Genomic DNA, 48,782 nt, shown 5'->3' on the forward strand with positions numbered 1-48,782 from the left:
GGGGGTGCATCGGCAGGACCGGTCAGTTCGCCACGGTGTAACACCGCGCACCTCCCGGTGATGCCGCGCGCCTTCTGGTGACGCCGCGCGGTGTGCACACCGCGCGGTGTGGCATGAGGGTGCGCGGTGTCAGGCTTCCGCCCCGTGAGCCGGGGGTTTCGGCACAGCGAGTCGGGTGCTTCGGCTGGACCGGTCAGTTCGCCACGTTCAGGGACACTCGTACGGCCGCCGGGTCGTGCAGGGCCGTGAGCATCGCCAGTGCCAGGTCCGCGCGGCTGATCGCCATACCGCCGCGCAGCGAGCTGTTCGTCGCTAGGCGGTACTCGCCGGTGCCCGGCTTGTCGGTCAGCTTCGGCGGACGGATGATCGTCCAGTCCACGTCGCTGGCGAACACCCGCTGCTCCATACGGGCCATGTCGTCGTAGCCACCGCCGAAGAACAGGTGCAGGACGCGGTCCAAGAGCTTCTCGCTCGGGCCGCGTTGCGAGCGCGGCGTCACCGGAACGGCGGTCAGCGCCACGAGCCGGCGCACACCGGCGGCGTGCATGACACCCAGGATGTTGTCGATACCGGCGGAGTACACGGTCGTCGGGCCGCGACCGGTACGACTGCCCAGCGCGGAGACGACCGCGTCCGCGCCGTCCATCGAGCCGTCCAGTGACGACGCGTCGAGCACATCGCCCCGCCGGATCGTGAGGCCGGACAGCTCGGTCAGCGCGGCGGGATCGCGGACGACGGCGGTGACCTCGTGCCCACCGGCCACGGAGAGTCGGACGAACTCACGGCCGGTCGGTCCGGTGCCGCCGAAGACGGTGAGTTTCATGGCGCCTCCTCCTAGGGTGAGTGAACACTTACCCAGTAGGGTAGTGAGTATTCACCCACCACGCCAGGAGGTCGTATGACACCCCCCGTCACCTCGACCAGGGACCGGATTCTCGACGGCGCCGCGGAGGTGATGCGGGCCAAGGGGCTCGCGCACACCACGACGAAGGAGATCGCCAGGGCGTCCGGCTATTCCGAGGCGACGCTGTACAAGCTGTTCACCGACAAGGTCGACCTGTTCCTGTGCGTCCTCATGGAACGACTACCCCAGATCGCGCTGGTGCGCGACGAGCTGTCGACCAGGGTCGGCCACGGCGAGGTCATCGACACGCTGCGCGAGGCCGCCGAGCAGATGCTGGACTTCTACACCGCGTCGTTCCCGATCAGCGCCTCGGTGTTCGCCGACGCCGACCTGCTGGTCCGCCACCGTGACGGTGTCCTGTCCCGGGGCGCGGGCCCGGTCAAGGTCAACCATGCGATCGCCGACTATCTGCGCGCGGAGCAGCACGCGGGCCGGGTCGCCGACGACGTGCGACCGGACGCGGTGGCGGCCGCACTGGCCGGCGCCTGTTTCCAGCGCGCCTTCCTCACGGCCTTCACCGGCGAGACCCCCACCCGGCAGGAACGGTCCCGCTGGCTCTCCGACCTGCTCGCCACAGTCCTCCGCCCCTGACCCCGAGCGGCACGAATGTGGCTTTAGGGACGTTCAACGTCCCTGAAGCCACATTCGTGTCATCGGGGCGGTGGGGGCGGGACGTGAGGTCAGCCGCCGGCGAAGGGCGGCAGGACGTCCAGGGTGGCGCCCGTCGCGGGGCGCAGGGAGTGGTCCCGGACCGCGACCTCGTCCAGCAGCAGGCTGGACGCGGACAGCACCCGGGTCAGGGGCGCGCCGTGGCGGGTGGACAGCGTGGCCAGTACGTCGGCCACCGTGCCGCCCTCGGCGAGCGCGATCTCCTCCGACGGCACACCCGCCGCCGCTCTGGCCCCCGCGAAATAGCGAATGGTGATGGTCACGCTGACTAGCCTCCGATTGCGCTCATCGGTCGGTCGGGCTGCAGGAAACCGGGGTCGTCGATGCCGTGCCCGGCCGCCTTCGCCCACATCGCGCCACGCCAGACGTCGGCGATCTCGGTGTCCGAGGCGCCGCCGCGAAGCAGGGCACGCAGGTCGGTCTCGGTACGGGCGAACAGGCAGGAGCGTAGCTGTCCGTCGCCGGTCAGCCTGGTCCGGTCGCACGCGGCGCAGAACGGCCTCGTCACCGACGCGATGACACCGACCGATCCGCGATGGCCACCGTGGCCGTCGGAGACCAGCCAGCGCTCGGCGGGGGCGCCGCCGCGCTCCTCGGTGTCGGGCACGAGGTCGAAGTCGGCGCGCAGCTGGGCGAGGATCTCACCGGCGGTCACCATCTCGGCCCGGTCCCAGCCGTGCTGGGCGTCCAGTGGCATCTGCTCGATGAACCGCAGCTGGTAGCCGGCGTCGAGGCAGAACCGCAGCAGCTCGGTGGCCTCGTCGTCGTTCACCCCGCGCAGCAGCACCGTGTTGACCTTGATCGGTCCGAGGCCGGCGCGCTGGGCCGCCGCCATGCCGTCCAGCACGTCGGTCAGCCGGTCGCGGCGGGTGATCGTGGCGAACCGCTCGGGACGCAGCGTGTCCAGCGAGACGTTCAGCCGGTCGACCCCGACCGAGGCCAGCGCCTCGGCACGGCGGGCCAGCCCGATGCCGTTCGTGGTCAGCGAGATCTCCGGGCGGGGGTCCAGCGCGGAGACCTGGGACAGGATCGAGTCGAGACCGCGACGCAGCAGCGGCTCGCCGCCGGTGAAGCGCACCTCCTCGATCCCGAGGCTGTGCACCGCGATGCCGACCAGCCGCACGATCTCGTCGTTCGACAGCAGCTGGTCGGTGGGCGTCCAGTCGAGCCCCTCGGCCGGCATGCAGTACGTGCACCGCAGGTTGCAGCGGTCGGTCAGGGAGACCCGTAGGTCGGTCGCGACCCTGCCGAACCGGTCGATCAGCCGAGGATCAGCCGGTCTCGTGGGGTCGGCTCCGGGTGCGCTACGCAGCCCGGGAAGCCCGAGTTCGGTGACAGACACACCACGAGAGTAGCCGTCCCCGGCCGTGGCTACACGTTGTCAATCATGCGTCTGACCTGCGCAGACGGTGACATTCCTCATCTGCTGGCGCAGCGTCTCCGCGCAGCCGCGGAATCGGATCTCCGTGGTCACCCCATCCGAATCGCGTCGGTGTGGGTCATAGCCGGTGACCAACAGCGGCGGAGGTGGCTCCAATGGATGCGATGCGAGTCGAGGACCCGACCCACGTGGGCCGGTACCAGCTGCTGGGGCGGCTCGGCACCGGCGGCATGGGTCAGGTGTGGCTGGGTCGCGGCCCGGACGGCGAGCTGGCCGCCGTCAAGGTGGCGCTCGAGCCCTATGCGAGCGATCCGCGCTTCCGTGCCCTGTTCGCGCGCGAGGTAACGACCGCGCGGCGCGTCCGTGCCCCCTGGTCCGCCGCCGTTCTCGCCGCCGACCCGGACGCGGACCGGCCGTGGCTGGCTACCGAGTACGTGGCCGGCCCGTCGCTGCGCGAGGCGGTCGCGGCGGGCGGCGGCCTTGCCGAGCCCGACCTGCTGACGCTCGCCGCGCGCCTGGCCGAGGCGCTGGCGCAACTGCACGCGATGGGCGTCGTGCACCGGGACCTGAAACCTGCCAACGTTCTGCTCGCCGCCGACGGACCCCGGCTGATCGACTTCGGTATCGCGCACGCGCTGGACGACACCCGCGCAGGCGCGGCCATGGGCACACCCGCGTTCATGTCTCCTGAACAGGTGAGCGACGACCGCGCGGGCTGTCCGTCGGATGTGTTCTCGCTGGCCTCGGTGCTGGCGTTCGCGGCATCCGGACAGGGGCCGTTCGGTACGACGGTGACACCGGTGGCCATGCTGTCCCGGATCGTGCACCAGCCACCGAACCTGACCGCCGTGCCGAGGCCGCTGCGCGACGAGCTCGAACGGTGCCTGGCCAAGGACCCGGCGCACAGGCCCACCGCGGCCGAGCTGGCCGTGAGGTTCGGCGCCCTCGCCTCCGGTGGCGGTCCATGGGTGACCCCGGCGGTGCGCAGGTTGGTCGACCGGGCGCACCGGACACCGCTGGGACCGTGCAGGCAGGCCTGGACGCCTGAACTGACCCCGAGGCGGGAGCGCATCCCGCTGCTGGCGGTCGGTCTCACCGTGCTGACGCTGCTGGGCGGGGTCGCGGTGGCGATGTCCTCTCCGGACGACCCGGCACCGCATCCCACACAGGTCCAGGAAGTCACACGCGATTCTCTCTGAATGTCTGAGCGGCCCACCCAGATGTTCTCCGCGCCGCACAGAGGCTGAGGCCAATCGGACCCGGGTTGGTCGGGCGGCGGTGGGAGCGTGCGGCCTGCGCTCGGAGGCTTCTCGCCCCGCCGGTCCCAGCAATCACATCAAGACCGTCTCGCAGAGCTTCGTGTCGTGTCGCAGGCACTGCAGCGTCTGCGACACGACACGACACGAAGGTGTGTGAAGCCGCCCCACAAGCCGTCGGGCTGAGACCTGGGTGCTGCGCGTGCTCGGTCTGTGCGAGCCTCGGCTGCACCGGCGGCGCATACTGATCACAACGCCGACCCACGGAGGCGACGCACACTGCTCACCGCGCCGACACCCTCGGACCCGCCCCGGCTGGGCCCGTTCCGCCTGCTGGGCAAGCTGGCCAGTGGGGCGACCGGCGACACCTACCTCGGGCAGAGCTCGGACGGCACCCTCGCCGCGGTCAAGCTCCTGCACGGGTGGCTCGCGAGCCACCCGGACTTCCGTACCGAGCTGGCGGAGGCGCTGCCCAAGGCGTTCGCGGTGCTGACCCTGACGGCCGCCGACCTCGGCGGTGAGCGGCCGTGGCTGGCCACCGAGTTCGTCCCAGGGGACACGCTGGCGGAACGCGTGCCCGCCACCGGGACCCTGGCCGAGGACTCGCTGCTCGCGCTGGCCGCCGGTCTCGCGTCGGCGCTGGCGCACCTGCACGGGAACGGCCTCGCGCACCGCAACCTCACTCCGTCCTCGGTCCTGCTCGCGATGGACGCGCCGAAGCTCGTCGGCGTGGACATCGTGGCGCCGCCGATGACCCGAGACACGGGTCCGGCCGCCGACCTCGCGGCACTGGCCTCGGTGCTGGTGTTCGCCGGAACCGGTCAGGGCGTCTCGGCGCTGCCCGCGATGCCGGACAGCCTGCGTACGGACCTGGCGCGCTGCCTGGCCGAGGATCCCGAGCAGCGGCCGCGAGCGGCCGAACTGGCCGAGTCCTTCGCGGGCCGGGGCAGCTGGCCGCCGAAGGACACGCATGCGGCGGTCGAGCGGACCCTGCAGCGTGTCGCGCTCCTGGCGGCGGCACCGCCCCCGGAGGTGCCTCAGGAGCTGCCGGTGCCGGTGGCCGTGCCGCCGTCGTCCCCGTGGAATCCGCACGCCGCCCCGGAGCCCGCACCGCAAGCCCCGCCCGCCGAGGACAAGACGAAGCTCTGGCCGACCGTCCTTGTGCTGGTCGTCGTGCTCGCCCTGCTGGCCGCGCTGGGGATCGTGCTGTCCGGCGCGACGCCGTGGTCGGGCGCGCCGAGCGTGGTCGCCGCCCCGAGCACGCCGCCCCCGGCGCCGAGCACGCCGACGCCTGCCCCGGACGCGCCGCCGCCGCCTCTCATCCCGGGCTGGCACACCGCGATCTCCACGAGCCGCAACGTCGCCTACGACGTCCCGCCCGCGTGGCAGCCCGCGCCGCCGGGCGGCCAGATGGTCTTCCGGGACTCGCAGGGCCAGCCGTCGCTGGTGATGAACGGAGTCGCGCTCTTCGGGTCGATCGTGTGCCCCGGCCAGGACCGTGCCGAGCCCACCGCGTGGGCCGGAGTGACCGGTGTGGCCGACCCGGACACCGATGCCGCCGCACTGTCCTCGGCCAGGCTGTGGAGCAGCGGCTTCGGGTCCGGCGGGCAGCGGCCGGACGTGCGGCTACGCGCTCCGGTGCCGATCCTCGTCGGTGGTCGGCAGGGCAGCCTGAGCACCGCGTACGTGACGAAGCCGGAGGGGACCTGCGGGGCTCGCCAGGTCCGAATCCAGGCCGTGGCGCTGCCGGGCAACCGAGGCGAGTCGGTCGTCTGGATGATGATCGGCCAGCAGGGTGACGTGACCGACGACGACCTGCTGCGCATCATCGGCACGATCCGCCCGGCCGGCATGCCCGACCGCTGCGCCCCGGTCGACCCGGCCCCCGGCAACTGGTGCTGACCAGGTACCCGTGAGTGTTTTGGGTTGCCAGGGCAACCCAAAACACTCACGGGGTCAGCCGTGGCGCTTGAGTTCTTCCCGGGCCACCGAGCGCAGGTGGACCTCGTCGGGGCCGTCGGCCATGCGCAGGGCCCTCGCCCAGGCGTAGAAGTAGGCGAGGGGGAAGTCGTCGCTCATGCCGCCCGCGCCGTGGATCTGGATGGCGCGGTCGATGATCGCGCAGGCGATCCTCGGCACGACCACCTTGATGGCCGCGATCTCCGTCCGGGCGCCCTTCGCGCCGTGCCGGTCGATCAGCCACGCGGTCTTGAGCACCAGCAGCCGGGCCTGCTCCAGCTCGATGCGGCTGTTCGCGATCTGCTCGCGCACCACACCCTGGTCGGACAGCGGCCTGCCGAACGCGACGCGCGAGGTGGCCCGCCGGACCATCAGCTCCATCGCCCGCTCGGCCATGCCGATCAGCCGCATGCAGTGATGGATGCGGCCGGGGCCGAGGCGGGCCTGGGCGATGGCGAAACCGCCGCCCTCCTCACCGAGCAGGTTCGACACCGGCACGCGCACGTCGGTGAAGGTGATCTCGGAGTGGCCGTGCTGGTCCTGGTAGCCGAACACCGGCAGGTTCCGGATGATCTCCAGGCCGGGGGTGTCCCTGGGCACCAGCACCATCGACTGCTGGCGGTGCGCCTGCGCCTCGGGGTCGGTCTTGCCCATCACGATGAAGATCGAGCAGCGCGGGTCGGCCGTGCCGGAGATCCACCACTTGCGGCCGTTGATGACGTACTCGTCGCCGTCGCGGGTGATCGAGGTCTGCACGTTCGTGGCGTCCGAGGACGCCACGTCGGGCTCGGTCATCGCGAACGCGGACCGGATCTCGCCCTCCAGTAGCGGGGTCAGCCACTGTTCCTTCTGCTCGGGCGTGCCGAACAGGTGCAGCGTCTCCATGTTGCCGGTGTCCGGTGCCTGGCAGTTGATCGCTTCCGGCGCGATGACCGGCGACCAGCCGGACACCTCGGCGACGTGGGCGTAGTCGAGGTTGGACAGTTTCGAGACGTCGGGCAGGAAGAGGTTCCACAGGCCGCGCGAGCGCGCCTCGGTCTTCAGCTCGTGCAGGACGGGCGGGGTGTCCCACTCGTTCGGCGTTCCCCGGCGCTCGGCGCGCCACGCGTCGTAGACGGATTCGGCGGGCAGCACCGCCTCGTCGAGGAACGCGCGCATGCGGTTGGTGTAGTCGACAGCGGTGTCGCTCGGCTGGAAGTCCACAGGCTGACCCTACGACGCCGCTGACAGCGGTGCGACATTCGTAGGGCGCCACCGCACCCTCGGATGTAGGGTCCTGTCCGTGCCGCAGTTCCGGATTGCCGAGGCAGCTCGCCTGCTCGGAGTCAGTGACGACACGGTGCGCCGGTGGACCGATGCGGGCATGCTCCCCGTCGAGGCCGACGCATCGAATCGCAAGGTCATCGACGGTGCTCGACTGGCCGAGTTCGCCCGTGCCCAGGCGCAGGCGGCGCCCGACCCGTCGACCGTGGGCCGCTCCGCGCGGAACCACCTGGTCGGTCTGGTCACCGAGATCATCTCCGATCGAGTGATGTCGCAGGTCGAGATGCAGTGCGGGCCGCACAGGGTCGTCTCGTTGATGAGCACCGAAGCGGTCAAGGAGCTGGGGCTCGAGCCGGGCTCGCTCGCGGTTGCCGTGATCAAGTCGACGCAGGTCGTGGTGGAGACACCGGGAGGAGCACGATGAGAAGGAACCTGGGGTTGACCGTCGGTGCGGTGGCGGCCGCGGCGCTGCTCGCCGGATGTGGCGGAGGCGGCGGTTCGCAGCCGGCTCCGTCGAGTGCCCCCTCCGGTGACCAGACGCTCACGGTGTCCGCCGCCGCGTCGCTGACCGACGTGTTCAACGGGCTGGAGAAGCAGTTCGAGCAGCAGAACCCGGGCGTCGACGTCCGGCTGAACTACGGCGGCTCGTCCGACCTCGCCCAGCAGATCGTGAACGGGGCGCCCGCCGACGTGTTCGCCGCCGCGAACACCTCGACGATGGACACCGTGTCCAAGGCAGGTCTCACCGCCGGAACGCCGAGCGTGTTCGTCACCAACACGCTGCAGATCGCCGTCGCGCCGGGCGACCCGAAGAACATTCACACCTTCGCCGACCTCACCAAACCCGACCTGAAGGTCGTGGTCTGCGCGGACACGGTGCCGTGCGGTAGCGCGACCAAGCAGGTGGAGAAGGCCACCGGGGTCACGTTGAAGCCGGTCAGCAAGGAGTCCGACGTGCGGGCGGCGCTCACCAAGGTCAGCACCGGCGACGCGGACGCCGCGATGGTCTACGTGACCGACGTGAAGTCCTCGAACGGCAAGGTCCAGGGCGTGGACTTCCCCGAGGCCTCGAAGGCGATCAACAAGTATCCGATCGCCACCCTGAAGAACGCTCCCCACCCGGACCTGGCCGCGAAGTGGGTAGCCCTGGTGGAGGGCCCGGACGGCAAGAAGGCCCTCTCCGAAGCAGGCTTTGGCACCCCCTCGTGAGTGGCGAGTGGTTCTACCCCGAAGGGGCGCCGAAGGCGTAGCAACCCTGAGCACTCACGACACGCTTTTCGTCGTGAGTGCTCAGGGTTGCTATAGGACCACTCGCCACTCACGGGCGACGGCGAAGCCGAGTTGCCTTGGAGGCGATCACGGCGTTCCCGGAGCCGTGGTCCCGACCGCCCGCACAGAGTGCGCGGCCTCAGGGTCCTCGTGAGTGCTGAGGCCGCCTCTAGCCTGCGGCGCCCCTTCGGGGTAGACGGCCTCGGCACTCACGAGGTGTGGGGTGGATAGGCATCGGGTCGGGGTCGGGCTGCCGGTGGCGCTGTGGGTCCCGGCGGTGTTGGCGTTCGCGTTGATCGCGTTGCCGGTCGTCGGGATGATCGTTCGCGCCGACCTCGCCGAGCTCCCGGCGCTGATCACCAGCGAGTCCGCGGTCGCGGCGCTGAAGCTGTCCCTGGAGACCGGCGCGCTCTCGACGCTGATCTGCCTCCTGCTGGGCGGCCCGCTGGCGGCGGTCCTGGCCCGGTCCCGTTCGGTGGTGGTGCGCTGGGCACGTCCGGTGGTCCTGTTGCCGTTGGTGCTGCCACCGGTGGTCGGCGGTCTCGCGTTGCTCTACACACTGGGCCGGACCGGCCCGGCCGGGAAGCTGCTGGACCTGTGGTTCGGCGTGACCGTTCCGTTCACCACCGCCGCGGTCGTGCTGGCCCAGACGTTCGTGTCGCTGCCCTTCCTCGTGGTCAGCCTGGAGGGCGCGCTGCGCACCGCGGGGGAGCGCTACGAGACGGTCGCGGCGACCCTCGGGGCTTCGCCGTTCACCGCGTTCCGCCGGGTGACCGTGCCGCTGGTGCTGCCCGGTCTCGGGTCGGGTCTGGTGCTGGCGTTCGCCAGGGCGCTGGGTGAGTTCGGCGCGACCGTGTCGTTCGCCGGCAGCCTGCAGGGCACCACACAGACGTTGCCGCTGCTCGTCTACCAGCAGCGGGAGGTCGACACCGACGGCGCGATCGCGCTGTCGCTCATGCTCGTGGTCGTCGCGGTGGTGGTGATCGCGGTGGCCCGCCCCCGCGCCGCCGAGGGGCTGAGATGACCTATCTCGAGCTGACGGCGACCGTCGCGCGCCGCGAGTTCACCCTCGACGTGTCGCTGTCGGTGGCGCGCGGCGAGATCGTCGCGATCCTCGGGCCGAACGGCGCGGGCAAGTCCACGCTGCTCGGGGTGCTGGCCGGACTGCTGCATCCGGACGTCGGCCGCGTCGAGCTGGACGGCAGGTTGCTCACCGACACGGCGACCGGTGTGCACATCCCGGCGCACCGGCGTGACGTCGGTTTGCTCGCCCAGCAGGCGCTGCTGTTCCCGCACCTGAGCGCCGCCGCGAACGTGGCGTTCGGACCGAGGTGCCACGGCCTCGGACGGCGCGAGGCCGCCCGTATGGCCGCGCACTGGCTCGCCGAGGTCGAGGCGAGTGCGCTCGCCGCCCGCAGGCCCGCGCAGCTGTCCGGCGGTCAGGCCCAGCGGGTCGCGCTGGCCAGGGCGTTGGCCGGTGAGCCGAAGCTGCTGTTGCTCGACGAACCGCTGGCCGCGCTCGACATCGACGCTGGCCCGACGATGAGGTCGCTGCTGCGCAGGGTGGTCCGTGCCGGTGCCGGGACGACCGCTCTGCTGGTCACCCACGACGTGCTCGATGCGCTGGTCCTGGCGGACCGGGTCATCGTGCTGACCGACGGAACCGTGGTCGAGCAGGGCCAGACCCGAGATGTGCTGACCCGGCCGCGCAGCCCGTTCGCCGCGCGGATCGCCGGGTTGAACCTGGTCTCCGGCGTCACCGCGCCCGGCGGCCTGCGTACGCCCGAGGGCACGCTGGTGTCCGGTGAGGTCTCCGGGACGGCGGCCGACGGAGCCCCCGCCGTCGCGGTGTTCCCCCCGTCGGCGGTGGCGGTCTTCCGGGAGCGTCCGGTCGGCAGCCCGCGCAACGTGCTGGCCGTCCGGTTGGCCGGACTGGAACCGCGCGGTGGGCTGGTCCGGCTACGGGCGGGTGCGATCGACGGCGGCCCGAGCTGGCTGATGGGGCTGGCCGCCGATGTGACACCGGCGGCGGTCGCCGATCTCGGGCCCGACGGTGGGGCACTGGCGCCGGGCGCGCAGCTGTGGTTCGCGGTCAAGGCCACCGAGGTGAAGGTGCACCCCGCGGCTCGTTGATCTCGAACGGGTGACTCTCCCGCGACGCGATTGCTTGCATCCCGGAACTTCCCTGAAGGATCACTAGAGTGAGTTTCGTGATCACTCTTAGCGACATAATCGCGTCCAATACACCACTAGTAGAACTTTAGTCACTTCGGTGTTCGCTTTTAACCTGAGGTCGGCTCAGTGAAGTCGCGCTCAGTGACCATTCCAAGGGCCGCCGTGACGCTGGCGGTCCTGCTCGGCGCGCTCGTCGGGTCGCCGGCCACGCCGGTCCTGGCCGTCGGTTCCAGCCCGTTGGAGACCCCGGAAGCCGATGCGGTCCAGCAGAACCCGGTCAACTGGGGACTCGACCGCATCGACCAGCGTGAACTCCCGCTGTCCGGCAGCTACACGGCAAGCGCGACCGGCGCTGGCGTCAACATCTACGTGCTGGACACCGGCATCGACGCGACGCATCCCGACTTCAGCGGCCGGGTCGAGTTCGATGCGAACTTCGCCGGCGGCCCCAGCGGCGACTGCGGCAAACACGGCACGGTCGTGGCCGGCATCGCCGCGTCGGACACCTACGGCGTGGCGAAACAGGCGCTCCTGCACGACGTCAAGGTCCTGGACTGCAAGGGCAACGGGAAGCTGCCGAACCTGATCAGAGGCGTGCGCTGGGTGACCGACCACGCCGAGCACCCCGCGGTGGCCGTGCTGTCCTGGCGCTACGACCAGGCCCCGTCGCAGGAACTGACCGACGCCGTCGACGACCTCGCCCGGTCCGGGGTGTTCGTCGCGGCCTCGGCGGGGAACACGGGGAAGAACTCGTGCAACGTCGCCCCCCGGGACGCCCCCGACGTCCTGGTCGTTGCCAACTCCACGAAGACCGACGGCCGCAGCCCGACCTCCAGCACCGGCGACTGCGTCTCGCTGTACGCGCCCGGCAGCGCGATCATCTCCACGGTGCCCGGTGGCGGCACGGCGTCCTACTCCGGAACGTCGATGTCGGCGCCGTTCGCGGCGGGTGTGGCGGCCCTGTACAAGCAGGTCTACGGCGACGCGTCCTCGGCGACGGTGAAGGCCTGGATGATCGAACAGGCAACCCCGGACGTGATCAAGGGCGGCTCAGTAGGAGGAACCCCGAACCTGTTGCTGTACACAGGAGGCCTCTAACCCCTCGTGAGTGATGAGGGCGTCTACCCCGCAGGGGCCGCGAAGCGGTAGCCGCTCTGGGCACTCACGACACGCTTTTCGTTGTGAGGGCCCAGGGCGGCTATAGGCGCCCTCATCACTCACGAGGGACCCCGGGGCAGCGCACTCTCGGCACGCGGTCGGGACCACGGCGCCCGTGCCCGGCTTAGCCCGTACCCGGCTTAGCCCGTGCCCGGCTTCAAGGCATCTCGGCTTCGCCGTCGACTCGTGAGTGGCAAGGGCGCCTATAGGCGCCCGGAGCACTCACGACGGAAAAGCTGTCGTGAGTGCTCCGAGCGCCTACGCCTTCGGCGCCGCTCCGCGGTAGACGCCCTTGCCACTCACGAAATGGGGGCACAATGCAGCGGTGACGGTCACTGATGCCCCTCAGCTGAGGCGGGTTGCGCTTGCGAGCGCCGTCGGCACCACCATCGAGTGGTACGACTACTTCATCTACAGCACGGCCGCGGCCCTGGTCTTCGGCTCGCAGTTCTTCTCAACGCTGTCCCCGGCGTCCGGGACGCTGGCCGCGTTCGCCACGCTCGGCGTCGGGTTCCTGGCCCGCCCGATCGGCGGCATCCTGTGGGGACATTTCGGTGACCGCCTGGGCCGCAAAGGCATGCTGGTCGCCTCGCTGCTGCTCATGGGCCTGGCGACGGTCGGCGTCGGCCTGCTACCGACGTACGCCCAGATCGGGGTCTGGGCGCCGATCCTGCTGCTGGTGCTGCGGCTACTGCAGGGATTGTCGGCCGGCGGTGAGTGGGGCGGCGCCGCGCTCATGGCGGTCGAACACGCGCCGACCGGCAGGCGCGGCTGGTTCGGGTCGTTCGCCCAGATCGGGGTCCCGGCCGGGCTGATCCTGGCCCAGCTGGTGTTCTTCGTGATGAGCAACCTGGTCGACAAAGAGCAGTTCGCGGCGTGGGGCTGGCGGGTGCCGTTCCTGCTGAGCATCCTGCTGGTCGGCGTCGGTCTGGTGATCCGGTTGCGGATCGAGGAGAGCCCGGTGTTCCGTGCGCTGCGCGAGGAAAGCGCACGCAGCCGGGTCCCGGTGGTCGAGGTGCTGCGGGAGCGGCCGAAGGAGCTGCTGCTGGCCTCGGTCAGCTTCATCGCGAACACCGCGATCGGTTACGTCTTCCTGGCCTACCTGCTGTCCTACGGCACGAAGATCCTCGGTCTGAGCAACAACCTGATGCTGGTCATCGTGATCATCGGCAGCGTGACCTGGCTGGCCGCCATCATGATCAGCGCGTCCTGGTCGGACCGGGTGGGGCGCAAACCGGTGTACCTGGTCGGTTCGGTGCTGCTCGCGGTGTGGGCGTTCCCGTTCTTCCTGCTGATCGACACGCGCAACGCGTTCTGGATGATCGTCGCGGTCGTGGTGCTGAACATCGGGCTCGGGGCCAGCTACGGCCCGCAGTCGGCGTTGTTCGCCGGCATGTTCGAGCCGCGCTACCGCTACAGCGGCGCGTCGATCAGCTACGCGGTCGGTGCGGTCCTCGGTGGTGGCTTCGCCCCGTTGATCGCCACCGCGCTGCAGGCCCGCACCGAGACGTCGATGTCGGTGTCCGGCTACATGCTCCTGGTCGCGGTGATCAGCCTCGCCGCGGTCCTGGCCATCCGGGAGCCCCGCAACACCCCGTGAGTGAGTTGGGCTGCCCCAGCAGCCCAACTCACTCACGGGGTCTGAGCCGCGAACTTGAGCAGGTCGGCGGTGAGCTGCCGCTGGTGCGTCACGTACAGGCCGTGCGGGCCGCCGGCGTAGATCTCGAGCCGGCTGTCCGGGATCAGCTCGGACGTGGGCTGCCCGGTGATCTCCAGCGGGGTGGACTCGTCCCGGTCGCCGTGGATCACCAGCACGGGCACGTCGACGCGGGACAGCTCCGCGGTGACGTCGGTACCGGTGCCTGCCCGCTGACACGCCATCAGCACCTCGAGCGGAGTGCGCAGCATGGTGGCCATCTGGTCGTCGGCGAGCGCGTCGGACACCCCGGAGTCCGGCATGGCGAAGTAGCCCTCGCGGCGCGTGCTGAACCACAGCGGCCGCTCCGCCGCGATCTCGGCAAGGAACGCCTCGTAGTTCTCCTCGCCGACGACCCCGCGCACGTACGGCGTGACCCCCGCCAGGTAGACGGCCCTGCTGACGCGTGCGCTGCCGTGCCTGCTCAGGTACCGGGTGATCTCCGCGCAGCCCATGCTGTGCGCGACCAGGGTGATCTCGCTCAGGTCGAGGTGCTCGACGAGCGCGGCGAGGTCGTCGGCGAGGGTGTCCAGGTCGTAGCCGGCGCCCGGCTCGTCGGAGCGGCCGTGGCCCCGGCGGTCCATCGCCACGACCCGGTGTCCGGCGGCGATGAGCGCCGGCACCTGGTACTCCCACATGCTGGAGTCGATGGCCCACGAGTGGACCAGCAGGATCGCGGGCCCCTCGCCGAGGTCCTTGTAGTAGAAGCGGATGCCCTGGCTGTTCTCGAAGTAGGTCATGGCAAGGACGGTAATCCGCGGACGTCATCGAATCGATTACCTCTCGGGTAAGTGATCCACTGAAGATTCCGGTTGTGAGACGAACCCTGGCGAACTGGGTGCTCCTGCAAGAGGATGTGGCTCGACTGTCCCTACCCCACACTGTTGTGAGGAGCTGACGTGGTGGTTCCCGTCCCCGCTGTGCCGTCGTACGCCTCGGGTATCTCCGATACCCCGCTGCTCGGAGACACCATCGGCGACAACCTCGACCGCACCGCCGCACGCTTCGGCGACCGCGACGCGCTCGTCGAGATGGCCAGCGGGCGGCGGTGGACCTACCGGGAGTTCGTCGCGGACGTCGACGCGCTCGCACTGGGCATGATCGACGCCGGGCTGGTCAAAGGTGACCGGGTGGGCATCTGGGCGCCCAACCAGGCCGAGTGGACGCTGACCCAGTACGCCACGGCGAAGCTCGGCATCATCCTGGTCAACATCAACCCGTCCTACCGCACTCACGAGCTGGAGTACGTGCTCAACCAGGCCGGCGTGCGCATGCTGGTCGCGGCGCCGAGCTTCAAGACCTCCGACTACGCGGCCATGGTCGAGGAGGTCAGGCCGCGCTGCGAGGCGCTGGAGCGCGTGGTGCTGCTCGGCTCACCGCAGTGGCGGGAGCTGGCGACCGGCTCGACGGGTGTCCGGCCGGAACGGCTGGCCGAGGTCGCGGAGACGCTGAGCGCGGACGACGCGATCAACATCCAGTACACCTCCGGCACCACCGGGTTCCCCAAGGGCGCCACGCTCAGCCACCACAACATCCTCAACAACGGCTACTTCGTCGGCGAGACCCTCGGCTACACCGAGGAGGACCGGATCTGCATCCCGGTGCCCTTCTACCACTGCTTCGGCATGGTCATGGGCAACCTGGCGGCCACCTCGCACGGCTCCGTGATGGTCATCCCGGCGGCCGGCTTCGACCCGGAGCTGACGTTGAAGGCCGTGGAGGCCGAACGCGCGACGTCGCTGTACGGCGTGCCGACCATGTTCATCGCCGAGCTCGGCCTCGCGGACTTCGAGTCCTACGACCTGTCCTCGCTGCGCACCGGTGTCATGGCCGGGTCGCCGTGTCCGGTCGAGGTGATGAAGCAGGTCATCTCGCGGATGGGCATGTCGGAGGTGCAGATCTGCTACGGCATGACCGAGACCTCGCCGGTGTCCACCCAGACCCGCGCGGACGACTCGCTGGAACGGCGGGTGTCCACCGTCGGCCGGGTGCTCCCGCACATCGAGAGCAAGATCATTGACCCGGCGACCGGTCTGACCGTGCCCCGGGGCACCGCCGGCGAGCTGTGCACCAGGGGCTACTCGGTGATGCTCGGCTACTGGGGCCAGCCGGACAAGACCGCCGAGGTCATCGACGCCGCCCGCTGGATGCACACCGGCGACCTCGGCGTGATGGACGAGGAGAGCTACGTCAACATCACCGGACGGATCAAGGACATGGTCATCCGGGGCGGCGAGAACATCTACCCGCGCGAGATCGAGGAGTTCCTCTACACCCACCCCGACGTACTGGACGCCCAGGTCGTGGGCGTTCCGGACGCCAAGTACGGCGAGGAGCTGTGCGCCTGGATCCGGATGCGCCCCGGTGCCGAGCCGCTCACGTCGGAGGCGGTGCGCGAGTTCGCCACCGGCAAGCTCGCGCACTACAAGATCCCCCGGTACGTGCAGATCGTCGAGGAGTTCCCGATGACCGTGACCGGCAAGGTCCGCAAGGTCGAGATGCGCGAACGGTCCGTCGAGCTGCTCGGTCTGGAACAGGTCGTGTCCTGACCGTCCGGGGTTGCGGGCAGTGAGCGCGACGAAGCCGCGCGGGTGAACCGCGGATAACTACGGCGCGTCGAGTGCCTCTGGGGCTACGCTAGGGGGGCGCGTCCCGACGTTGCTCGGGGCGCGTTCGTTGTGCGTACCGCGTGGGCACTTTCGCCCGCGTTAGACGGTATATGCAGCGCTGATATACCCAGCACAGGTGAGAACCAGGCACGTGTTAGACACAGCAAGGGACGGGTGAGCAGGGTGCCGACCGGCAGGGTCAAGTGGTACGACACTGAGAAGGGTTTCGGCTTCCTTTCCCAGGACGGCGGCGCGGACGTGTATGTCCGTAAGGCGGCGCTGCCGGCTGGGATCGAGGGCCTCAAGTCCGGCCAGCGGGTGGAGTTCGGCATGGCCGAAGGGCGGCGTGGCCCACAGGCGTTGTCGGTCCGGCTGGTGGACGCGCCGCCGTCGGTCGCCGAGACCCAGCGCCGTCCCGCCGAGGAGCTGCACGGCCTGATCGAAGACATGATCAAGCTGCTGGAGAACAAGGTTCAGCCGGACCTGCGCCGGGGTCGCTACCCGGACCGTCGCAGCTCGAAGCTCGCGGCGGAGGTCGTTCGCGCGGTGGCGCGTGACCTGGACGGCTGAGTAGCACGGTTCAGACTTGTCGATCGGCCGGCCGGTGACCCTGTCATCGCCGGCCGATCAGCTTTTGCGGTGAATCTCCTCGGCCCGCTCGGCGAGCGTGCGCGGGCCGCACGGCCACGGGGCGCCGATGCAGGTGATGCATCGTCCGTGCCGATCGGGCTGGTGGGCGAAGAGCATCGCGCGCCACAGGCGCGGTTTGTCGGCGATCGCGGCGGCGGCCGAGTCGTCGGCCTCGCGCTCGTCGATCTCTGCCGGGCGCACCTCGTCGGGGACCCGAGATGTCGCGTCCGAGTCGCTTGGATCACTGGATCCCGGAATGGGGTCCGCTCCTCTCGGCATTGTCAGATTTTGGCGCAAGTGCATATGCATGTGCATCAAGAGTGTCGACGATGATCCCACTGGACTCCACCCTGGCATCCCTCGGCCCGTGTGACCAAAGTGACTATCTGGACGATAGTTAGAAAAGAAGCTAATGATGTGCTGGCCGGAAGGTCGCGGATTATGCCGTCGGAAAGCCCAACATCGCACTAACGTGTTATCAAGGTTCTGATAATGATCCTTTCGGACCAGACGGGAGTGGCTGGTGTGACTCAGACGGCGACCTTCGGTGCAAGCCGTCCCGGGATGCGAGACAAGACCACCCTCTGGCTACCAGTGTTATAGCAATACAGGCTAAGATTCTTTACGTGCCGCACGTCTTGGTCATCGAGGAAGATTCCGCCACCCGTGGTGGGCTCGTCCGAGCCCTGTCCGCAGCCGATCACGCGACGAGCTCTGCCGCGACCGGGATGGCCGGATTACAAGCTGCCGTCGAAAACCGCCCTGACATCGTGTTGTTGGACCTGTCGCTCCCCGACCTGGACGGCATGCAATTGCTGACCATGCTCAGGGCAGCCGCATCCGACGTCCCGGTGATCGTGGTGACGAGCTACGACGACGAGGGGCGGATCATTGCCGCACTCGACGCGGGCGCCGACGACTATCTGGTCAAACCATTCGGATTCGGTTCACTCTTAGCGCGCGTGCGCGCTGTCCTGCGCCGCCACCACTCCGCGCCGGCTCGGCGACCGACGCTCGTGCTCGGCGGGCTGGCCATCGACCTGTCCGCGCGCACCGCCGAGCTGGACGGTCGAGCGCTGGCGCTGTCGCCCAAGGAGTTCGACCTGCTGTCCTACATGGCGCGCCGTGCCGGTCAGGTCGTCAGCAAGCAGGAGCTGCTCGCCGAGGTCTGGCGGATGCCGTACAGCCACGCCGACAAGACGGTGGACGTCCACGTCTCCTGGCTGCGCCGCAAGCTGCGCGAGAGCGGCAAGGAACCCCGCTACCTCCACACCATCAGAGGCGTAGGCCTACGCCTGGACATCCCCACGTGAGTGGCAAGTGGTTCTACCGCGAAGCGGCGCCGAAGGCGTGGCAACCCTGGGCACTCACGACTCGCTTTTCGTCGTGAGTGCCCAGGGTTGCCATAGGACCACTTGCCACTCACGAAAGCCGGGGAACAAGGGGATCAGCACGTCAGGGCTGCGCGCAGGGATGGGTGCACTGCCTCGGGGTCCCTCGTGAGTGCTGAGGCCGCCTATAGCCGGTCTAGGCACTCACGACGAAAAGCGTGTCGTGAGTGCCTAGACCGGCTACGCCTTCGGCGCCGCTTCGCGGTAGACGGCCTCATCACTCACGAGGGTTTCCAGGACTCCTTCGCCGTACTTCGCCAGTTTGTTCTCGCCTACTCCGCTGATCGTGCTCAGCTCGTCCAGGGAGCTGGGTAGGCGTGTGGCGACCTCGCGCAGCACCGCGTCGTGGAAGATCACGTAGGCGGGCACGCCCTGCTCCTTCGCCACTCCGGCCCGCCACGCGCGCAGTCGCTCGAAGATCGGTGTGGCCTCGGCGGACAGCTCGACCTGCGGCGCCTTCGAGGAGGTCTTCGCGGCACGGGCCTTCGGCTGTTTGACCGGGTCGCGCCGCATCATCACCTGGCGCTCGCCGCGCAGCACCTCGCGGCTCGACTCGGTGAGCACGAACGTCTGGTAGGTGCCCTCGACCGACAGCAGCCCCTGCGCCATGAGCTGCCGGATGACCCCGCGCCACTCGCCGTCGGCTAGGTCCTCGCCGACTCCGAAGACGGTGAGCGACTGGTGGTCGAACTGCTCGACCTTCGGGGTGAGCTTGCCGCGCAGGATGTCGATGATCTGCCCGGCGCCGAACTTCTGCCGGCGCTCCCGGTCCAGCCGGAACACCGTGGACAGCACCTTCTGCGCGGCGACGGTGCCGTCCCAGGACTCCGGCGGGGTCAGGCACGTGTCGCAGTTGCCGCACGGCTCACCGCGCTGACCGAAGTAGTTGAGCAGCTGGACGCGGCGGCACTCGACGGTCTCGCACAGTGCGAGCATCGCGTCGAGGTGCCTGTTCAGCTGCCTGCGGTGGGCGAGGTCGCCCTGCGACTCGTCGATCATCTTGCGCTGCTGCACGACGTCGGCGAGGCCGTAGGCGAGCCACGCGGTGGATGGCAGCCCGTCGCGGCCCGCCCTGCCGGTCTCCTGGTAGTAGCCCTCGACCGACTTCGGCAGGTCGAGGTGGGCGACGAACCGCACGTCCGGCTTGTCGATGCCCATGCCGAACGCGATGGTGGCGACCATGACCACGCCGTCCTCGCGCAGGAAGCGGGCCTGGTTCTTCGCGCGCGTCCGGGCGTCGAGGCCCGCGTGGTAGGGCAGCGCGGTGATGCGCTGCGCGCTCAGGAAGTCGGCGGTCTGCTCGACGGACTTGCGGGACAGGCAGTAGACGATGCCCGCGTCGCCGGGGTGCTCGGAGCGCAGCAGGTCCAGCAGCTGGCGGCGCGGCTCGTTCTTCGGCGCGATGCGGTACTGGATGTTCGGCCGGTCGAAGCTGGCGACGAAATGTCGGGCACCGCCGGACTCGGACAGGTTGAGCCGGGTGGCGATCTCGGCGTGCGTCGTCCGGGTCGCGGTGGCGGTCAGCGCGATGCGGGGCACGTCCGGCCAGCGTTCGTGCAGCTCGGACAGGCCGAGGTAGTCGGGCCGGAAGTCGTGGCCCCACTGTGCGACGCAGTGCGCCTCGTCGATCGCGAACAGGGCGACCTTGCCCTTGTCGAGCAGCCGCATCGTCGAGTCGACCCGCAGTCGCTCCGGCGCCAGGTAGAGCAGGTCCAGCTTGCCGGACAGGAAGGCGTTCTCGACCTCCCTGCGCTCGGTGACGTCCTGCGTGGAGTTGAGGAACCCGGCCCGGACGCCGAGCGCGCGCAGCGCGTCGACCTGGTCCTGCATGAGCGCGATCAGCGGTGACACCACGACACCGACGCCGTCACGCACCAGCGCCGGAATCTGGTAGCACAGCGACTTGCCACCACCGGTCGGCATGAGCACGAGTGCATCGCCGCCGCCGCACACGTGGCCGATGATCTCCGCCTGCTCGCCACGGAAGGCGTCGTAGCCGAAGACCCTCTTGAGCACGTCGAGCGGCGCGGGGGAGGTGTCGGCGAGAGTCACGCACCCGATCGTACGAGGGCCGTTCCGGCCGCCGCGGGCCTATCGCCCAACCCCTGTGCGATCGCGATCAGATCGACAACCTGTAGTTGACGAAATGCCTATCGTCAACCTAAGGTTGTCGTATGACGCAATCCGCTCCGGTGACCGCCAATGTCCGACTCGACGACCTCATCGACGCCATCAAGAAGGTCCACACCGACGCACTCGACCAGCTCTCCGACGCGGTGCTCGCCGCCGACCACCTCGGTGACGTGGCCGACCACCTCATCGGCCACTTCGTCGACCAGGCCCGCCGCTCCGGAGCGTCGTGGACCGACATCGGCCGCAGCATGGGTGTCAGCAAGCAGGCCGCCCAGAAGCGGTTCGTACCGAAGGACCCCGGCGAGATGTCCGACCTCGACCCGCAACAGGGCTTCAACCGGTTCACCCTGCGGGCCAGGAACGTGGTGATCGCCGCGCAGAACGAGGCCCGCGCGGCCAGCAACAACGCCATCCGCACCGAACACCTCGTGCTCGGCCTGCTGGTCGACCCCGAGGGCCTTGGCGCGAAGGTGATCGTCGAGCAGGGGGTCGCGCTGGAGACGGTCAAGCGGGTGGTCACGGCGGCGCTTCCGCCCCCGGTCGAGGACATGCCGGCACTCGTCCCGTTCGACGCGGGCGCGCGCAAGGCGCTGGAGCTCACCTACCGGCACGCGCTGCGGATGGGGCACAACTACATCGGCACCGAGCACATCCTGCTGGCGCTGTTGGAACAGGAGGACGGCAGCGGCGTGCTGACCGGCCTCGGCCTGGAGTTCATCTCGGTGTCCGACCGGGTGGCCGAGGTCCTCGCCGCGATCGCCAAGCGGGTCGCGGGCGCGGTCGACGAGAGCCTTGCCGACGGCTGAGCGGGCTACTTGGTGGTCAGGACCCAGCTGCCCCGGATCGGGAAGGCCGGCTCACCGTTCGCATCCACGGTGGGCTGGCCGCCGCCGTACTGCTGGACCTGCGCGGTGGCCAGCTGGTCGGCGGCCTCGGGCAGGCTCAGCGTGTAGGAGGTCTCCTTGTCCGGCGCGAACACCGGGCTGCGTCCGTCGACCCGGTTGCCGTTCGCCGCCAGGTAGGAGAAGACGACCTGCCACGGCGTCGAGGACACCGAGGACGGCACCGTCACCTGGAGCGGCTGCCCGGCCGGGACGGCCATCTTGACCACCGCGTCCGGACGGTTCTGACACTCGGTGACCTTGAGGTCGCAGTACTGGGCGGGCCCGGTGCTGACCTTCCCGGCGACCGAGGCGAACTCGACGTTCGGCGGGCCGCTCGAACTGACCAGCACCCACACCACGGCGGCGACCACGACCACCACGGCGGCCAGCACGCCGCCCACGACCAGCCGGGACCTACGAACCTTCACGACACCGTCCGAAAGGGGATCACCGGTTGCTCCCGGTGCCTGATCCAGGGCAGCAGTGACTGCCCACGTCCGATCATCATGGCCTGCGTGCCGCCGAGCGCGACGACCAGTGCCACCACGCCGAACCCGATCCAGTACACCGGCGGCAGCAGCACCCCGAGCGCGCCGCCGAACACCCAGGCCAGCTGCAGGACGGTCTCGGACCGGCCGAACGCCGAGGCCCGGGAGCGTTCCGGCAGGTCGCGCTGGATGACCGCGTCGAGACACACCTTCGCCAGCGCGCTCGCGGTGGCGGCGGCGAAGGCACAGATCGCGGCCGTGGTGACGCCGGGCAGGACCGCGACCAGCACGGTGCCGGCCACACTCACCCCGGTGCATCCGAGCACCACCGGGTCGGAGCGGTCGAACCGCTGCTTGGAGCCGATCCCGTTGCCGACGATGCCGCCCACGCCCGCCGCGACGCCGATGATCCCCAGCAGCATCATCTGCTTCGACGGGTTGTGCTCGGTCTGCGCCTTGATCACGAACGCCAGGAACAGCGTCAGGAAGCCGGTCGAGATCCGGACCGCGCCGTTCGCCCACAGGCACACCACGACGCGGCGGCCCATCGGCTGCCGTTTCGCGTTGCGTGGCCTGCCGCGCAGCGACGCCGGGACCTCACCGGCGGTGACCTCCACCCACGCCGGGATGCGCAGGCACAGCCACGCGCCGAGCCCGCACAGGACGGCGGTGAACACCAGCGCCCCCGGTGACCCGGTGAGCTTGGCGATCCCGGCCGCGATGCCGCCGAACACGCCCCCGGCGAGCAGCCCGAACACGGTCAGCCGGGAGTTCGTGGTGACCAGCGTGATCGCCTCGGGCAACACTCTGGGCGTGACGGCGGCGCGCAGCACGGTGAACGACTTCGACAGCACCAGCGCACCCAACGCCGCCGGGTACAGGCCCCAGTCGTTGAAGTGGAAGGCCATCACGATGGCGAGCGCGCCCCGTCCGACGAAGCTCGCGGCCAGCGCGACCCGCCTGCCGCGCTGCACCTTGTCCAGCAGCGGACCGATGACCGGGGCGACCAGCGCGAACGGTGCCACGGTGATCAGCAGGTAGAGCGCGACCTTGGTCTTGCTCTCGGCGGTCGCGGCGGAGAAGAACAGGGTGTTGGCCAGCGCGACGGCGACGGCGGCGTCGGTCGCGTAGTCCATCATGCTGGCGTAGGTCAGTGCGGTCAGCCCGGAGCGGTCCGCGCCGTCGGCGCCCGCGGCGCGTTGGAAGGCCCGGATTCCCTGCCCGGTCAGCTGGCGGCCGCGCCACGCCGCGACCCGGGTGACGGTCAGCTTGCGCGGTGGTGGCGGCTCACCGGCCCGCCGCTCGGCGACGGGTTCCTCGTGGTGGTCGGCGGCCTGGTCGTAGGGCTCGTCCCGCCACGGCTCGTACGCGCGTGGCTGGGGGTCGGGCCGGCGCAGCTCCGGCTCGGGCGCACCGCCCGCACGGACACCTTCACCGTTGACCCACATCCGCCGCCGCCGCGACCCCGACGACCAGCCGGCACGCGTCACCTTCGACGCCTGCTGCCCCGACCGGTCCCTACGCATGCCCCCCATTGTCCAGGATCCGGCGGATGTACCGGCGCACCTGGAACAGCAAAGTCGGGTGATCACAATTGACCCGTGAGTGTTGTGGGTTGCCCTGGCAACCCACAACACTCACGGGTCAGAAGCGGACTTTGTACATGGTGGGCCAGAACTTGCCGGTGAGCAGGTACTCGTCGGTGCCGGGGACGGCCGCGATGCCGTTCAGGACGTCGGTTCCGGCCTGCAGGTCGGGCGGGAGCAGGCGGCTCGCGTCGACCACGGCGGTGACCACGCCGTCCGACAGCCGGATCCGGGCCAGCCAGGTGCTCGGGTAGATGTTCGCCAGGACAGTGCCGTCGGCGCCGCAGTCCAGTTCGTTCATGCCGGACAGCGGACGACCGCCGACGGTGACCGCGACGCTGCCCACCTCGGCCAGATCGCGCGGCGACAGCAGCCGCAGCCGGTCCGTCCCGTCGCTGGCGACCAGCCGCCCGTCGCCGGTGTGGCACAGCCCCCAGCCCTCGTTGCGGTACGACACCCGAGAGACCACAGCACCGCCGGACCAGCCGAGCGCCACCCCGTCCCGGTAGGTGAGCTGCCAGATGCGGTCGCCGAGCACGGTGATGCCCTCGCCGTACAGACCGTCGGGCAGCGGGGTGCTCCGCAGCAGCCTGCCGGTCTCCGGGTTCAGCGTCCGCAGCTCGGACCGGCCGGCGAGCCCGGTGCCCTCGTACAGGACGCCGTCGGCGATCTCCAGCCCCTCGGTCCAGGCGCTGGTGTCGTGCTCCAGCGTGGCGATCACCGTGGGGCGCAGCACCGGCAGCCCGGCCGCCACCGCGTCGGTGATCGCGTCCCCCGGTCGGGGCGTACAACCGGCGCTCGCCACACCGAGGGCGATCAGGAGCGCCGCGAACAGGGCGCGAGCATGGGTCACCGACGGGGGCACGGCGTGCAGAGTGGCACAATCGGGTACGTGACCTCCGCGACCCCCGAAGCCGCCGCCGTGCCCGAGGGCGCTGTGTCCGACGCGACTGCCTCGACACCGGAGCAGCCGCCGACCGAGTCCCGCCTGCTCGACGCCATCGACGAGGCGCGCGCCGCCGCCGTCGAGCTGGCCGGCGCGGACGCGATCGGTGACCACGAAGAGGTGTACGGCGAAGATCAACACGCCGCAACCCATTTCTTCGCCGCGCATCAGCCCGGTTACCGGGGCTGGCGCTGGGCGGTCACCGTCGCCGCATGCGACTCCGACTCGCCGATCACGGTCAGCGAAGCCGCGTTGCTGCCGGGCCCGGATGCGCTCGTCGCTCCGGCCTGGGTGCCGTGGCAGCAGCGGGTCCGCGCGGGTGACCTCGGCGTCGGCGACCTGCTCCCGGCCGACCCGGACGATCAGCGGCTCGTCCCCGGATACCTGAAGTCGGAGGACCCGGCGGTCGAGGAGGTCGCGCACGAGGTGGGTCTGGGCAGGCCGAAGGTGCTGTCCTCGATCGGCCGCGACGAGGCGACCGAGCGCTGGCGCGAAGGGTCGAGGGGTCCGCGTGCCGACATGGCCAAGGCCGCGCCCGCATCATGTGTGACCTGCGGTTTCTTCCTCCCGCTCGCGGGCGCGCTGCGCGCCGCGTTCGGTGTGTGCGCCAACGAGTTCGCCCCGGCCGACGGCGCCGTGGTGCACGCCGAGTACGGCTGCGGAGCGCATTCCGACGTCGAGCCCGACCCGGGCCCTGTCGCGCCGATCGCCGAGCTGGTCTACGACGACGGTGTCGACCTGGAAACCAGCGCCTCTCAGTGAGCACGGACTTCCACTGGGAGCGCTACGCCGGGGAATGGATCGAATGGGTTCGCACGCCGGACCATGACGCGTTCTGGGTCTACGTCCAGCAGTTCCGCGAGTTCCTGCCGCCGCCGGGTTCGCACACGTTGGACCTGGGCTGCGGCGAGGGCCGAGTGTCCCGTGAGCTGACCGACCTCGGGCACCGGGTGACCGCGAGCGATCTGTCGCCGAGCCTGCTGGAGGCGGCCGAGCGCGCCGGCTCGGCCGCCGACTACCGGCTGGCCGATGCCGCCGCGCTGCCGTTCGCGGACGACAGCTTCGACCGGGTCGTCGCCTACAACGTGCTGATGGACGTCCCGGATGTGCCGGCGGCGGTCGCCGAGGTCGCCAGAGTGCTGGCGCCGGGCGGGGAGTTCACGATGTCGGTCGTGCACCCGTTCGCCGACCGGTGCACGGTGGACGACTCCGGCCGGTTCGTCATGGCGGGCGACTACCTGACCGGCGGGGTGTTCAGCGCCGCTGAGACCAGGGCCGGCCTGGACATGCACTGGGACGGCTGGTCACGGCCGCTGCACGAGTACTTCGACGCGTTGACCTCGGCCGGCCTGGCGGTCACCGCGATGCGCGAGCCGAAACCAGAGCGGGTCGACGGCCCGTACAGCGGACTGGAGCCGTGGCGGCGCATGCCGTTGTTCCTCTGGCTGAACGCCCGGCACCGCGCTTGAGCAACGACCCGTTCGGCACCGCCGCGTTGCGCACCTCGGTCCTCGCGTCCTGGGCCGGTTCCCCCACCCGGTTCCGTGAGGACGCCAACGCGGAGGAAGACCTGCTGCTCGGCGGGTACGCGGACCGCTGGTTCGTCGAGCTCGCGCAGAACGCCGCCGACGCCGCGCAACGCGAAGGGACAACCGGGAAGCTGCTGCTGCGCGCGGTGGGCAGCGAGCTGAGGGTGGCGAACACCGGTGTCCCGCTGGACACGGAGGGCGTCACCGCGCTGGCGTCGCTGCGGGCGTCCACGAAACGGGACACCGACGCGGTCGGCAGGTTCGGGGTGGGTTTCGCCGCGGTTCTCGGGGTGAGTGCCGAGCCGCGTGTCGTGTCGGCCGAGGCAGGTGTGGCGTTCTCCGCCCGGCGGACGGCGGCGGCGGTCCGCGAGCTGGGCGGCGCCGCGGCCGAGGAGCTGGACCGCCGCGACGGCAGGCCGCCGATCCTGCGGCTGTGCTGGCCGGTCGAGGCCGAGCGGCCGCCGGACGGCTACGACACCGAGGTCCAGCTGCCCGTCGAGGACGCCCCGGCACTCCTGGCCGAGGCCGACGCGGCGGCACCGGACCTCCTGCTCGCTCTGCCGTGGCTCACCGAGATCACCGTGGCGCACCGGGACGGCGTCATCACGCATAGCCGCCACGACGACGGCCCGTCGGTCACCCTGTCCCGCCAGGACGCCGAGTCCCGCTGGCTCCTGCTCCGCCGCAGCTCAGAACCCGTGAGTGGCGAGTGGTCCCAGAGGACCACTCGCCACTCACGGGTCGCTGTTGAGGACCGGGAGGGGTGGTCGGTGTGCTGGGCGCTGCCGCTGGGCCACGACGGCGCGCCGGCCCCGCTGGATGAGGACGTCCTGCATGCCCCGACGCCGAGCGACGAGCGGCTCGCGCTGCCCGCGCGGCTGTTCGCCACGCTGCCGATGCAGCCTTCCCGCAGACGGGTCCGCACGGGACCGGCGACCGATGCGGTGCTCGCCGAAGCGGCGCTGGCCTACCTCGACCTGGTCCGCGCGCTGCCGGCCGAGCAGCGCATCACGATCGTGCCGCGCACCGGTTTCCCCCGCTCCGAGCTGGACTCCGCGCTGCACACGGCCATCGACGAGGTGCTGCGCGGCTCCCGATGGCTGCCGTCGGCGCGACCGGACGGCGACGATCTCAGCCCGAAGGACGGGGTGCTGCTCGACCAGCCCAGGCTGTCCGGGCTGCTGGGCGACGTCCTGCCGGGGCTGCTGGCCGAGAGCCTGATCGGCCGGCGCACCGAGCTCGCCGCGATCGGGGTGCGTGCGCTGCCGCTGTCCGAACTGGCCGACCGCCTGGCCGGTGTGCGCAGGTCACCGACCTGGTGGCGCGACCTGTACACGGCTCTGGAACCGGCACTGGACACCCCGGGCGCCCGCGACGAGCTGGCCGCGCTGCCGGTCCCGCTGGTCGACGGACGGACCGTGACCGGCCCCCGCACCGCGCTGATGCTGACCGACGAGATGCCCGAGGCGGCCGACGAGGTCGACCTGCCCGGACTGCGTATCGTCGCCCCGGACGCGGTGCACCCGCTGCTGCGCCGGCTGGGCGCGACCGAAGCCGGCCCTGCCGAGCTGCTGGACCACGACGCGATCACCGAGGCGGTGGGCCGCTCGGTCGCGGACGCCGAGGACGGCGCCGACCCACGCCCGCTGATGAAGTTGGTGCTGGGCCTGCTGGAGATCGTCAGCGACGGGCACCGTCCGTGGCTGGCCGCGCTCGCGCTGCCCGACGTCGACGGCGAACCGTGTCGCGCCGACGAGCTGATGTTCCCGGACGCGGCGATCGCGCCGCTGCTCGACGACGACGCCCCGCTCGCGGTGCTGGCCGAGGACGTCGCAGCGGCACACCCGAGGCGGGTCTTGGTCGCGGCCGGTGTCCTGGACTCGTTCGCGCGGGTCGTCGACGAGCAGCCCACCGGCCCGGACCACGACCTGGACGACGAGGAACAGTGGTGGGACGCGCTGCCCGAGCCGCCGTCGAGGCTGGTCGCGATCCGTGACCTCGACCTGGTGCGCGACGACGCCTGGCCCGCCGCGCTCGCGCTGCTCGCCGCCGACCCGGAGTTCCGTCCCGCGCTGCGCCGTGACCACCCGGGCGACCCGGAGCCGTATACGACCTGGTGGCTGGCCCGGCACGCGGAGCTGGCAGGTCAGGCACCCGGCTATTGGCGCCTGGGATCGGCCGCCGATCTGGCGGGCCTCTTCGACCCGCCGCTCGCCGAGAAGCCCCAACCCACGAGCGATCCGCTCAGAGCCGGCCGTCCGGTACTGGACGACGCACTGCTCGCCGCGATCGGAGTCCGCACCGACCTCACGGTGCGCGACGAGGAGGCTGCCGAGGACCTCCTGGACCGCCTCGGCGACCCGCACCGGACCCCCGACGCGGCGCTGACCTGGCGCGCCCACAGCGCACTCGCCGACGCGGTGCTCGCCGACCGGGTCGATCCGGCCGATCTGGACCCGCCGACCCGCCTGCGTTCCTCAGCAGGCCCGGTGGTCGACGCGGACCGCGCGGTTCTGCTCGACCGGCCGTGGCTGGCACCGGCGCTCCCGGCGGCCGAGACGATCACCGGCCGCCTCGATCAGGACGGCCTCGACGCCCTCGCCGAACTGCTGGACCTGCCGCTGGCGTCCGAGATCGTCGCCGGTTCGGTGATCGGCACCGGAATGGACACCGCCTGGGCGGACCTGCCGGAGGTCGTCGCCGCCTGCGCCGCGATCGGCATCGACGCCCCCGACGGTGGGCTGCGGTGCCACGAGTCCCTCGAGGTCGAGCTGAGCCGCCCGGAACGGCGACGCATCGCGGTCCCGGTATGGCGCGAGGGCGGCATCTGGCACGCCGCCGACCCGGTTCGGGCACTGCTGATGGAGGTCGCTGTTCGCATTCGCGAACAGTCCTGACCAAACGGCCCCGCAGCTGATCACTCTGGTCGGAGGATCAGCTGGTGACAGCACCTGTGCGGATCTTCCTGGCGGTCCTGGCCGCGTTCGGGCTGGCGGCGTCCCCGTTGCTCAGCGGCACCGCGTGGGCCGCGCCGCGGCCGGTCCCCAACTCCATGGCCGACGACGAGCAGACCGCGGTCGAGGTGGTCAACGGCTTCTGGACCAGGCACTTCCAGGAGTACTTCGGCGGCTCCTACAGCCCGCCCAGGGTCGTGGGTGCCTACGTCGGCAGCCGGGGCCCGCGCTGCGGCGGCATCCGCTCGATGGCCGGCAACGCCTTCTATTGCCGGCCGGGTGACTACCTGGCCTGGGACGAGCAGCTGATGAGCGCCGGCTACTCGAAGATCGGCGACTCCTGGGTGTACGTGATCATCGCGCACGAATGGGGCCACGCGATCCAGGCGAGACTGAAACGCACGATGGTGAGCCAGGATGGTGAGCTGCAGGCGGACTGCCTGGCCGGCGCGACCCTGAACGGGGCGGCGCACGACGGGACCCTGATCGTCGAACCGAACGATCGGGAAGAGCTCGAAGGTGCGCTGGTGGCGGTGGCGGACAAGTACAAGTGGTCCAGCAGTAAGGACCACGGCAACGCTCAGCAGCGCGTCAGCGCGTACAACAAGGGCGCCCTGGGTGGGGTGAAGGCGTGTTTCCAGCCGGCAACCGCCCCACGCTCGTGAGTGGCACGGGCGCCTGGAGGCGCCCGTGCCACTCACGAGCGAAATAGGGAACTCGTGGTGCCCTACGATCGGCGGGTGCTGATCGGGGGTGAGTCATGAAGCCGTACGTGATGCTCGTGCTGATCGCGGTGAGCGCCGGCCTCGGCGCGTTGCTCGGGCTCGGCGCGGGCGCCGTACTGGCCGCGCTGATCACGATGTTCTGCATGATCGCCGCGTTCGGCGGGACCCTGGCCGCCGACCTGCGGCTGCTGGCCTGGTTCGGCCCGCTGCTGGTGGTCGTCGTCGGCGTGATCAGGGTGCTGCACCCGGTGTCGTCCTGGCTGGCGATCGCGCTGGTCACCGTCGTGGTCTTCGCGGTGGGACTGGTTCCGGTGATCGGCACCCGGTTCATCACCGTCGGCATGGCGCTGGGCATGGCGACGGTCTTCGCGTACGGCATCCAGATCGCCACGACGGTCTGGCAGTCCTTCGCGGCCCCGGCCCTCGCCGTGATCGTGGTACTCGTCTTCCGCTGGATATCCGGACGTCAGGACCCCGAAGCCCCGTTGCGTGCCGCCTTCGCCGGTGCCCTGAGCAGCGACGCGCCCGCCGCGCGTGAGCACGCCTATGCGCAGTGGTGGGCGGACGGGCCCCGAGCCTGGACCACCCGCGCGCTCGTCGGGCTCGCCCGGTTCCGCAACGCGGCGAGGGTCCTGCAGTCCCGCCGTCGGCTGGTGACCGGCCCGGCGGGCGAGCAGATCGAGCAGGTACTCACCGCCGCCGAGGCGGAGGCGAGCAGGCTCGCCGGGCTGGTCACCGTGCGGGAGCAGTCGGACCCGAACGACCGGGTCCGCAGGTCGGGCCTCACCGAGGTGCTGCCCGGCGCGACCCGCGAGCTGATGACGAGCCTGTGGCAGGGGCTGGAGACCGTGCAGGCGGCCACGGCGGACCGCGACCGCTCTCGCGGCGAACGACCCGACTACCTGCGCAAGGACAGCGTCCGCGACGCGATCCGCGGTGCGCTGAACTGGAACTCGGTCCAGCTGCGGCACGCGGTGCGGTGCGCGCTGGGCATGCTGATCGCGCTGGTGGTCGCGCAGTTCTTCACGACGAACCCGCTGGTCCCGTCGTTCCTGATGGCGGTGTTCGCGATCATGCAGCCGCAGCTGCAGGACAGCATGCGGCTGGCGACCCAACGGGTGTACGGCGCGGTCGGCGGCGCCGCCGCTCTCGCGTTGATCATCGTGCTCGGGCTGCCGGAACCGGCGCTCATGCCGGTCGGGGTGATGGCGATGGTCGTCGGCATGCTGTTCTTCCAGCGGACCCAGCCGATCGTGTTCAACGGCTGCACGGTGCTGATGTCGGTCGGCCTGAACGTCAACCTGCGCCACATCGAGCTGCGGCAGATGCTGCTCGAGTACCTGCTGATGATGGCCATCGCGGTGCTGATCGCGCTGGGCTTCGGTTTCGTCGCGGTGCCCGGTGTTCCGGTCGCGGGTCTGGCCAGCCGGTTCGACGACGCCGTCCGCGACACGCAGGCGCTGCTGCGTGAGCTGACCGCCGGGCTGGTGAACCACAACGTCGAGCCGCACCGGCTGCGGCCGCTGTTCCGGGCGGTGACCGGAGCGCAGCAGAACCTGCGCGCGGTCGATGCGGTCACACCTGAGCCGTCGCCGGAACAGGTGGAGGCCGCCGAGGCGGCGGCGGACGCGGTGCAGGGGCTGTCGACGAGTGCGTCGGCGCTGCTGTCGCGGTCGAGGTCGAGTGTTGTGCTGGTACCCGCGGTCGGCGAGCTGGCCCGGCAGCTGGACGCACGGGTCCGTCCCGACCCGACCCTGATCGACCTCAGGCTTCCGGCGGTGATCGACGAGGAGCAGCGCCTGCTCCTGGACACGATGACGGCGAGCGCCGACGCCCTCTCCCAGGCAGGCGAGCAGCTGTCAGCCCAGCCCACACCGCGCTAGAGCCGACACCGCGCACCTCGACGTCACACCGCGCGGTGTGCACGGTGCGCGGTGTGGGCGGGAGGTGCGCGGTGTGGGTGGGCGGTGCGGTGTGGGTTTAGTCGAGGCCGCGCTGCGCGAGGCGGGAGCCTCGGCGTGCGGCGCGGCGCTGCCAGGCGAAGATCGACAGGCCGAGCAGGCCCAGCAGCCAGCCGACGAGCGTGCTGGTGAACCAGATGTCCAGCGGACGGTCCGCGACCAGGTGCGCGACGAGGAATCCGGCCCAGACCAGGAACCACACCGCCGTGCCGACCGATACGACACCGGTGACGTCGGTGAGCGCGCGCGGTGGCGGCGGCGGGTCCTGCACGCGATGAGCCTACAAGTCTGGCGCCTTCGGCGTCGGCGGGAGACACTTCGCCGGACAACGAAGATCGACCACGAGCGGGAGCCGTGCCATGACTTCGCCCGACACCGCCAAGCCGGACCCGGCACCGCCCCGGGGGCCGGCGGAACGGCTGTTCAAGATCAGCGAACGTGGGTCGACGATCAGCCGTGAGGTCCGAGGCGGCATCGTCACGTTCGTCGCGATGTCCTACATCGTGGTGCTGAACCCGCTGATCCTGGGCAGTTTCAGCGCGACCGACCCGAGCGCCAAACGGGACGTGCTCGGCGCGATCCTGCCGGTGCCGCAGGTCGCCGCCGTGACCGCGCTGGTCGCCGGTGTCATGACACTGGTGTTCGGTCTGGTGGCGAACTACCCGTTCGCGATCGCCACCGGCCTCGGCATCAACACCCTCCTCGCGGTGACGATCGCGGCGCAGGTCAGCTGGCCGGAGGCGATGGGCCTCGTCGTCGTCGACGGTGTGATCATCGTGCTGCTCGTCGCGACCGGCTTCCGGACCGCCGTGTTCAACGCGGTGCCACCCGAGCTGAAAGCGGCGATCGCGGTCGGGATCGGACTGTTCATCTGCTTCATCGGCCTGGTCGACTCCGGATTCGTCCGCAGGCTCCCGGACGCGGCGAACACGACCGTGCCGGTCGGGCTGGGCATCAACGGCTCGATCGCGTCCTGGCCGACCCTGGTGTTCATCGTCGGGCTGGTGCTGACCGGCATCCTGGTGGCGCGCAAGGTCCGCGCGGCGATCCTCATCGGGGTGCTGACCAGCACCGTGCTGGCGATCGTCGTCGAGGCGATTGCACACGTCGGCCCGTCGAAGGGCGTCAACCCGAAGGGCTGGAGCCTCGGCTATCCGTCGCTGCCCAGCCACATCGTCGGCCTGCCGGACCTGTCGCTCGTCGGCCAGGTGTCGCTCGGCGCGTTCACCCGGCTCCCGGTGATCGCGGTGTCCCTGCTGGTGTTCACCCTGGTACTGGCGAACTTCTTCGACGCGATGGGCACGATGACCGGTCTCGGTCAGCAGGCGAAGCTGGTGCGCGAGGACGGACAGCTGCCGCGGGTCGGTCGCGCGCTGTTCGTCGAGGGACTCGGCGCGGTCGCCGGCGGTGCCGCGTCCAGCTCGTCCAACACGGTGTTCGTCGAGTCGGCGTCCGGCATCGCCGAGGGCGCGCGGACCGGTCTGGCCAACGTGGTCACCGGTCTGCTGTTCCTCGCCGCGATGTTCTTCACCCCGCTGTACGAGGTGGTGCCGATCGAAGCGGCGGCCCCGGCGCTCGTGGTGGTCGGCGCGCTGATGATGCGGCAGATCGTGGAGATCGACTTCACCGACTTCTCGGTCGGCCTGCCGGCGTTCCTGACGATCGTCGTCATGCCCTTCACCTACTCGATCGCCAATGGCATCGGCGCGGGCTTCGTCAGCTACGTCCTGCTGCAGACGGCCACTGGCCGGGCACGTCAGGTGCACCCGCTGATGTGGGTGGTCGGGGTGGCGTTCGTCCTGTATTTCGCGGTCGGGCCGATTGAACAGAGCTTCAGTTGAGGTATCTAATATAACTCTTTCGGGTTAAACTACTGGGCGGCTTCAGTCGAGATGGTCATCGCGAGGGGTATCGATGTCAGAGGTTGGCCCGGCATTCGCCGACAAGCTCAATCATCTGTTCGCCACGGTTCGGCCCCGAGGGCGTGGGGGGCGGGAGTACAGCAACGAGGACGTGGCCGCCCAGATCCGCCGGGTCAACGACGTGACCATCTCGCAGAGCTACATCTGGCAGTTACGCAAGGGCCGCAAGGCCAATCCGACATTGCGGCATGTGCAGGCCCTCGCCGAGTTCTTCGGGGTGCCCGCCGCGTATTTCGTCGATACGGGCGTGGCTGACCGGGTCGACCGTCAGCTGCGGATCCTTGCCGCTGAGCAGCTGCGGCGGGAGGCCAACGACGCCAGCGAGGACGTCGCGTTGCTGGCGATGCGGGCCGGTGAGCTGTCGCCCCAGCGGCGCCAGCAGGTCATGGATCTACTCGACGTGGTGTACCAGCTCGAACAGTCCGAACGCGGCAACAGGTAGAGCCTGGGCAACGCTCCGGGGCGGCGTCGCCCGAGCACGGTCGATATCAGGAATAATGAGGGCTGGCAATGGAAGAACGGGAACTGCGCCGCCGCTGCAAGCGCGAACTCCGCTCGTTGAAGATCGAGCCACCACTGCGGGTGGACGTTCTGTGCGAACGTTTCGGCGAGAGTCGGGGCCGCCCCATTCGTCTGGTTCCCTATGCGCTGCCGATTCCCGGCCCGTTCGGCCTGTGGCTGTCGACCGCGACGACCGATTACCTGGTTTATCAGGCCGGGACGAGCCGGATACATCAGGACCACATCATCCTGCACGAATTCGGTCACATGATGGCCGATCACGTGAGTGATGAGGAGGACGACCAGTTCTGGCGCACCGAGCTGCCGGACCTCTCGCCAGACATGATTCGCCGTGCCTTACGCCGTACTTCCTACGACGACAGACACGAATGCGAAGCCGAGCTGGTCGCGACGATTGTGATGGAGTGGGCATCTGACCTGGACTATACGACTCCGCATCGTTCTGATCAGAAGGCGGCCCGTCAATTAGAGGGTGCGTTCAGTGAGCGGCAAGGCTGGCTGTAGTGTGGTATTCAGAATTCCTGCTGAAACTGGGCTCTCCGTACGTGGTCGCGGCGGGGTTTGTCGCCCTGTTGTGGAACTTGTACCGCTCAGCTCGTGATCCTAAGAATCCTCGAATCTGGGTGGTGAGTGGTGCGATCGCCGCGGGGTTGGGTGAGTACGCGGCTGTGCTGGAGGAAATGAAAAGGTGGCTGGCGCAGGCGCTGGGTCCTGGCGGGCCTCGCCTGTTCCTGGTGGCTGTTCTCTTTCTATTCTGCTTCTTGATGCTCTGCTTCTTCTTGATTGCGACGGCGGCCAGTCGCCAATTAATTCGGCTTAACTTCGCGCTGTGGTTGGCCGCGACCGTGGTCATTGCGCTGTGCTGGAGATCCGGCGCACTTTCCGGCGTGCCTGGCGTGCCGATTGACAGTGCTTCTTATAAAGTGTCGGTCTTCGTCCAGATCATCTATCTGAACTACGCGCTGTGGGCTTCGTTGTTGGTGGCGTGGCGATACTCGAAGATTTCGCGGCCGCCGTTGTCTACCGGGTTGATCATTGTCGCGGTGTCCCTACTGCTTCGCGACGTTTCAGGTATTGTGGCCAGCGACATATCTAAGACTTTGGGGGTGTTCGGCTATCCAATTGTTGTTCCTGACTGGCTCCGGGTGGTGACTGGCTGGGGTGGTGTCATCGGGCGAGTGGGGCTGATGATCGGCGTGGTCTATCCCGGTGTCGTCGGCCGAGCGCTGATGGTGCGTCGCGCGTTACGGCAGCTCACAAGCTACCGAGAGCTCACACCACTGTGGACAGCCTTGAGTGCGGCATTTCCGGCGACGACCCTGCGGCCACCGGTCACGTACGGCCTGAGCGACTGGTTCACCTGGCGTTCGGTTCGCAGGCGTTACTACCGCCGAGCGATCGAGTGCCGGGACGGGCTCGTGCAGATCAGTCCGCATCTGACGGACACCGAGAACCTGGAGACTCCGGAACAGCAGGCGGCGCAGGTTCATGCGGCGCTGGCGGCCGCCCGGCGTGGCGCGGCACCGTACGGCGGTGGGGTGTTGCTGGCCGCGCCGAGCAAGCCCGGCTTCGACGCGGACGCGGACGCGCTGGTCAAGCTGTCCAAGGCGTTCGCCGCGCTGGCCTCGAAGGGCTGATTTGCGTAGCGCGAGTGCCGACCCGGCTTCGTTCGTGAGGTATGCTAACTAGATGAGTGCCGCGCAAGGCGTCGTATCCGACCTGGCCAGTCAGCTTCGGCTGTCCGTGGTCCGGCTGAACCGGCGGCTGCGTTCGCAGCGTCCCGAGGAGACGGTCTCGCTGACCCAGATTTCAGCGATGGCCACGCTTCGGACCTGCGGGGCGATGACGCCGAGCGAGCTGGCCGCCAACGAGCGGGTCCGGCCGCCGTCGATGACGCGGGTCATCTCGGCGCTGGAGGAGGCCGGCCTGGTCTCGAGGCGTGATCACCCGACCGATGGTCGCCAGTCGATCATCGAGCTGACCACGCGCGGTACCGAGCTGTTGAACACGGAGACCTCGCTGAAGGAACGCTGGCTGGACAAGCGGCTGGCCGAGCTCACCGAGGAAGAGCGGACGACCCTGAGCAGGGCGGCCGAGATCATAGACCGAATGGCGGGCGCATAACCGACGTGACTGAGCTGCTGAACGAGAACACGAACACCCCGAGCAGCTCATCCGTACCCCCGGATCCGGTCAGACCCAGCATGTTCGCGTCGCTGCGAGTGCGGAACTACCGCTATTTCGCGAGCGGCCAGGTCGTGTCGCTCGTCGGCACCTGGATGCAGCGCATCGCGCAGGACTGGCTGGTCCTGGACCTGTCGCACGGCAGCCCGGTCGCGCTCGGCGTGGCAAGCGCGCTGCAGTTCACCCCCACCCTGCTGCTGTCGCTGTGGGGCGGCGTCCTCGCCGACCGCTACGACAAGCGCCGCATGCTGCTCGTCGTCCAGGCGGGCATGGGCCTGTGCGCGCTGGCGCTCGGTCTGCTGGACGTCACCCACCTCGCCGTCCTGTGGCACGTCTACCTGCTGTGTTTCCTCCTCGGCTGCTTCTCCGCGCTGGACACCCCGACCCGGCAGGCGTTCGCGTCCGAGCTGGTCGGGCCGGACCAGCTGAGCAACGCGGTCGGGCTGAACTCGATGACGTTCAACACCGCGCGCCTCGTCGGACCGTCGGTCGCCGGGCTGCTGATCGCCGCGGTCGGCACCGGCTGGGTGTTCCTGCTGAACGCGGCCAGTTTCGTCGCGGTGATCGGCGGGCTGCTGGCGATGAACCCGGCGACGCTGTTCCGCTCGGCGCCGGTGCCCAGGGGACGCGGCCAGCTGCGCGAGGGGCTGCGGTACGTCGCCGGGCAACCGGTACTGATCGGCGTGCTGGCGCTGGTCTTCGTCGTCTCCACGCTCGGCATCAACTTCTACCTGACCCTGCCGCTGCTGGCGCGCAACGTGTTCCACGGTGGTCCGGAGAGCTACGGCATGCTGACCGCGGTCGTCGCGGTCGGGTCGCTGGTCGGCGCGAGCTTCGGTGCGCGTCGTATCGGACGGCCCCGGTTGCGTGTCGTGATCGGCGCCGCGCTGGCCTTCGGTGTCCTGGAAACCGTCGCCGGTCTCATGCCGAACCTGTTGACCACGGCGATCGTGCTGGTCCCGACGGGTCTGGCGGCGCTGGCGTTCACCACCGCCGCGAACTCGAGCGTGCAGCTGACCGTCCCGCCGTCGATGCGCGGCCGGGTGATGGGCCTCTACATGCTGGTGTTCCTGGGCGGTACGCCGGTCGGCGCGCCGCTGCTGGGTCTGCTCGGGGAGAAGTTCGGTGGCCGTGCACCCACGGTCGTCGGCGGGGCGGCCTCGGTCGTCGCGGTGCTGATCGTCGTCGTGGTCCTGCGGTCGGTGCTGAAGCGCCGGGCCTCGAGTGCGAGAAACGCGTCATCGCCGACTGAGTGAGTCGGGAGATTCGCGGTCGAGGACGTCGGCGAGGACCGCGAAGTGCGGTAGCTCGTGCCAGTTGTCCCAGTTGCCGATCACGTACAGCCGCCGCGTCGCGCGAGCCGTGGCGACGGCCAGCGGGTTCGGTGTCGTCGCTGCCCACACCCGGCCGCCGAAGCTGTTCGGATCGCCGCCGAGGACCAGGACGAGCACGTCCACCGGGCCGTCGGCGGGGCTCCCGTCGCCGAGCCACTGACGCACGATCGGCCGAGCACCATCGGTGACCTGGGCGAACAGGCCGGTGACCGCGATGTCGCCGGCCGGAACCTTGTGCTCCTCGATCAGCTCACGCAGCAGAGCATCGAGCGCCTCACCCTCGGCGGGCACCCAGTTGCCCCTCGACTCGGTCGCGGACACGTCGATCCACCGGCTGGCGCAGGCGAGCTCCGGCAGCCGCACGACGTCGGGTACCAGCAGGTCACCGCCGTAGGCGATGCGGTTGCCGAGGTCCACCAGCGGTTCCTCGACCCGGTGGCGGACCCGTAGCGGCGTACCCACCCAGAGCTCGGTGTCCGACCCGGTCAGCAGCGTGCCGAACCGGCTCGTCCGGTCGGCGACCCGCTGCGCCGACAGCCCGCGCGCGGTCCACTGCTCGGACACCCGGTAGCAACGCCGCAGCACGTCGACGGTCTTGCCGGGCAGCGCCGGGGCCGGCTCGTCCTGACGCGGATCACCCACCAGCACGGCTCGCCGGGACCGCCACAGGCCGCCGACCACCTGTTGCGGCGTGAGCTCACCCGCACTGTCCACGAACAGCCAGCCCAGAGCCTCACGCTCCAGCCCGTCGAACAGGGCCGGCATCGCGGCGAGCGTCGTCGACACGGCAGGCACCACCAGAAAGAGCGACTGCCACGCGGCGAGCAGAACGTCCGGCGCGACCTGCAGGCCGTGCTCGATGACGTGCGCGGCCACGGTCAGGTTGGCGCGCAGCCTCGACGCGGCGTTCAGCGCGAACGCCTCGTGCAGCCGCAACGCCTCCGCGGTCAGCCGCTCGCGCGCCGCGGTGTACTCGGGGTCGGCCCACGGCGTGCACAGCTGCTCGCCGCCGGTCATGTCGAGATCGGACGGCACGACGCCCGGCCAGGCGTCGTGCGCCTCCTCGATGAGCAGCCCGGCGCGCTCCAGCCGCTGCTCGGCGGCCACCCGGTCGGACTCGCACTCGTCGCGTTCGCCGCGTGCGTGCCCCAGCCGGGCCTGATGCCGCTCGGCCTTGCGCCGCAGTGCGTCTCGCACCTCCGTCGCGGCGGTGAGCTCCTGGTCGAGCTGCCCGGCGCGTTGCTCCCACTGCTGACGTCCACGCAGCAGGGGCCGACGCCGTGCGTGCACCCGGCTCTGTTCGTCGAGCTCGCCGCACCGGGCTTCGGCCTGCGCCAGCGGACCGGCCTGCTGACCGGTCACCTTGTCCAGCTCGGCGCATTCGTGGTCGGCTTCGGCGACCTCGCGGGTCGCCTCGTCGAGCTCGACCCGGTAGCGCGCCAGGTTGGCGACCGCCTCGGCCACGGTCTGGCGCTGCTCGGTCAGCCGGGTGACCTCGTAGGCGGCCGAGGTGAACCCGGCGACCGCGCTCGCCCAGTCCGGCGCCGAACTCTCGCCGACCCACAGCCGGGTGACGAAGTCCGTGGTGTCGTGCAGCTCGGCGACCAGAACGTGGTCGGCTGTGACGGTCAGGTGCTGGGTCGGCGCATCGTCGGAGACGGCGAGGACGATCTCGGAACCGGCCAGCACCGGCCGGACCTTCCGTACCGTCGTGGTCCCGTCACCGAGATCGACCCGACCGGCGATCTCGGTGAACGCATCCTCAGGGCTGCTCAACGCCGCGAGATGGCGCGCCCGTTCGACCACGACATCGGCGATCACCTCACGCAACACCGCCGCCCTTCCGGTGTCCGGCGGTGCGTGCAGCGTGAACAGTCCGCCGGAGCGGTGCAGCTCCCGGCGAATCTGGCTCGCCGCGAGCTGCTGCCCGAACAACAGCGGCGCACCGGCGTCACTCGGCCACCGACCGGCGGACAGCTGCTTCGGCTCGACCGCGGTCAGCAGCTGCGAGGCAGCGTCGCGGACGTCGACCCGCCGTCCGGTGTCGATCTGGTGGCTGTCGGTCAGGTAGTCGGCCAGCGCGGACCCGATGTCGTCGGACCGCAGCGCGCGAGCGACCAACCGCAGATCCGGCGTCGCGGGGCTGTTCAACGGCGCCCGCCCCCTGGTGGCCGGCCGGTCGTGGCGCAACACCCGCACCCCCGACGGCCGCAACGATCCGGCCACGCCGAGCGCGTCGGCCAGATTGTCGGCGAACCGGTGCAACGCCCGGACCTGCAGCTCACCGACCAGCGACTGGCTGCGCGCGAACGTCCGAGCCGCCTCGACCGCCGGACCACCCGCGACCTGCCCCGGCGCCTCACCGCTGGCGAGCCGGTCGAGCACCAGGGCGAACCCCTGCTCGTCGCTCTCCAGACCGTCCAGCCAGTTCGGCTTGTTCGGACCGGGCGCCTCGGTCCTGCCGACGGCCCAGGCGCAGGCGGACAGCGCTGCGGAACCGGGGACCAGCCGCCCGGAGCTGTCCAGCGTGAACGCGAACAGCGCGGTGTCACCGGACGGTGCGACGTCCCGGTAGCTCAGATCCGGCCCGAAGACGTCCGCCAGATGCTGCTCCAGCCTGGCCGACGAGAACAGGCCGCCGTACACGACGAAGTGCCCGCTCGGCTGGTCGGCGTCATCCCAGGGGGCCACATCGTCGGGACCGAGATCGAGCACGTGCTCCTCGGCGCCGCGCTCGGGCAGCCGGGGCGGACCGAGCGCCTCGATGGCCCGCCAGAAGCTGAGGACCTCCGGTGCCCGCTGCGGTACCCGCGCCAAATCGCCCCTCTCGCCATCGCTCAGGCCAAGTTATAGCCCGCGCCCTACCGCCCGATCAAGATCCGGTGCCGGCGCTTCTCAGTACGTGGCTTCGGACGCCGGAACACCGCGCCGCTTAGCTTCGGGAGTGAGATGACAGCCGGTGATGAGCAGCAACGAGGTGTTGACCGCCGAACTGAACGTGAAGCTGGCCTTGTACCTGTCGCTCAGCTCGATGCTGTGATCACCGGGGCGGTCGACCGTGAGCTGTGGGACGTCGAACCCGTAGCGGCGCGCGATGTCGCCGACGATCGCCACCGCCCGCGCCCACTCTTCATCCGTGAACCCGCCTTTCGAGGCCCAGGTGGGTAGACCAGCAGTCTGCGCGTCATGGGCCGAGAGGCGACGGTTCACCTCGTCGAAATCCGCGCCGCATCCCGCGCGGCCCTCCTGCTGACGCACCGACCAGGAGAACCTGGGGAATGTCATGCTCAGCTGGGTGCGGATCGTCGTCAGCATCTCCCCGTAGTGGGAGATGGCCTGGTCGAGGTCGGGGCGTTGCATGAGTGTGGCGAACTGGCGTTGCTTCACGGTGGCCTCGGATTCCAGCAGACTGCACGAGGTGGTCAGGGTCGCGGACACGACGGCCAGCGCACACAGGGCTCGGGTCGTGGCCCGGAAACGCATCAGTCGTCCTTGATCCGTAGGTCAGGGCGACCGGCGACGATCACACCCATGTTGTACTGGCTGGTACTGCGTTCTTCCAGGTAATCGGTGTGTCCGTACACGGCGGTGAGTGGCTTGCCATCGACATCGACGGCGTCCCCGGTCGCCAGCTCGTGGACGTCTTTCAGCGGATCCGACGGGGCTCCCCATTCGTAGGGCGAGACACCGAAGTTCGAGTTCAGCAATGGCACCGGGTCGCCGTTCGCCCATTCCGCGTAGAGGTGGCCCTGGGGAACGTGCAGGTCGGAGCGTTGCTCGGCATCCATGCCTGGCGAGCCGAAGACGACGGCGTCCTTGACCGGTGTGTCCTGATGCAGAGCGACTCCTGTCGTGAGGCTGCCGTAGGAATGTCCGAGTGCGGTGAGGTGCAGTGGCCGGTCAGCAACGTCGTGCGTCGCGCCGACGCCGTTGAGGAAGCTGGTCAGTTTGGGTGCGCCGACCTGGGCGAGATGATCGGACGCTACCGAATCCTCCCCGTTGACCAGACCGGCGAGCTGCGGCGCGTCGTATCCGATCCACGTCACGGTTGCCACCTTGCCGCCGTCGCCGTGGTTGTCGGCGAGGTTCTGGGCCTTCCGCTGGAGGTCGTACATGTTCCGGTCGTAGCCCTCCAACGAACCGTCCACCGTGCTGGTGAGGCCAGGAGTGAACACCGCAACGTGTTCGGCCCTGTCCACATCGCCAACAGCGACCACTGCCTTGGCTCGCTTACCAGTGGTGTCCAACGTCAGCAGCTGGCGGCCCGGGAGCCTCATGGTCGACTCGACGGCCTTCACCGAGTCGAGTTTCGCCTGGAGGGTGTTGACGGCGCTGGTGTCGTTGCGCGCCGTGGCGTCGTTGAGCTGCGCGGTCAGGGCGGTTGTCTCCAGGCCGATCCGGTTCTGGTTGATCGCGGTTCGGGTGGCGGCGGGGATGCCGTCGAGGTTGCCGAGCCAGGCCGGGTTCTGCTTCGCCAGGATGGCCTGCCCGGCGGGGGACAGCGACGCCCACCAGCCCGCGTTCTGCGCGGGGGTGCCGGCGGGTGGCGGGTCGGGGAGGGTCAGACCGGGGTCCGCCGTACCGGCCGCCGCTGCCTCGGTGGGGCCGGCCGCGTCGGCACCGAAGTCACCACGTTGGGCTCGCTGGAACACCGAGGCCAGGTCGTTGTCGATGTCGGTGGCGGTGCGCAGGGCCTGGGCGATCTCGTCGGCGATCTGACGGTGGATCCGGAGCCGGTCCTCGGGGTGCAGCTCCGGCGGGACGACGGTTCCCGCGTAGCGGTCGCTGATCATGCCGTCCTCGCCGACCAGGAAGCCGTACCTGGCTGCCAGTTCCTCGGCGTTGCCGATCGCGGTCTGCACGGCCGGGATGGCATCGGAGGCCTGTGCGAGCGACTTGCCGACGATGGCGACCCCGCCGACGGCCTGGTCGAGCCACGTGGTGAGGGTCTTGTGCTGCGCCGAGGCCTGATCTGCTGCCTGCCCGGACCAGCCCGGCACCGGCAGCGCTCTGGTGAACGCGTCGCCGGAGTGGACCAGCATCTGCTGGCGTTGCCGCAGGGTGGTGGCGATCTGGTCGAGAACGCCGGCGTTCCAGCGCTTGACCTCGCCGAGGGTGGGCATCAGCCCAGCGCCCGGGTGATCGCGTTGAGTTCACGGCTCACCTGGGGATCCCCGGTGAGCGCGGTGGTGTTGCGCTGCTCGGTGGCGAGATAGGCCTCTGCCGAGGCACCCAGCGAGCGGGCGTGCTGCTCGGCGGTGCTGCACCAGCCGGTGAAGTAGGTGGTCCATGCGCTCACATAGGCACCGGCGGCGCTTGCGGCGGTCGCTCCGGGGAGCGCGGCGGCGACCTGCGCGACGGGGCTCCAGCAGTCCGCGCCACGCAACGCCGTCACCGCTTCGGCTGCCGCGCTACCGGAGGCCCTCAGCGCGTCCGGCGTCGTAGCGAAATCCACGTCGTTCTCCTGATCGGCTCGGCGAGCGTCAGCCGAGTATGGCCAGGTCGAACGATCGGGTGGGGCGGAACGGCGAAACCGGGTGCGATCAGAAATCGCCGGCGCGCACACCCGCGACGAACCGGTGCCACTCGGCGGTGTCGTAGACGTGCGGGGTGAGCGCGAGGTCCTTCGAGTCGCGCAGCGCGACCTGGCCGCCGGTCAGGAACGCGACCTCGATGCAGCCGTCGGATGCGCCATTACTGCCGCTGAAGCTGCTCTTGCGCCACCGGGCGCCGGTGAGGTCCACGAGGTCTCTCCGATCATGGCTGTTCTGCAATCTTGCGGATCAGCGCAATCGAGTCCTCTGGACTCAGCGCCACCGCCCGCAGCTGCTCGAACTTGAGTGTAGCGCCTTCGACTAGAGCCTCCTTGTCCGAATTGACCGCGCCGACCGCATGCTCGACATAGACGACGTCGGGTTCACCGAGGTCGTCGAAGCTGAGCAGGATGAACATGCCGGACATCGCAGGATGTGCGCCGACCTCGCTGGGAATCACCTGCAACGTGACCGTGTCGAGCGCGGCGAGCTTGATCAGGTGAGCGAGTTGCTTGTCCATCAGCTTCAGACTGCCGATCCGCTGATGAAGCAACGATTCCGGGATCACCGAGATCAACTCGATCGGATCGTCCGTCGAGGTCAGCCGCTTCTGTCGGATCATGCGCACCGCGATGTCATTGCGTAACCGCTCGTCGCTGCGGAGCTCGCCGGACCCAGTGAACAGCGCCTTCGCGTAGTCCGAGGTCTGGAGGAGTCCGGGCAGGGCGATCGGGTTGTACTCACGGACGAGCGTGGCGTCCGCTTCCAACGGGACGTAGCCCTTGTCCTTGAGGCCGAACGCGTGCCACCAACCCCGCTCGGCTCCCGCTCGGAGCATGTTCTCGAACTCGGGCCAGCGGTCGTACGTCACGCCGAAAAGGTCGAGCAGGCTGCGCAGCGCGTGGATGTTGATCGGCCCACCCAGCTCGACGCGGTTGAGCGCGCTGCTCGACATCTCCATCCGGATGGCGACCTCGTCGGTCGTCAGGCCCATCTGGTTGCGCAGCACTTTCAGCCGTCTGCCCAGCTGGCGGCGCTTGCCGCGTGCGGTTCCCCCCATTTCGGCATCTTGGCAGAAGGGATGACGCCGGCGGGATCCCCGGCTTTATGGTTGACCAGTGAAGGACTGGGCGGTGTGGTCGAGGGTCTCGGTGCCCGCCGGACCGTCGCTGGACCTGCTGCACGCCAAGGTCGTACGGGACTTCGCACGGCACAGCCACGGCGAGTACGCGATCGGCACGTGCACCGGTGGGCTGGAGGCGATCTCCTACCGGGGCGGCGTGCACTACTCCGGTCCGGGCAGCGTCGTCGTGCTCGAACCGGGCGAGGCCCACACGGGCGGTCCGGCCGAGGTCGACTGCTTCACCTACCGGGTCATGTATCCGGCGACGTCGCTGGTGGGCGAGGCGCACTTCGCGCAGCCGGTCGTGTACGACCCGGACCTCGCTCGGCGGCTCGCCGACGCGCACCGGATGCTCGGTGCGGGCGGCGACGGCCTGGAAGGGGAGTCACAGCTCGTCGCGGTGTTCGGTGACCTCGTTGCCCGGCACGCGTCCGGACCCAGGGCCGCCGTGCGCGCTCGTCGGGGCCTCGCCGCCGCGGTGATGGCCCGGCTGGCCGACGGTCTGCTCGAACCGCCGACGCTCGCCGAACTGGCCGCCGAGCACGGACTGTCCCGCTACCAGCTGCTGCGTGCCTTCACCGACGAGGTCGGCATGCCCCCGTACGCGTGGCTGGCGCAGCATCGGGTGGCCAGGGCGCGGACGCTGCTGGAGCGCGGTGGGCGGCCCGCCGAGGTCGCCACCGAGGTCGGGTTCGCGGATCAGGCGCACCTGACGCGGTGGTTCCGGCGGGTTCTGATGGTGACGCCCGCCGCGTACCGCAACAGCGTTCAAGACGTGCGGCGGCGCTCCGCGTCATCCTGACCGGGTGAGTAGGCGTGGCTGGCTGCTGTTCGCGGCGATGTGTCTGGCGTGGGGCATCAACTATCTGTTCATCAAGGTGGCGGTGCGGGAGCTGTCCGTGCCGATGCTGGTGTTCCTGCGGACCGGCATCGGGGCACTGCTGCTGGTGCCGCTGGCCGCGCGCGTCGGCTGGACGGCGGCGCGCGACGTGGTGCGCCGGCACTGGCTGCCGCTGCTCGGGTTCGCCGCGCTGGAGATCATCGGGCCGTGGTACCTGCTTTCCGACGCCGAACGGCACCTGACCAGCTCACTCGCCGGGCTGATCATCGCCGCCGTGCCGATCGTGGGAGTGCTGATCAGCAGGTTGTTCCCGGACTCGGAGCAGCTGAGCCGGACGCGGTGGGCGGGGCTGGTCATCGGGGCGGTCGGCGTGGTCGTGCTCGCCGCGCCCGCTGTGCACGGAGACAGCGCGCTGGCGGTCGGCGAGATGCTCCTGGTGGTCGTCGGTTATGCGATCGCGCCGATCATCGCGGCCCGCAAGCTCGCCGAGGTGCCGAACTTCGTGATGACCACCGTGTGCCTCGGGTTCGCCGCGCTGGTCTACACACCCGCCGCGGTCCTGACCTGGCCGACCCGGTGGCCGTCCGCCGAGGTCGTGGCGTCGGTCCTCGTGCTGGCGGTGGTCTGCACGGCGTTGGCGTTCGTGGCGTTCTTCGCGTTGATCCGGGAGGTGGGCACGGCACGGGCGATGGTCTTCACCTACATCAACCCGGCGGTGGCGGTCGCGGCGGGCGTGCTGGTCCTCGGGGAACCGTTGACCGCGACCATCGTTGCCTCGTTCGGGCTAATCCTGGGCGGATCCGTGCTGGCCACAGCATCGAGTCGATCAGGGCGCTTGCGCGTCAAGCAAGGGTAGGCTAACTTAAGGAAGTCGCTTCGTGGTGGGAGCGGCGCGTCAGTTCGGGAATGTAGCGAAGCCCCGTCCGGTTACCTCGCCGGCCGGGGCTTTGTTACGTGACGGGGTCATTGAACAGCGCGCAGCAGCAGCTCCTGGAGGGTTGCCTGCTCCTCCTGGCTGAGCCCGGCGAGCGGTGACTGCTGCTGGAGCAGCTCCAGGAGGCGTCCGCGCAGTTCGGTGCCCTTGTCGGTGAGAACCAGCTGCTTCGCGCGCCGGTCGCCGGGATGTGGCTGCCTGGTCAGCAGACCCTGCTGCTCCAGCTTGTCGATGATGAACGTCGCGTTGGACGGCTCGCAGCTCATTCGGTCGGCGAGGTCCTTCATGGTCATCGGACCGGTGAGCTCACGCAACGCGGTCGCCTGGGGTGCGGTGAGGCCGAGCGTGACCGCGCGCTCGCGGACGTGGTCGGCGATCTGTCGGGAGAGGTCGTTGACCAGCCCGCAGAGCTGGCGCTCTGCGACAACCTGGGGCTCGGTGGCGGTCATACCTCCAGCTTAACCGCGTTTCTAAAACTTCTAGCTTGAATCATTCAAGCTAGAAGCATAACGTGACCCGCATGACGACCTTCCAGAACGACCGGCTGCGGCGGCCGGCCGGGCTCCAGACGCTGACCCTGGGCGACACCACCCTCACCTACGTCCCGGACGGTGTCGTGGAGCTGGTCCCGCGCCGCTGGCTGCCGGACACGACCGACGAGGTGTGGCGCGCGCATCCCGAGTACCTGAGCGAGTCGGGGAACCTGGTCGCCAGCATCGGCGGCCTGCTCGTGGAGCGCGACGGCCGAGCGCTGCTGATCGACGCCGGGCTCGGTCCGGAGACCATCACCGCGGAACCGGACAGCCCGGTCGGCGCGGGCCACGGCGGAGCGCTGCTGGACAACCTGGCGAAGGTCGGGCGCGCGCCGTCGGAGATCGAGACGGTGGCGATCACCCACCTGCACCCCGACCACATCGGCTGGGCCTGGCACCCCGAGCCCGGCAGCGACCGGCCGGCGTTCACCGGCGCCGACTACGTCCTGACCTCGCCGGAATGGGCGACCCGCGACGGCCTGACCGAGGAAATGGTCGACGCGCTAGCCCCGCGCGCCCGCACGGTCACCGACGGGCAGGAGATCTGGCCCGGTGTGACCGCGATGCTCACCCCCGGCCACACTGCGGGCCACACGTCCTACGTGATCACCTCGGGCGACCAGCGGCTGATCGTCCTCGGCGACGCGCTGCACTGCGCGATCCAGGTCGACCACCCCGACTGGTCCGCCGCGGTGGACGTCGACATGGCCCAGTCCGCCCAGTTCCGTCACCGCCTGGTCGCCGAGCTGCGCAAACCCGACACCCTCGGCTACGGCATCCACTTCGCCGACGCCGTCTTCGGCCGGGTCACCGACACGACCCCCGCTTGGCAGCCGATCTGACTACCGGCGCCAGCCCCATGATCACCACCGTCTGAGGGCTGTTTTCGCGCGACAGAACAGCCCTCAGGCGGTGGTGATCATGGGACGCGGGTCAGCGGAAGCCGTCGGCGACCACCGCAGCCAGGTTCAGGAACGCCTCTCGGGTCGACGGGGCGAGCAGGGACGCCTCGATTTTTCCGCCTGAGTAGAGGTGTTCGTCGGCGGGGATTTCGATGACGTCGTTGCAGCGCAGGTTGAAGTGGTCACGCAGCTGCCGGCGGTCGACCCGGGCACTGCCTCGGTCGCTGCACAACACCAGGATCGCCTCGTCGGCCAGCTGCTCGTGGCCGTGCGCGAGCAGCCAGTCGAGCGTCTTGCTGGCCCGGCTCGCACCGTCGACGGTGAGTGAGCCGACGACGACCAGCCGGTCCGCCGAGGTGAGGATTCCGCGCATGACGTCGTGCACCATGCCGGTGCCCGAGTCGGTGATGACGATGGGGAAGTAGCGGGTCAGGGTCTGGCAGACCTGCTCGTACTCGTCGCGGCGGAACGCCTCGCCCATCGCCGGATCCTGCTCGCCCGCCAGCACCCGCAGCCGCCCGGCCAGCGTCGTGAACTCGCTGAAATCACTGAGCGAGCCGATCGTGTCCAGGTTGCCGAGGAGATCACGCACCGTGCGGGTCGGCTCGCCGGTCAGCCGGTCGGCCAGGGTCCCGGCGTCGGGATCGGCGTCCAGCGCGACCACACCGTCGCCCCGGTACTCGGCCATGAGCAGACCCAGGCACGCGGCGACCGTGGTCTTGCCGACCCCGCCCTTGATCGAGCTGATCGCGATCTGGCTCGAACCGTGCAGCGGTCGGCGCACCCGGTCGAGCAGCTCCTGGTAGCGCCGTTCGCCCGCGCCCGGACCGACGTTCAACCGGCCCCCGGTCGCGGCGTGCACCCGGGCGCGCCAACCATGCCTTGGCACGACCTGGTCCGGCCCGAGGATCCGCTCGTGGCTGATGGCGTCGGCGGTGATCCGGCGACGGCTCGGCAGCTCCCGCACCTCGGGTTCCGCCGGACGCTGCTCGACCGGCCGGACCGCCGGTGCCGGTTCGGGGGCCTGTTGCCGAGGCCCGGACGGCGCGGGGATGTGACCCCACTGCGCGGGCTGTTCCAGCCCGACGACGTTGCCATCCGTGCCGGACGGAACGGGCGGTCGTTCCGGAGCCGGCGGCCATGGTGCTTCGGTCGGAGCACCCCACCTCGGTCCCGGCGCGCTGGAGGCCCACGGTGGCGGCGGTGGCGGCGCCTGTGGCGCCCAGGCACCCGGTGATCGAGGAGGCGGCGCGGCGGGGACGGTGCCGTAGGGCGGTGCCGCCAGCGGGATCCAGCCTTCTCGTGGGGTTGCGCTTGCCGACGGGGCGAGGGTGTTCCATCCGGCGGGTGCGGCGGAGCCGTCGGTGTGGGCGGTGCGGTCGGGCGG

At 70.0% G+C, this 48,782-nt stretch carries 46 protein-coding genes; 27 read left to right on the forward strand and 19 right to left on the reverse strand.

Annotation, left to right across the window (positions count from 1 at the left end):
• Positions 1-193: 193 nt before the first annotated feature.
• A complete protein-coding gene (locus G406_RS0138950) occupies positions 194-823 on the reverse strand; it encodes an NAD(P)-dependent oxidoreductase (protein WP_028938054.1) in 630 nt (209 codons plus the stop codon).
• A gap of 75 nt (positions 824-898) precedes the next feature.
• Between G406_RS0138950 and G406_RS0138955 the strand changes: the two genes are divergently transcribed.
• Entirely contained in the window at positions 899-1,495 is a 597-nt protein-coding gene (locus G406_RS0138955) for a TetR/AcrR family transcriptional regulator (RefSeq protein ID WP_028938055.1), read from the forward strand.
• Positions 1,496-1,584: 89 nt separating this feature from the next.
• On the opposite strand, the gene G406_RS0138960 is transcribed toward G406_RS0138955, so the two are convergent.
• Complete coding sequence (locus tag G406_RS0138960) at positions 1,585-1,836, reverse strand: MoaD/ThiS family protein (RefSeq protein WP_028938056.1); 252 nt, start codon at positions 1,834-1,836, stop codon at positions 1,585-1,587.
• 5 nt (positions 1,837-1,841) lie between these two features.
• Positions 1,842-2,915 (reverse strand): GTP 3',8-cyclase MoaA, encoded by a 1,074-nt coding sequence (gene moaA / locus G406_RS0138965; RefSeq protein ID WP_084216730.1) that lies wholly within the window; start codon positions 2,913-2,915, stop codon positions 1,842-1,844.
• Between the two features lie 194 nt (positions 2,916-3,109).
• Here moaA and G406_RS52575 point away from each other — a divergent pair, with 194 nt between their 5' ends.
• Together G406_RS52575 and G406_RS0138975 are read left to right on the forward strand one after the other, a co-directional pair.
• A complete protein-coding gene (locus G406_RS52575) occupies positions 3,110-4,153 on the forward strand; it encodes a serine/threonine-protein kinase (protein ID WP_051343281.1) in 1,044 nt (347 codons plus the stop codon).
• Positions 4,154-4,423: 270 nt separating this feature from the next.
• The gene (locus G406_RS0138975; RefSeq protein WP_028938058.1) at positions 4,424-6,112 is read left to right on the forward strand and encodes a DUF8017 domain-containing protein; all 1,689 of its coding nucleotides are present in this window, start codon (positions 4,424-4,426) and stop codon (positions 6,110-6,112) included.
• Positions 6,113-6,166: 54 nt separating this feature from the next.
• Here G406_RS0138975 and G406_RS0138980 read toward each other — a convergent pair whose 3' ends face one another.
• Complete coding sequence (locus G406_RS0138980; RefSeq protein WP_028938059.1) at positions 6,167-7,372, reverse strand: acyl-CoA dehydrogenase family protein; 1,206 nt, start codon at positions 7,370-7,372, stop codon at positions 6,167-6,169.
• Positions 7,373-7,451: 79 nt separating this feature from the next.
• Between G406_RS0138980 and G406_RS0138985 the strand changes: the two genes are divergently transcribed.
• The 6 genes from G406_RS0138985 to G406_RS0139010 all read left to right on the forward strand — a co-directional run bounded on the left by G406_RS0138985 (position 7,452) and on the right by G406_RS0139010 (position 13,634).
• A complete protein-coding gene (locus G406_RS0138985; RefSeq protein WP_028938060.1) occupies positions 7,452-7,856 on the forward strand; it encodes a TOBE domain-containing protein in 405 nt (134 codons plus the stop codon).
• Positions 7,853-8,641: a molybdate ABC transporter substrate-binding protein gene (gene modA / locus G406_RS0138990; protein ID WP_037080939.1), complete on the forward strand. Its 789-nt coding sequence runs from the start codon at positions 7,853-7,855 to the stop codon at positions 8,639-8,641. The genes G406_RS0138985 and modA overlap by 4 nt, the downstream gene beginning before the upstream one ends.
• Positions 8,642-8,951: 310 nt before the next feature.
• Complete coding sequence (locus tag G406_RS0138995; RefSeq protein WP_028938062.1) at positions 8,952-9,725, forward strand: ABC transporter permease; 774 nt, start codon at positions 8,952-8,954, stop codon at positions 9,723-9,725.
• Positions 9,722-10,834, forward strand: a complete 1,113-nt coding sequence (locus G406_RS0139000; protein WP_028938063.1) for a sulfate/molybdate ABC transporter ATP-binding protein — start codon at positions 9,722-9,724, stop codon at positions 10,832-10,834. Before G406_RS0138995 ends, G406_RS0139000 begins: the two co-directional genes overlap by 4 nt.
• 183 nt (positions 10,835-11,017) lie before the next feature.
• Entirely contained in the window at positions 11,018-11,974 is a 957-nt protein-coding gene (locus G406_RS52580; protein ID WP_245607379.1) for a S8 family peptidase, read from the forward strand.
• A 385-nt stretch (positions 11,975-12,359) separates the two neighbouring features.
• Positions 12,360-13,634 (forward strand): MFS transporter, encoded by a 1,275-nt coding sequence (locus tag G406_RS0139010; RefSeq protein ID WP_028938064.1) that lies wholly within the window; start codon positions 12,360-12,362, stop codon positions 13,632-13,634.
• A gap of 32 nt (positions 13,635-13,666) precedes the next feature.
• Here G406_RS0139010 and G406_RS0139015 read toward each other — a convergent pair whose 3' ends face one another.
• Positions 13,667-14,470: an alpha/beta fold hydrolase gene (locus G406_RS0139015; RefSeq protein WP_028938065.1), complete on the reverse strand. Its 804-nt coding sequence runs from the start codon at positions 14,468-14,470 to the stop codon at positions 13,667-13,669.
• A 162-nt stretch (positions 14,471-14,632) separates the two neighbouring features.
• On the opposite strand from G406_RS0139015, the gene G406_RS0139020 reads away from it, so the two are divergent.
• Together G406_RS0139020 and G406_RS0139025 are read left to right on the forward strand one after the other, a co-directional pair.
• The gene (locus G406_RS0139020) at positions 14,633-16,279 is read left to right on the forward strand and encodes an AMP-binding protein (RefSeq protein ID WP_037081061.1); all 1,647 of its coding nucleotides are present in this window, start codon (positions 14,633-14,635) and stop codon (positions 16,277-16,279) included.
• Between the two features lie 243 nt (positions 16,280-16,522).
• A complete protein-coding gene (locus G406_RS0139025; RefSeq protein WP_028938067.1) occupies positions 16,523-16,909 on the forward strand; it encodes a cold-shock protein in 387 nt (128 codons plus the stop codon).
• A gap of 57 nt (positions 16,910-16,966) precedes the next feature.
• Here the strand turns inward: G406_RS0139025 and G406_RS52585 are convergent, their stop codons facing one another.
• Positions 16,967-17,170, reverse strand: a complete 204-nt coding sequence (locus G406_RS52585) for a hypothetical protein (protein ID WP_037080943.1) — start codon at positions 17,168-17,170, stop codon at positions 16,967-16,969.
• Positions 17,171-17,595: 425 nt separating this feature from the next.
• Between G406_RS52585 and G406_RS0139035 the strand changes: the two genes are divergently transcribed.
• The gene (locus tag G406_RS0139035; protein ID WP_028938068.1) at positions 17,596-18,282 is read left to right on the forward strand and encodes a response regulator transcription factor; all 687 of its coding nucleotides are present in this window, start codon (positions 17,596-17,598) and stop codon (positions 18,280-18,282) included.
• A 258-nt stretch (positions 18,283-18,540) separates the two neighbouring features.
• Here G406_RS0139035 and recQ read toward each other — a convergent pair whose 3' ends face one another.
• The gene (gene recQ / locus G406_RS52590; protein ID WP_051343284.1) at positions 18,541-20,412 is read right to left on the reverse strand and encodes a DNA helicase RecQ; all 1,872 of its coding nucleotides are present in this window, start codon (positions 20,410-20,412) and stop codon (positions 18,541-18,543) included.
• Between the two features lie 122 nt (positions 20,413-20,534).
• Between recQ and G406_RS0139045 the strand changes: the two genes are divergently transcribed.
• Positions 20,535-21,299: a Clp protease N-terminal domain-containing protein gene (locus tag G406_RS0139045; protein WP_028938069.1), complete on the forward strand. Its 765-nt coding sequence runs from the start codon at positions 20,535-20,537 to the stop codon at positions 21,297-21,299.
• Positions 21,300-21,304: 5 nt separating this feature from the next.
• On the opposite strand, the gene G406_RS52595 is transcribed toward G406_RS0139045, so the two are convergent.
• The 3 genes from G406_RS52595 to G406_RS0139060 form a co-directional block, all read right to left on the reverse strand.
• Positions 21,305-21,805: a DUF2771 family protein gene (locus G406_RS52595; RefSeq protein WP_051343285.1), complete on the reverse strand. Its 501-nt coding sequence runs from the start codon at positions 21,803-21,805 to the stop codon at positions 21,305-21,307.
• On the reverse strand, positions 21,802-23,391 hold the full coding sequence (locus G406_RS52600) for an MFS transporter (protein WP_245607380.1): 1,590 nt from the start codon (positions 23,389-23,391) through the stop codon (positions 21,802-21,804). The genes G406_RS52595 and G406_RS52600 overlap by 4 nt, the downstream gene beginning before the upstream one ends.
• Before the next feature lie 118 nt (positions 23,392-23,509).
• Entirely contained in the window at positions 23,510-24,316 is an 807-nt protein-coding gene (locus G406_RS0139060) for a glutaminyl-peptide cyclotransferase (RefSeq protein ID WP_028938070.1), read from the reverse strand.
• 27 nt (positions 24,317-24,343) lie between these two features.
• On the opposite strand from G406_RS0139060, the gene G406_RS0139065 reads away from it, so the two are divergent.
• From G406_RS0139065 to G406_RS0139085, 5 genes are all read left to right on the forward strand, one after another.
• Positions 24,344-25,159, forward strand: coding sequence for a DUF3027 domain-containing protein (locus tag G406_RS0139065; RefSeq protein ID WP_245607381.1), 816 nt, complete (start codon positions 24,344-24,346; stop codon positions 25,157-25,159).
• On the forward strand, positions 25,156-25,866 hold the full coding sequence (locus G406_RS0139070; RefSeq protein ID WP_028938072.1) for a class I SAM-dependent methyltransferase: 711 nt from the start codon (positions 25,156-25,158) through the stop codon (positions 25,864-25,866). The genes G406_RS0139065 and G406_RS0139070 overlap by 4 nt, the downstream gene beginning before the upstream one ends.
• Positions 25,863-28,823 carry a sacsin N-terminal ATP-binding-like domain-containing protein gene (locus tag G406_RS52605; protein ID WP_051343287.1) on the forward strand — a complete coding sequence of 987 codons (2,961 nt, stop codon included), beginning with the start codon at positions 25,863-25,865 and terminating at the stop codon, positions 28,821-28,823. Before G406_RS0139070 ends, G406_RS52605 begins: the two co-directional genes overlap by 4 nt.
• Positions 28,824-28,867: 44 nt before the next feature.
• Positions 28,868-29,545: a neutral zinc metallopeptidase gene (locus G406_RS52610; RefSeq protein WP_156935387.1), complete on the forward strand. Its 678-nt coding sequence runs from the start codon at positions 28,868-28,870 to the stop codon at positions 29,543-29,545.
• Positions 29,546-29,640: 95 nt separating this feature from the next.
• Positions 29,641-31,488, forward strand: coding sequence for an FUSC family protein (locus G406_RS0139085; RefSeq protein WP_028938073.1), 1,848 nt, complete (start codon positions 29,641-29,643; stop codon positions 31,486-31,488).
• Positions 31,489-31,585: 97 nt separating this feature from the next.
• Here the strand turns inward: G406_RS0139085 and G406_RS0139090 are convergent, their stop codons facing one another.
• Positions 31,586-31,837 carry a DUF2530 domain-containing protein gene (locus G406_RS0139090; protein WP_028938074.1) on the reverse strand — a complete coding sequence of 84 codons (252 nt, stop codon included), beginning with the start codon at positions 31,835-31,837 and terminating at the stop codon, positions 31,586-31,588.
• A gap of 88 nt (positions 31,838-31,925) precedes the next feature.
• On the opposite strand from G406_RS0139090, the gene G406_RS52615 reads away from it, so the two are divergent.
• The 6 genes from G406_RS52615 (at position 31,926) to G406_RS0139125 (ending at position 37,450) form a co-directional block, all read left to right on the forward strand.
• Positions 31,926-33,407, forward strand: a complete 1,482-nt coding sequence (locus G406_RS52615) for an NCS2 family permease (protein ID WP_051343289.1) — start codon at positions 31,926-31,928, stop codon at positions 33,405-33,407.
• A gap of 73 nt (positions 33,408-33,480) precedes the next feature.
• Positions 33,481-33,930, forward strand: a complete 450-nt coding sequence (locus tag G406_RS0139100; protein WP_028938075.1) for a helix-turn-helix domain-containing protein — start codon at positions 33,481-33,483, stop codon at positions 33,928-33,930.
• Positions 33,931-33,998: 68 nt separating this feature from the next.
• On the forward strand, positions 33,999-34,514 hold the full coding sequence (locus G406_RS0139105) for a hypothetical protein (protein ID WP_028938076.1): 516 nt from the start codon (positions 33,999-34,001) through the stop codon (positions 34,512-34,514).
• Positions 34,515-34,555: 41 nt separating this feature from the next.
• A complete protein-coding gene (locus G406_RS57565) occupies positions 34,556-35,647 on the forward strand; it encodes an MAB_1171c family putative transporter (RefSeq protein WP_342666277.1) in 1,092 nt (363 codons plus the stop codon).
• Between the two features lie 52 nt (positions 35,648-35,699).
• Entirely contained in the window at positions 35,700-36,134 is a 435-nt protein-coding gene (locus tag G406_RS0139120; RefSeq protein ID WP_028938078.1) for a MarR family winged helix-turn-helix transcriptional regulator, read from the forward strand.
• A gap of 5 nt (positions 36,135-36,139) precedes the next feature.
• Positions 36,140-37,450 carry an MFS transporter gene (locus tag G406_RS0139125; protein ID WP_051343290.1) on the forward strand — a complete coding sequence of 437 codons (1,311 nt, stop codon included), beginning with the start codon at positions 36,140-36,142 and terminating at the stop codon, positions 37,448-37,450.
• Here G406_RS0139125 and G406_RS0139130 read toward each other — a convergent pair.
• The 6 genes from G406_RS0139130 to G406_RS0139155 all read right to left on the reverse strand — a co-directional run bounded on the left by G406_RS0139130 (position 37,433) and on the right by G406_RS0139155 (position 44,122).
• Positions 37,433-40,345, reverse strand: coding sequence for a hypothetical protein (locus G406_RS0139130; protein WP_028938080.1), 2,913 nt, complete (start codon positions 40,343-40,345; stop codon positions 37,433-37,435). The genes G406_RS0139125 and G406_RS0139130 overlap by 18 nt on opposite strands.
• Before the next feature lie 78 nt (positions 40,346-40,423).
• The gene (locus G406_RS52620; protein ID WP_051343291.1) at positions 40,424-41,011 is read right to left on the reverse strand and encodes an LppA family lipoprotein; all 588 of its coding nucleotides are present in this window, start codon (positions 41,009-41,011) and stop codon (positions 40,424-40,426) included.
• Positions 41,011-42,651: an alpha/beta hydrolase gene (locus G406_RS55025; protein WP_051343292.1), complete on the reverse strand. Its 1,641-nt coding sequence runs from the start codon at positions 42,649-42,651 to the stop codon at positions 41,011-41,013. Before G406_RS55025 ends, G406_RS52620 begins: the two co-directional genes overlap by 1 nt.
• Positions 42,651-42,983 carry a hypothetical protein gene (locus G406_RS0139145; RefSeq protein ID WP_028938081.1) on the reverse strand — a complete coding sequence of 111 codons (333 nt, stop codon included), beginning with the start codon at positions 42,981-42,983 and terminating at the stop codon, positions 42,651-42,653. Before G406_RS0139145 ends, G406_RS55025 begins: the two co-directional genes overlap by 1 nt.
• 88 nt (positions 42,984-43,071) lie before the next feature.
• Positions 43,072-43,272: a DUF397 domain-containing protein gene (locus G406_RS0139150; RefSeq protein ID WP_028938082.1), complete on the reverse strand. Its 201-nt coding sequence runs from the start codon at positions 43,270-43,272 to the stop codon at positions 43,072-43,074.
• Between the two features lie 13 nt (positions 43,273-43,285).
• On the reverse strand, positions 43,286-44,122 hold the full coding sequence (locus G406_RS0139155; RefSeq protein ID WP_028938083.1) for a helix-turn-helix domain-containing protein: 837 nt from the start codon (positions 44,120-44,122) through the stop codon (positions 43,286-43,288).
• 58 nt (positions 44,123-44,180) lie between these two features.
• Here G406_RS0139155 and G406_RS0139160 point away from each other — a divergent pair, with 58 nt between their 5' ends.
• Together G406_RS0139160 and G406_RS52630 are read left to right on the forward strand one after the other, a co-directional pair.
• On the forward strand, positions 44,181-44,987 hold the full coding sequence (locus tag G406_RS0139160; RefSeq protein ID WP_028938084.1) for an AraC family transcriptional regulator: 807 nt from the start codon (positions 44,181-44,183) through the stop codon (positions 44,985-44,987).
• Positions 44,988-44,991: 4 nt separating this feature from the next.
• Positions 44,992-45,882, forward strand: coding sequence for a DMT family transporter (locus G406_RS52630; protein ID WP_037080948.1), 891 nt, complete (start codon positions 44,992-44,994; stop codon positions 45,880-45,882).
• 107 nt (positions 45,883-45,989) lie between these two features.
• Here the strand turns inward: G406_RS52630 and G406_RS0139170 are convergent, their stop codons facing one another.
• Positions 45,990-46,409 carry a MarR family winged helix-turn-helix transcriptional regulator gene (locus tag G406_RS0139170; protein WP_028938085.1) on the reverse strand — a complete coding sequence of 140 codons (420 nt, stop codon included), beginning with the start codon at positions 46,407-46,409 and terminating at the stop codon, positions 45,990-45,992.
• A 71-nt stretch (positions 46,410-46,480) separates the two neighbouring features.
• Here G406_RS0139170 and G406_RS0139175 point away from each other — a divergent pair, with 71 nt between their 5' ends.
• Positions 46,481-47,335 carry an MBL fold metallo-hydrolase gene (locus tag G406_RS0139175; RefSeq protein ID WP_028938086.1) on the forward strand — a complete coding sequence of 285 codons (855 nt, stop codon included), beginning with the start codon at positions 46,481-46,483 and terminating at the stop codon, positions 47,333-47,335.
• A 91-nt stretch (positions 47,336-47,426) separates the two neighbouring features.
• On the opposite strand, the gene G406_RS0139180 is transcribed toward G406_RS0139175, so the two are convergent.
• On the reverse strand, positions 47,427-48,782 hold a 1,356-nt coding region (locus G406_RS0139180; RefSeq protein ID WP_084216738.1), incomplete at its 5' end, for a MinD/ParA family ATP-binding protein.

The organism is Actinospineispora spinosispora DSM 44797 (assembly GCF_000429025.1).
Taxonomy (GTDB): Bacteria; Actinomycetota; Actinomycetes; order Mycobacteriales; family Pseudonocardiaceae; genus Pseudonocardia; species Pseudonocardia spinosispora.

Bases quoted from the DNA above. Each gene is read 5' to 3' on its own strand.
- G406_RS52615 (WP_051343289.1), top strand. From the start codon at position 31,926: ATGACTTCGCCCGACACCGCCAAGCCGGACCCGGCACCGCCCCGGGGG.
- G406_RS0139045 (WP_028938069.1), top strand. From the start codon at position 20,535: ATGACGCAATCCGCTCCGGTGACCGCCAATGTCCGACTCGACGACCTC.
- G406_RS0139100 (WP_028938075.1), top strand. From the start codon at position 33,481: ATGTCAGAGGTTGGCCCGGCATTCGCCGACAAGCTCAATCATCTGTTC.
- G406_RS0139120 (WP_028938078.1), top strand. From the start codon at position 35,700: ATGAGTGCCGCGCAAGGCGTCGTATCCGACCTGGCCAGTCAGCTTCGG.
- G406_RS52575 (WP_051343281.1), top strand. From the start codon at position 3,110: ATGGATGCGATGCGAGTCGAGGACCCGACCCACGTGGGCCGGTACCAG.
- G406_RS0139015 (WP_028938065.1), bottom strand. From the start codon at position 14,470: ATGACCTACTTCGAGAACAGCCAGGGCATCCGCTTCTACTACAAGGAC.
- G406_RS0139175 (WP_028938086.1), top strand. From the start codon at position 46,481: ATGACGACCTTCCAGAACGACCGGCTGCGGCGGCCGGCCGGGCTCCAG.
- G406_RS0139170 (WP_028938085.1), bottom strand. From the start codon at position 46,409: ATGACCGCCACCGAGCCCCAGGTTGTCGCAGAGCGCCAGCTCTGCGGG.
- G406_RS0138950 (WP_028938054.1), bottom strand. From the start codon at position 823: ATGAAACTCACCGTCTTCGGCGGCACCGGACCGACCGGCCGTGAGTTC.
- G406_RS0139155 (WP_028938083.1), bottom strand. From the start codon at position 44,122: ATGGGGGGAACCGCACGCGGCAAGCGCCGCCAGCTGGGCAGACGGCTG.
- G406_RS0139000 (WP_028938063.1), top strand. From the start codon at position 9,722: ATGACCTATCTCGAGCTGACGGCGACCGTCGCGCGCCGCGAGTTCACC.
- G406_RS0139085 (WP_028938073.1), top strand. From the start codon at position 29,641: ATGAAGCCGTACGTGATGCTCGTGCTGATCGCGGTGAGCGCCGGCCTC.
- modA (WP_037080939.1), top strand. From the start codon at position 7,853: ATGAGAAGGAACCTGGGGTTGACCGTCGGTGCGGTGGCGGCCGCGGCG.
- G406_RS52600 (WP_245607380.1), bottom strand. From the start codon at position 23,391: ATGCGTAGGGACCGGTCGGGGCAGCAGGCGTCGAAGGTGACGCGTGCC.
- G406_RS52620 (WP_051343291.1), bottom strand. From the start codon at position 41,011: ATGCGTTTCCGGGCCACGACCCGAGCCCTGTGTGCGCTGGCCGTCGTG.
- G406_RS0139105 (WP_028938076.1), top strand. From the start codon at position 33,999: ATGGAAGAACGGGAACTGCGCCGCCGCTGCAAGCGCGAACTCCGCTCG.
- G406_RS55025 (WP_051343292.1), bottom strand. From the start codon at position 42,651: ATGCCCACCCTCGGCGAGGTCAAGCGCTGGAACGCCGGCGTTCTCGAC.
- G406_RS0138955 (WP_028938055.1), top strand. From the start codon at position 899: ATGACACCCCCCGTCACCTCGACCAGGGACCGGATTCTCGACGGCGCC.